General features: G+C 65.6%; 34 protein-coding genes and 1 pseudogene (2 of these 35 cut by a window edge). 6 read left to right on the plus strand and 29 right to left on the minus strand.

Annotation, left to right across the window (positions count from 1 at the left end; all coding sequences use genetic code 11):
* On the minus strand, positions 1-162 hold the 5' end (the start) of the coding sequence (locus ABQY64_RS09605; RefSeq protein ID WP_039521407.1) for a long-chain fatty acid--CoA ligase. 1521 nt of this gene lie to the left of the window's left edge; 162 of the gene's 1683 nt are visible here — the first part of the coding sequence; it begins with the start codon at positions 160-162; its stop codon lies beyond the left edge, outside the window.
* A gap of 97 nt (positions 163-259) precedes the next feature.
* Between ABQY64_RS09605 and ABQY64_RS09610 the strand changes: the two genes are divergently transcribed.
* Positions 260-709, plus strand: a complete 450-nt coding sequence (locus ABQY64_RS09610; protein WP_349780702.1) for a nuclear transport factor 2 family protein — start codon at positions 260-262, stop codon at positions 707-709.
* A gap of 211 nt (positions 710-920) precedes the next feature.
* Here ABQY64_RS09610 and acnA read toward each other — a convergent pair whose 3' ends face one another.
* Entirely contained in the window at positions 921-3689 is a 2769-nt protein-coding gene (acnA, locus tag ABQY64_RS09615; protein WP_039521411.1) for an aconitate hydratase AcnA, read from the minus strand.
* Between the two features lie 151 nt (positions 3690-3840).
* Between acnA and ABQY64_RS09620 the strand changes: the two genes are divergently transcribed.
* From ABQY64_RS09620 to ABQY64_RS09635, 4 genes are all read left to right on the plus strand, one after another.
* Positions 3841-4089, plus strand: coding sequence for an AbrB/MazE/SpoVT family DNA-binding domain-containing protein (locus ABQY64_RS09620; RefSeq protein WP_016903180.1), 249 nt, complete (start codon positions 3841-3843; stop codon positions 4087-4089).
* Complete coding sequence (locus tag ABQY64_RS09625) at positions 4086-4496, plus strand: type II toxin-antitoxin system VapC family toxin (RefSeq protein WP_039515076.1); 411 nt, start codon at positions 4086-4088, stop codon at positions 4494-4496. Before ABQY64_RS09620 ends, ABQY64_RS09625 begins: the two co-directional genes overlap by 4 nt.
* Positions 4497-4544: 48 nt before the next feature.
* Positions 4545-7136 carry a bifunctional aconitate hydratase 2/2-methylisocitrate dehydratase gene (gene acnB / locus ABQY64_RS09630; RefSeq protein WP_024937705.1) on the plus strand — a complete coding sequence of 864 codons (2592 nt, stop codon included), beginning with the start codon at positions 4545-4547 and terminating at the stop codon, positions 7134-7136.
* 196 nt (positions 7137-7332) lie between these two features.
* Positions 7333-8214 (plus strand): alpha/beta fold hydrolase, encoded by an 882-nt coding sequence (locus tag ABQY64_RS09635; RefSeq protein ID WP_349780703.1) that lies wholly within the window; start codon positions 7333-7335, stop codon positions 8212-8214.
* Between the two features lie 902 nt (positions 8215-9116).
* Here the strand turns inward: ABQY64_RS09635 and ABQY64_RS09640 are convergent.
* The 27 genes and pseudogenes from ABQY64_RS09640 to ABQY64_RS09770 all read right to left on the minus strand — a co-directional run bounded on the left by ABQY64_RS09640 (position 9117) and on the right by ABQY64_RS09770 (position 55110).
* Complete coding sequence (locus tag ABQY64_RS09640; RefSeq protein ID WP_349780704.1) at positions 9117-11444, minus strand: EAL domain-containing protein; 2328 nt, start codon at positions 11442-11444, stop codon at positions 9117-9119.
* A 6-nt stretch (positions 11445-11450) separates the two neighbouring features.
* On the minus strand, positions 11451-12527 hold the full coding sequence (locus ABQY64_RS09645) for a chemotaxis response regulator protein-glutamate methylesterase (RefSeq protein ID WP_047128639.1): 1077 nt from the start codon (positions 12525-12527) through the stop codon (positions 11451-11453).
* Complete coding sequence (cheD, locus tag ABQY64_RS09650; RefSeq protein WP_024937701.1) at positions 12524-13120, minus strand: chemoreceptor glutamine deamidase CheD; 597 nt, start codon at positions 13118-13120, stop codon at positions 12524-12526. Before cheD ends, ABQY64_RS09645 begins: the two co-directional genes overlap by 4 nt.
* On the minus strand, positions 13117-13986 hold the full coding sequence (locus ABQY64_RS09655) for a CheR family methyltransferase (protein ID WP_024937700.1): 870 nt from the start codon (positions 13984-13986) through the stop codon (positions 13117-13119). The genes cheD and ABQY64_RS09655 overlap by 4 nt, the downstream gene beginning before the upstream one ends.
* 207 nt (positions 13987-14193) lie before the next feature.
* Positions 14194-16575 carry a methyl-accepting chemotaxis protein gene (locus tag ABQY64_RS09660; protein ID WP_164736937.1) on the minus strand — a complete coding sequence of 794 codons (2382 nt, stop codon included), beginning with the start codon at positions 16573-16575 and terminating at the stop codon, positions 14194-14196.
* Between the two features lie 84 nt (positions 16576-16659).
* Positions 16660-17043: a hypothetical protein gene (locus ABQY64_RS09665; RefSeq protein WP_005993867.1), complete on the minus strand. Its 384-nt coding sequence runs from the start codon at positions 17041-17043 to the stop codon at positions 16660-16662.
* Between the two features lie 171 nt (positions 17044-17214).
* The gene (locus ABQY64_RS09670; RefSeq protein ID WP_016904902.1) at positions 17215-17700 is read right to left on the minus strand and encodes a chemotaxis protein CheW; all 486 of its coding nucleotides are present in this window, start codon (positions 17698-17700) and stop codon (positions 17215-17217) included.
* A gap of 131 nt (positions 17701-17831) precedes the next feature.
* On the minus strand, positions 17832-18617 hold the full coding sequence (locus tag ABQY64_RS09675) for a flagellar brake protein (RefSeq protein ID WP_349780705.1): 786 nt from the start codon (positions 18615-18617) through the stop codon (positions 17832-17834).
* A 1190-nt stretch (positions 18618-19807) separates the two neighbouring features.
* The gene (locus ABQY64_RS09680; protein ID WP_349780708.1) at positions 19808-22480 is read right to left on the minus strand and encodes a Cache 3/Cache 2 fusion domain-containing protein; all 2673 of its coding nucleotides are present in this window, start codon (positions 22478-22480) and stop codon (positions 19808-19810) included.
* 341 nt (positions 22481-22821) lie between these two features.
* On the minus strand, positions 22822-25086 hold the full coding sequence (locus ABQY64_RS09685) for a methyl-accepting chemotaxis protein (protein WP_349780709.1): 2265 nt from the start codon (positions 25084-25086) through the stop codon (positions 22822-22824).
* A gap of 518 nt (positions 25087-25604) precedes the next feature.
* On the minus strand, positions 25605-27863 hold the full coding sequence (locus ABQY64_RS09690; RefSeq protein WP_349780710.1) for a methyl-accepting chemotaxis protein: 2259 nt from the start codon (positions 27861-27863) through the stop codon (positions 25605-25607).
* Positions 27864-28529: 666 nt separating this feature from the next.
* Positions 28530-31004, minus strand: a complete 2475-nt coding sequence (locus ABQY64_RS09695) for a methyl-accepting chemotaxis protein (RefSeq protein ID WP_349780711.1) — start codon at positions 31002-31004, stop codon at positions 28530-28532.
* Positions 31005-31112: 108 nt separating this feature from the next.
* Positions 31113-33362, minus strand: a complete 2250-nt coding sequence (locus ABQY64_RS09700; RefSeq protein WP_349780712.1) for a methyl-accepting chemotaxis protein — start codon at positions 33360-33362, stop codon at positions 31113-31115.
* A 391-nt stretch (positions 33363-33753) separates the two neighbouring features.
* The gene (locus ABQY64_RS09705; protein WP_349780713.1) at positions 33754-36012 is read right to left on the minus strand and encodes a methyl-accepting chemotaxis protein; all 2259 of its coding nucleotides are present in this window, start codon (positions 36010-36012) and stop codon (positions 33754-33756) included.
* Positions 36013-36226: 214 nt separating this feature from the next.
* Positions 36227-38581: a methyl-accepting chemotaxis protein gene (locus tag ABQY64_RS09710; protein WP_349780714.1), complete on the minus strand. Its 2355-nt coding sequence runs from the start codon at positions 38579-38581 to the stop codon at positions 36227-36229.
* Between the two features lie 13 nt (positions 38582-38594).
* Positions 38595-39356 carry a transporter gene (locus tag ABQY64_RS09715; protein WP_167705239.1) on the minus strand — a complete coding sequence of 254 codons (762 nt, stop codon included), beginning with the start codon at positions 39354-39356 and terminating at the stop codon, positions 38595-38597.
* Positions 39357-39620: 264 nt separating this feature from the next.
* The gene (locus ABQY64_RS09720; protein WP_349780715.1) at positions 39621-42413 is read right to left on the minus strand and encodes a methyl-accepting chemotaxis protein; all 2793 of its coding nucleotides are present in this window, start codon (positions 42411-42413) and stop codon (positions 39621-39623) included.
* Positions 42414-42463: 50 nt separating this feature from the next.
* Positions 42464-44641, minus strand: a complete 2178-nt coding sequence (locus ABQY64_RS09725; RefSeq protein ID WP_349780716.1) for a methyl-accepting chemotaxis protein — start codon at positions 44639-44641, stop codon at positions 42464-42466.
* 336 nt (positions 44642-44977) lie between these two features.
* On the minus strand, positions 44978-45511 hold the full coding sequence (locus ABQY64_RS09730) for a hypothetical protein (protein WP_102584576.1): 534 nt from the start codon (positions 45509-45511) through the stop codon (positions 44978-44980).
* 300 nt (positions 45512-45811) lie between these two features.
* Positions 45812-47947, minus strand: a pseudogene (locus ABQY64_RS09735) (methyl-accepting chemotaxis protein); the annotation flags it as partial.
* Between the two features lie 496 nt (positions 47948-48443).
* Positions 48444-50453, minus strand: a complete 2010-nt coding sequence (locus ABQY64_RS09740) for a chemotaxis protein CheA (RefSeq protein ID WP_349780718.1) — start codon at positions 50451-50453, stop codon at positions 48444-48446.
* Between the two features lie 33 nt (positions 50454-50486).
* A complete protein-coding gene (locus tag ABQY64_RS09745) occupies positions 50487-50852 on the minus strand; it encodes a response regulator (protein ID WP_002806565.1) in 366 nt (121 codons plus the stop codon).
* Entirely contained in the window at positions 50849-51157 is a 309-nt protein-coding gene (locus ABQY64_RS09750; RefSeq protein WP_039521431.1) for a lipid asymmetry maintenance protein MlaB, read from the minus strand. Before ABQY64_RS09750 ends, ABQY64_RS09745 begins: the two co-directional genes overlap by 4 nt.
* 103 nt (positions 51158-51260) lie before the next feature.
* The gene (locus ABQY64_RS09755) at positions 51261-52607 is read right to left on the minus strand and encodes a chemotaxis protein CheW (RefSeq protein ID WP_166773559.1); all 1347 of its coding nucleotides are present in this window, start codon (positions 52605-52607) and stop codon (positions 51261-51263) included.
* Positions 52604-53386: a ParA family protein gene (locus tag ABQY64_RS09760; RefSeq protein WP_024937682.1), complete on the minus strand. Its 783-nt coding sequence runs from the start codon at positions 53384-53386 to the stop codon at positions 52604-52606. Before ABQY64_RS09760 ends, ABQY64_RS09755 begins: the two co-directional genes overlap by 4 nt.
* A 1-nt stretch (position 53387) precedes the next feature.
* The gene (motD, locus tag ABQY64_RS09765; RefSeq protein WP_039515497.1) at positions 53388-54362 is read right to left on the minus strand and encodes a flagellar motor protein MotD; all 975 of its coding nucleotides are present in this window, start codon (positions 54360-54362) and stop codon (positions 53388-53390) included.
* 7 nt (positions 54363-54369) lie between these two features.
* Positions 54370-55110, minus strand: a complete 741-nt coding sequence (locus tag ABQY64_RS09770) for a flagellar motor protein (protein WP_026064871.1) — start codon at positions 55108-55110, stop codon at positions 54370-54372.
* Between the two features lie 643 nt (positions 55111-55753).
* Between ABQY64_RS09770 and ABQY64_RS09775 the strand changes: the two genes are divergently transcribed.
* A protein-coding gene (locus ABQY64_RS09775) for a TonB-dependent receptor (RefSeq protein WP_349780727.1) crosses the window boundary here: on the plus strand, positions 55754-57671 show its 5' portion. It continues 1238 nt past the right edge of the window; only the first 1918 of its 3156 coding nucleotides appear in the window; its start codon is at positions 55754-55756; its stop codon lies beyond the right edge, outside the window.

A 57671-nucleotide genomic window follows, 5' to 3' on the forward strand; every position in this document is an offset into this window, starting at 1 on the left:
GCGATAGGTGATGGTCTTGCCGAAGCTGTGATACGCGGGGCGGTCGGCAAACCGCTTGACCGAGGTGGCGAACACCTCGGCCACGGTACGGAACTGCTCCAGATCGATCTCGGCGGCGACGCCGGCCGGATAACTTTGCAACCAAGGACGTGCCTGATTCATCTGCCCCCCTCCAGGGTATTCGGTACGTGACGCGGTGTGTTCCACGGCACTACAACAGCAGTCAGCATACCGTCATGGATGGAAAAGGCGAAGCGTGATGCAGAGCAGCATTCAAGCGCGGTGGCAGGTCGGGTTGGTCGCGGTTTTGGTCGTGGCCCTGAGCGGTTGCACGCGTGCCGCACCGGAGCAACGGTTGCGCGCAACACTGGAAGCGATGCATCAGGCGATCGAGGCGCGCGAGATTGGCGAGGCAATGACGCCGGTGGCCGATGACTTTGTCGGCGAACAAGGGCTGGACGCAGCCGGCCTGCGGCGATTGATGCAACTGCAGATGCTGGGCAACCGCCGCATCGGCGTAACCCTGGGGCCGGTGGATGTGCAACTGCGCGATGACACCGCGCGCGTGCGCTTCACCGCGCTGCTGACCGGTGGCAGCGGACGCTGGCTGCCCGAGCAGGCACAGACCTATCAGGTGACCACCGGCTGGCGCCTGCAGGACGGCAACTGGCAGCTGACTCACGCGCTATGGGAGCCCGCGGGGCGCTGAGCACGGCAACTCCGGTGTGCGCATCGTCAGGCGAGCGCGGCCGGTGTCTGGTGGCAAGGTATCTCCCCCGTTGCGCTGCGTCGCGTGCAGCGTCTTGCTGCCTCCGACGACGGTTCACCTGCCCGGCGTTGGCGAGTTCTGGCCACCCAAAACGACACTCCCGCCAGGCGGCGGGAGTGTCGTCGAGCTGATGGCGCAGCGCGCCTTGCGATCAGGCCGCCTTGCGTGCGGCCAGTTGGCGCAGCACGTACTGCAGCAGGCCGCCGTGCTTGAAGTACTCCACTTCCTTGGGCGTTAGCAGCAGCACCTTGACCTGGAACTGCTTGACGCTGCCGTCGGACTTTCTGGCATCCACGGTGGCACGGCGGCTGGCGCCGTCCTGCAGGCCGGTGATGTCCAGCACTTCCGAACCATCCAGGCCCAGCGTCTGCGCGTTTTCGTTCTCCAGGAACTGCAGCGGCAGCACGCCCATGCCGACCAGGTTGGAGCGGTGGATACGCTCGAAGCTCTCGGCGATCACCGCCTTGACGCCGAGCAGGTTGGTGCCCTTGGCCGCCCAGTCACGCGAGGAGCCGGTGCCGTATTCCTTGCCGGCCAGCACCACCAGCGGCACGCCGTCGGCCTTGTACTTCACTGCCGCATCGTAGATCGCCAGTTTTTCAGGCGCCGCGCCGTCCTTTCCGTAGTACAGCGTGTTGCCGCCTTCTTCGCCACCGAACATCAGGTTCTTGATGCGGATGTTGGCGAAGGTACCGCGCACCATCACATCGTCATTGCCGCGGCGGCTGCCGTAGCTGTTGAAGTCGGCCGGTTGCACGCCGCGTTCCTGCAGGAAGCGGCCCGCCGGCGAATCCTTCTTGATGTTGCCGGCCGGCGAGATGTGGTCGGTGGTGATCGAGTCGCCGAACAGGCCCATGATGCGCGCGCCGTGCACGTCCTCGACGTGGCCGACCTGCATGGTCATGCCGTCGAAGTAGGGCGGGTTCTTGATGTAGGTCGAGGCCGCGTCCCATTCGTACAGCGCACCATCCGGGGAGGCGATGGTGTTCCAGCGGCTGTCGCCCTTGAACACGTCGGCGTAGTTCTGCTTGAACATTTCCGGGCCGACGGTGGCGGCGATGGTGTCGCCGATTTCCTTGTTGCTCGGCCAGATGTCGCGCAGATACACCGGCTGCCCGTCGCTACCGGTGCCCAGCGGATCGGTGGTGAGGTTGATGTCGGTGGTACCGGCGATCGCATACGCCACCACCAGCGGCGGCGAGGCGAGGTAGTTCATCTTCACTTCGGGATGCACGCGGCCTTCGAAGTTGCGGTTGCCCGACAACACCGAAGACACCACCAGGTCGTCCTTGGCGATCGCTGCAGACACATCGTCCGGCAGCGGGCCGGAGTTACCGATGCAGGTGGTGCAGCCGTAGCCGACCACGTAAAAACCGAGCGTTTCCAGATCGGCGAGCACGCCGGCCTTGCTCAGGTAATCGGTGACCACGCGCGAGCCCGGCCCGAGCGAGGTCTTCACCCACGGCTGCGCCTTCAGCCCCTTGGCCGCCGCGTTACGCGCGAGCAGGCCGGCACCCAGCATCACTGCCGGGTTGGAGGTGTTGGTGCACGAGGTGATCGCGGCGATCACCACCGAGCCGTCGCGCAGCTGCCAGCCGGCGCCGCTGTCGGTGGAACTCTCGGCTTGCGCTGCCTTGGCGCCGACCGCAGTGCCGCCGCCGCCTTCGTTCTTCAGGCGGTCTTCCTGCTTGATATCGGTCAGACGCTTGCTGCGCGCATCCACGAACGGCTTGAGGCTCTCGCGGAAGTTGGACTGCATGTCTTCCAGCAGCACGCGGTCCTGCGGGCGCTTGGGGCCGGCCAGCGACGGCTTGACCTCGCCCATGTCCAGCTCCAGCGTGGCGCTGTACTGCGCCGGCGGGGTGTTGGCGTCGTGCCACAGGCCCTGCGCCTTGGCGTAGGCCTCGACCAGCGCGATCTGTTCCTCGCTGCGGCCGGACAGGCGCAGATAGGTCAGCGATTCGTCGTCAACCGGGAAGATGCCGCAGGTGGCGCCGTATTCCGGTGCCATGTTGCCGATGGTGGCGCGATCGGCCAGCGGCAGATGCTGCAGGCCTTCGCCGTAGAACTCCACGAACTTTCCGACCACGCCGGCCTTGCGCAGCATCTGGGTGACGGTGAGCACCAGATCGGTGGCGGTGGCGCCTTCGGGCAGCTTGCCGCTGAGCTTGAAGCCGACCACCTGCGGAATCAGCATGGACGAGGGCTGCCCCAGCATTGCGGCCTCGGCCTCGATCCCGCCCACGCCCCAGCCCAGCACGCCGATACCGTTGATCATGGTGGTATGGCTGTCGGTGCCGAACACGGTGTCCGGGTACGCAATCTGTGTTCCGTCCTTGTCCGCGCTCATCACCACGCGCGCCAGATTCTCCAGGTTCACCTGGTGGACGATGCCGGTGTTGGGCGGCACCACCTTGAAGTTTTCGAACGCCTTCTGGCCCCAGCGCAGGAAGCCGTAGCGTTCCTGGTTACGCTGGAATTCGATCTTGCCGTTGAGGTCGAGCGCATCGGCCGAGCCGAATACGTCCACCTGCACCGAGTGGTCGATAACCAGTTCGGAGGGGATCTGCGGGTTGATTTGGTCGGCGTTGCCGCCGAGCTTGACCACGGCATCGCGCATCGCGGCCAGGTCGACCACGCATGGCACGCCGGTGAAGTCCTGCAGCACCACGCGGGCGGGCATGAAGGCGATTTCGATATCGGGCTCGGCCTTAGGGTCCCACTTTGCGACCGCTTCGATATGGTCTTTGCCGACGGTGACACCGCCGTCTTCGTGCCGGAGCAGGTTCTCCAGCAGGATCTTCATCGAATAGGGCAGGTGGCCGATATCGAAGCGCTCGCCCAGCTTCGGCAGGCTGTAGTACTCGTAGCGCTTGCCGTGGACCTCAAGCGAGGTGCGGGTGGAAAAGGAATCGCTCATGCATCACTCCTATGGCTGCAGGCTGTAGGTCTGTTTGGAACAGTGTGACCAATTCAGTGTGTACGTTCGGTTGCAGGACACGGTATGTGGCCTTGAGTACGACAAGTCAAGTATGTAAAATCGGCGCATACTTTCTGCCGGGGCCACCTCCATGGAAGCCACAGTTGCCGAACGCGGGCAGATCACGCTGCCCAAGGCCGTGCGCGATGCCCTGGGCCTGACCAAGGGCACCACGCTCAAGATCGAGCTCGACGGCGGGCGCATCATCCTGCGCAAGGACGTCAGCGAGGCACTGCGCAAGGTGCGCGGCAAGTTCAAGCTGGTCGACGGGCTGACCAGCACCGACGAGGCGATGCGCGCCATCCGCGGCCGCGCCCCCGGGGATCCGTTCGACCCATGATCGCCCTGGATTCCTCGGTGCTGCTGGACATCCTGGTCGGCGATGCGGTCTACGGCGAGGTGTCGGAGATCTGCATCGGCGATGCGCTGGCGCGCGACGAGGTGGTGGTCTGCGATGCGGTGGTGGCCGAGGTGCTGGCCATGCTCGATACCCAGGTCGACCTGATGGAAACCCTGGCCTCGATCGGGGTGCGTTACGAAGCCACGCAGGAAGCGGCGGCGGTGCGCGCCGGCCATATGAACAAGCGCTTCCGCGCGCGCGGCGGCAAGCGCGAGCGGGTGGTGGCCGATTTCCTGATCGGCGCCCACGCGATGCTCCAGTGCGACGGGTTGATCACCCGCGACGAGGGCTTTTTCCGCGACTACTTCAAGGGTTTGAAGATCGTTGTTCCCAAACCCGCAAGCTGATCCACGTTTCGCGTCTACACATTCACTGTTGTCTTTCGGAGAATCCGCATGTTGGAAGCCTACCGCCACCACGTTGCAGAGCGCGCCGCGCTCGGTATCCCGCCGCTGCCGCTGACCGCGCAGCAGACCGCCGAGGTCATCGAGCTGCTGAAGGCTCCGCCGGCGGGCGAAGAAGAATTCCTGGTCGAGCTGCTCAGCCAGCGCGTGCCGGCCGGCGTCGACGATGCCGCCAAGGTCAAGGCTTCGTACCTGGCTGCGGTGGCCTTCGGCACCGAGAAAACCGCGCTGATCAGCCCGACGCGTGCAACCGAGCTGCTCGGCACCATGCTGGGTGGCTACAACATCCAGCCGCTGATCGACCTGCTCGACAACGCCGAGCTGGGCGCCACCGCCGCCGAAGCGCTCAAGCACACCTTGCTGGTGTTCGACGCCTTCCACGACGTGCAGGAAAAGGCCGAAGCCGGTAATGCGCATGCCAAGGCCGTGCTGCAGAGCTGGGCCGACGCCGAGTGGTTCACCAGCAAGCCGGAAGTGCCGCAGAGCATGACCGTCACCGTGTTCAAGGTGCCGGGCGAGACCAACACCGACGACCTGTCGCCGGCCCCGGATGCCACCACCCGCCCGGACATCCCGCTGCACGCGCTGGCGATGCTGAAGAACAAGCGCGACGGCGCGGCCTTCGAGCCGGAAGAAGACGGCAAGCGCGGCCCGATCCAGGCCATCGCCGATCTCAAGGACAAGGGCCATCTGGTCGCCTACGTGGGCGATGTGGTCGGTACCGGTTCCTCGCGCAAGTCGGCGACCAACTCGGTGCTGTGGTGGACCGGCGAGGACATTCCGTTCATTCCGAACAAGCGCTTCGGCGGCGTGTGCCTGGGCAGCAAGATCGCCCCGATCTTCTACAACACGATGGAAGACGCCGGCGCGTTGCCGATCGAGCTGGACGTGTCGCAGATGGAGCACGGCGATGTGGTCGAGCTGCGTCCGTATGATGGCAAGGCGCTGAAGAACGGGCAGGTGATCGCCGAGTTCGCGATGAAGTCGGACGTGCTGTTCGACGAAGTGCGCGCCGGTGGCCGCATTCCGCTGATCGTTGGCCGCGGCCTGACCGCCAAGGCGCGCGAGTTCCTGGGCCTGCCGGCCTCTGATCTGTTTCGCCTGCCGATGGACCCGCCGGACACCGGCAAGGGCTTCTCGCTGGCGCAGAAGATGGTCGGCCGCGCCTGCGGCTTGCCGGAAGGCCAGGGCATGCGCCCGGGCACCTATTGCGAACCGAAGATGACCTCGGTGGGCTCGCAGGACACCACTGGCCCGATGACCCGCGACGAGTTGAAGGACCTGGCCTGCCTGGGCTTCTCGGCCGACCTGGTGATGCAGTCGTTCTGCCACACCGCCGCTTATCCGAAGCCGGTCGACGTCAAGACCCACCACACCTTGCCGGAGTTCATCTCCACCCGAGGCGGCGTGTCGCTGCGTCCGGGCGATGGCGTGATCCACAGCTGGCTCAATCGCATGCTGCTGCCCGACACCGTCGGTACCGGTGGCGACTCGCACACGCGTTTCCCGATCGGCATTTCGTTCCCGGCCGGCTCCGGCCTGGTGGCCTTCGCGGCCGCCACCGGCGTGATGCCGCTGGACATGCCCGAAAGCGTGCTGGTGCGCTTCAAGGGTGAAATGCAGCCGGGCGTGACCCTGCGTGACCTGGTCAATGCGATCCCGCTGTACGCGATCAAGGACGGTCTGCTGACCGTGGCCAAGCAGGGCAAGAAGAACATCTTCTCCGGCCGCATCCTGGAAATCGAAGGCCTGCCGAACCTGAAGGTGGAACAGGCGTTCGAGCTGTCCGACGCCTCGGCCGAGCGTTCGGCGGCCGGTTGCACCGTGCACCTGGACAAGGCGCCGATCATCGAATACCTGACCAGCAACATCACCCTGCTGCGCTGGATGATTGCCGAAGGCTATGCCGATGCGCGCACGCTGGGCCGCCGCATCAAGAAGATGGAAGAGTGGCTGGCCGATCCGCAGCTGCTGCAGCCCGATGCCGACGCCGAGTACGCCGCCGTCATCGAGATCGACCTGGCCGACATCCACGAGCCGATCGTGGCGTGCCCGAACGATCCGGACGACGTCAAGACGCTGTCCGACGTGGCCGGTGCGGCGATCGACGAGGTGTTCATCGGTTCGTGCATGACCAACATCGGTCACTTCCGTGCCGCTGCCAAGTTGCTGGAAGGCAAGCGCGATATCCCGACCCGTCTGTGGGTTGCGCCGCCGACCAAGATGGACGCCTCCGAGCTGACCAAGGAAGGCCATTACGGCACCTTCGGCGCTGCCGGCGCGCGTATGGAAATGCCGGGCTGCTCGCTGTGCATGGGTAACCAGGCGCAGGCACGCGAGGGCGCCACGGTGTTCTCCACCTCCACGCGTAACTTCCCGAATCGTCTGGGCCGCAACACCAACGTGTACCTGGGTTCGGCGGAACTGGCGGCGATCTGCTCGCGTCTGGGCCGCATCCCGACCAAGGACGAGTACATGGCCGATGTGGGCGTGATCAAGACCAGTGGCGATCAGATCTACCGCTACATGAATTTCGATCAGATCCAGGAATATCAGGACGTGGCCGACACCGTCGCTGCCTGATCCAGCCAGTCGCTCACCTGTTCGAAAACGCCCGGCAACCCCGGGCGTTTTTCGTTATTCGGGCGATGACTTCGTTTTAGCTGCGTAATGCCGGGAGTTAAGGCAATCGCAGTTAACTCGGCTGTCGCGTTGCAACAAAAATCTGAAGTCCGGAGGTCTAGAGTGGCGCCGCTCCCATCGCTCTGATTGATCTCCAATGCCCACTTGCACGATCGCTGGTCAAACGCTGCACTACGCACAATACGGTCAAGGGTTTCCGGTGTTGCTTGGCCACAGTTATCTCTGGGACGCGGCCATGTGGGAGCCGCAGATCCAGTCGCTTTCGCAGCGCTATCGGGTCATCGTTCCTGAGTTGTGGGGGCACGGGCAATCGGCGGCGCTGCCAGCGGGCACGCAGACGGTTGGCGATCTTGCCAGGCAGATGCTGCTGTTGCTGGATGCGCTGGAACTGCCGCAATGCGCGGTGGTCGGCCTGTCGGTCGGTGGTATGTGGGGCGCCGAGCTGGCGTTGCTGGCACCGGAGCGCGTGCGCAGCCTGGTGCTGATGGATACCTTCCTGGGTGCCGAGCCGCAGGCCACGCAAACGCGTTATTTCGCTCTGCTCGATGCGATCGAAGCGGCCGGGCAGGTGACGCCCGCGTTGATCGAGGCGATCGTGCCGATCTTTTTCCGCCCCGGCATCGATCTGAATTCCGCGCTGCCGGCTGCGTTTGCGCAGCGCCTGGCGGCGATGTCGGCCGAGCAGTTGCGAACCTCGATCGTGCCGCTGGGCCGGCTGATCTTCGGGCGCGCGGATCGCCTGGAGGCGATGTCCGCGCTGAATCCGGCCAGTACCTTCCTGCTCGGCGGCGCAGACGATATTCCGCGCCCGCCCGAAGAGCTGTGGCTGATGGCCGAGGTGATCGGTTGCGACTACGAGCTGATCCCCGATGCCGGACATATCGCATCGCTGGAGAATCCGGCCTTCGTCACTGCGCAATTGCTGGGTTGGTTGAAGCGCACCGTGGCATCGGATTCGACGCGGATGGAAAGGCGCGCGCTTGAAGACAACAGTCAGGCACAGGCATCGCTCTCATGATGTGCCGCTGATCTGGCGATCAGAACGACATCGTGCGTTGCTTGCAAGCATGAGCACCGACCATCCCGACGGGTCCTTGCCCGCCCACCGTCGCGGGACCTTACGCGGCATGGATGACGCGTAAGAGCCTACATGGACGTACTTGCGGCGTGTCCTGCGATGGTGGGCGGGCAAGGGCCCTGCATCGAAGCGCCAGATCAGGTGCTTTGTGTTCGCTTCTTCCATGTCGTGCAGCCTGAGCTCAGAACAACCTGTTTTTGAGCTCTGTCTGCCGTTTCAAACCAGCAAAGCCGGTTGGTCGAGGGCGCGACGCCCTCACCACTTCCGGGACACGCCGTGAATCCGTCCGTGGAGGCTCCTTGGCGGCATCCATGCCGCCAAGGGTCCCGGAACCGGCAAGGACATCACGCCTCCTAAGTTGGTCGTGCACTGATGCAACCGCAAAAGCGAGATGACTTGAGCGAGGTCATTAAACGCAATGGCTTTGTCGCCTGCATGGGTGCATGGCTATTTAGCGATAAGGGCAACCCAAGCAACTTGCGGCCCGCCTTCGACGGAAAGCTTTGGAAATCAGACCACGTCGGCCAGATCACACAAGGTCCACGGAACCAGCGCTGCATCTAACCCGCCGGCCGCCGTTCCTGCTGTTGCCATGCACACCGATCCTCTCGACTCGTCCTTGCCCGCCCACCGTCGCGGGACCTTACGCGGCATGGATGCCGCGTAAGAGCCTACAGGGACGTACTTGCGGCGTTTCCTGCGAGGGTGGGCGGGCAAGGGCCCTGCACCGAAGCACCAGATCAGATGATTTGCCGTCTGGCAGGTTGCCTCAACTTGCTGATGCGAGCGTAAAACGCTATGAGAACAGCCTGCCAAACCACGACGTAGTGTCGTGAGCCGCTCTAAGACTGCGCGCCCAACCAGGCTTCCAGTGCCGCCGCCGGCAATGGCCGCGAAAATAGATAGCCCTGCAGCACTTCGCAGCCGAGGTCGGCGAGGAACAGGCGTTGGGCTTCGTTTTCCACGCCTTCGGCAACCACGTGCTTGCGCAGATGCTCGCCGATGCGCAGCACCGAGGTGGTGAGGGCGCGGGCGTCTTCGCTGTGTTCGATGTCGCGCACGAAGCTCATGTCCAGCTTGAGTTCGTCGATCGGCAGGCGATGCAGATGGCTCAGGCTCGAGTAGCCGGTGCCGAAGTCGTCCAGCGACAACGAGATGCCGGCTTCGCGGATGGCGTGCAGGTTTTCCAGGACGCCGGGTTGCCCGGAGAGCATCACGCTCTCGGTCATTTCCAGCGTGAGGTCGGAGGGCTGCGCGCCCATGTCGGCGATCAGGCGCAACAGGTCGCTGAGCATGCGCGGGCTTTCGAAGCTGCTCGCCGACAGGTTCACCGACACGCGCGACACCGGCACGCCACGCTTGCGCCAATCGGCGATCTGCCGGCAGGCGCTGCGCAGCACCCAGTCGTTGAGCTGCGGCATCATGCCTTGTTCTTCGGCCACGGGCAGAAACCGCGCCGGCGAAATGGCGCCCATTTGCGGATGATTCCAGCGCAACAGCGCTTCCACGCCGTACAGCGCGTGCGGTGCAGCGCTGTGCAACTGCGGTTGATAGTGCAGTTGCAGCTGATCGCGGCCGATCGCCTGGCGCAGCTCCGCTTCCAGCGCCACGCGCTCCTGCGCCATGCGGTTCATGTCGGAACTGAAGAAGCGGAACCGTCCGCCACCTTCCTGCTTGGCGCGATTCATGGCCAGATCGGCATGCCGCAGCAGGATGTTGATGTCGCGCCCATCCTCGGGAAACATCGCCACGCCGATGCTGGCTGACGGATGCACGGTCATGTGCCCGACCGGCAGCGGCCTGGCAATGGTGCCCAGCACGCGTTCTGCGGCGGCACTGGCCTGCTCGGCGCTGCATTGCGGCAGCGCGAGTGCAAATTCGTCGCCGGCCAGGCGCGCCAGCATGGCGGTGGCGGTCAGCTGTTCGCCGATGCGCAAAGCGATGTCGCGCAACAACCCGTCGCCGGCGGCATGGCCCTGGCTGTCGTTGATCAACTTGAAGCGGTCGATGTTGATGAACATCAACGTGGCCGGTTCGCCGGCGTATTCGGCCTGCGTCAGTGCTTGCTCGGCGCGTGCGCTGAACATGATGCGGTTGGGCAAGCCGGTCAGCGCATCGTAGAACGCCAGTTGATGCACGCGTTGACGGATCTGTTCGCGTTCCAGCGCCAGCGTGCACAGCTGCTGGCACAGATCGGTAAGGCGCACGTGCCAGGCATCGGCACGCTGCGCCTTGCGGTAGTACAGCGCGAAGGTACCGAGCACGCGTGCGCTGTTGGAGCGGATCGGCGTGCTCCAGCACGCGCGCAAGCCCATCGGCAGCAAGAGTTCGCGGAATTGCGCAAACAGCGGGTCGGTGGCGATGTCTTCCACCATCACCGGCCGGCCGCGCCAGGCGGCCGTGCCGCAGGCGCCTGCACCCGGCGCGATCTTCAAGCCGTTGACCGCATCGGCGTATTCCGGCGGCAGGCTGGGTGCGGCCAGCGAATGCAGGCAGCCCTGATTGTCCGCGCTCATGACCGTGGCCAGCACGTCCGGTGCGATGCGCTCGACCTCGGTGCAGATCAGCGTCATCACCTCGATCAGCGGCCGCTCCTGGACCAGCGCCTCGAGCACGCGGTGCTGCAGCACCTCATGCATCTTGGTGTCGGTGATGTCGGTCAGCACCGCCACGTAATGCGATGGCAGATGCCTGGCATCGTAGATCGGATTGAAGTTGAGCGAGATCCACAGCGGGGTGCCGTCCTTGCGGTACACCAGCAGGTCGGCCTGGGTCTGCTGCAACGCGTCGGCGCGGTCGCGGATGCGCGCCACTTCTTCCTGGCCGCTTTGCGCGCGGGTGAGCACGTCCGACGGACGCTTGCCCACCAGTTCGGCTTCGGTATAGCCGAACATGCGCTGGAAGCCCTCATTTGCGTAGAGCAGGCGCGATTGCAGATCGCAGATCAGGATCGCACTACTGCTGCCGTCCAGCGCTTCGGCCAGCAGGCGTGAGCGCGTGGCGTCGGGATGTTCGTCAGGCCTGGTTATGCCAGCGGTGAGCGGGCCGGGCTTGATCATCCCGGGGGCGGGCGCGTGATCTGCCGGCGCATCCGCCGTCGCCAGCGACGCGGTTCCCGTAATGCCGGGAGCCGCCGCCTGTTCGGTCGGATGCGGGGGACGGGCCATCATGCCGGATCAGCGTGCCTGTGCCGACAGCGCGATCAGGCGCTCGGCAACGCGGTTCAGCGGCACCACTTCCTGCGCGGCACCGAGCTTGTAGGCGGCGCCGGGCATGCCCCACACCACGCTGCTGGCTTCGTCCTGCACCAGCGTGGGCGCGCCGGCCTGCAGCATTTCCAGCAGGCCGCGTGCACCGTCGTCACCCATGCCGGTGAGGATGGCGCCGACCGCATTCGGGCCGGCGTTGGCGGCGACCGAGCGGAACAGCACGTCCACCGCCGGCTTGTGGCGATTGACCGGCGGGCCGTCGTCGATGCGGCAGCGCCAGCGCGCACCGTCGCGGATGATGCGCAAGTGCTGGCCGCCCGGCGGCAGGTAGGCGTGGCCCGGCAGGATCGCCTCGCCATCGCTGGCCTCGCGCACCGACATCGCCGAGTGGCGATTGAGGCGCTCGGCGAAGGCGGTGCTGAAGCTGGCCGGCAGATGCTGGGTCATCACCACCGCCGGGGCATCGGCGGGCATGTGTTCGAGCACCACGCGCAGGGCTTCGGTGCCGCCGGCGGAGGCGCCGATGGCGATTAGGCGGTCGGTGGTGCGGAAGCGCAGCGCGCTGCCGGGTACCGGGGCGGACTGCATGTCCAGGGTGACCTTGGGCGCGCTGGGACGATTGAGCGCGCTGACCCTGGCCTTGGAGGCCATCTTGACCTTGCTGACGATCTCTTCCGCGTAGCCTTCCAGCCCGCGTGCGACGTCGATCTTGGGCTTGGAGACGAAATCCACCGCACCCAGCGACAAGGCCTGCAGGGTGGTGTCGGCGCCGCGCTCGGTCAGCGACGAAATCATCACCACCGGGGTGGGGCGCAGGCGCATCAGGTTTTCCAGAAACACCAGGCCGTCCATACGCGGCATTTCCACATCCAGCGTGATCACGTCCGGATTGAGGCGTTTGATCTTTTCGCGCGCCAGGATCGGGTCGGCGGCCGAGCCGATCACCTCGATGCCGGCATCGCGCGAGAGGATTTCGGTCAGCATCTGGCGTACGACCGCCGAGTCGTCGACGATCAATACACGCACAGGAGTTTCCAGCGTCATTCGAACAACTCCACTCCACCGGTAACCGGTGCTTTGGACAGACGGGCGCGCACGGCCGATTCGGCGGCGGCGACTTCGGCTTCGTGTGCATGCGGCAAACGCTGCACGACCACGCGTCCGGTCGTCGGGAAGAACCACACCTTGCGCGGATGGATGCCGCACAGATCTTCGGCAATGATGGGAATGTGTTCGGCCTGCAGATACTGGCGCACGAACTCGGCGTTGCGGGTGCCGACCGGGTTGCTGGTGAAGCCCTTGAGCACGTTGGCGCCGCCGAAGACCTTGGCTTCGATGCGTTTGCGATGCGCGCCGCGCTTGAGCATGTCGTTGATCAGCAACTCCATCGCATAACTGCCGTAACGCGCGGGTGCGCCATCGCCAACCTGGCCTTCCGGCAACAGGAAGTGATTCATGCCGCCGATCTTCAGGACCGGGTCGCGCAGGCAGGCGGCAACGCACGATCCCAAGGTGGTCGTCAACGCGGTGTCGTCGTCGACCACCAGGTACTGGGTGGGCAGCAGCTTGGCGGTGATGGTCTGGAACCGCGAATCGCGGTAGCGCATGACATCGTCGACCTGCACGGCGGTACTCATGCAGACGCTCCGGCGCGCGGGCTGCGCCGATACAGCGTGCGCCCGCACGGCTGGATCAGATCGGCCGCGTGCAGGTAGTTCTCCGAATGCCCGGTGTAGAGCAGACCGTCGTCGCCCATATGGCTGACCAGCCGCGACAGGATGCCGCGCTGGGTCGGCTTGTCGAAATAGATCATCACGTTGCGGCAGAACAGCGCCGCGTACGGGCCGCCGACATCGTAACGCGGTGCCAGCAGGTTCAGCTGGCGGTATTCGATGAGCTGGCGCAACGCCGGGATGACCCGGCACTTGCCTTCGTTGGGGCCGCTGCCGCGCTGGAAGTACTTGCGCTTGATCGATGCGTCCAGCGAGGCGACGCGGTCGATGGCGTAGACGCCGCGCGAGGCGGTTTCCAGCACCTGGGTGTCGACGTCGGTGGCGACGATGCTGACCGGCGGGGTCAAGGTGCCGAAGGCTTCGCAGGCGGTGATGGCGATGGAGTAGGGCTCCTCGCCGGTCGAGGCCGCGCAGGACCAGATCTTCAATGGTGCCTGCGAGGCGCGCTTTTGCAGTTCTTCGCGCAGCTTGTCGAAGTGGTGCGGCTCGCGGAAGAACGAGGTCAGATTGGTGGTCAGCGCATTGGTGAACGCCTGCCATTCCTCTTCGTCGTTGCCTGCTTCCAGCTGGTCCAGGTAGTCGCGGAAGGAGCGCAGGCCGAGCACGCGAAGACGACGCGACAACCGGCCATACACCATGTCGCGCTTGGCCGGAGCCAGGGCGATGCCGACACGCTGATAGATCAGGTCGCAGACGCGCTTGAAATCGCGGTCGCCAAAATCAAATTCGCGTGTGTCTGAAGCGGAAGTCGAGGTGGTCGTCATATCCATGCGCGTCGTTAGCTATGACTGGATATCGGCCACGTGGTCATGCAACTGAAGCACCAATCACGTATCGCAGACAGTCGGGCCTGCTGACGGTGCCCGGCGCGGCGTGGGCGGTGCGATCGCACCCAGCGGCGGGGCAATGCGCGCTGCCCCGAGGGCAGATACACAAAGCCCCGGCAGTGCCGGGGCTTTGTGGGTGACAGCGGTGGATCAGAACTCTTGCCAGTTACCGTCGGCCAACGCGGCCTGCGGCTTGGCCGGCCGTGACGAGGTGGCCGCTGCGCGCGCCGCCGGCTTGGCTGCGGACTTCACCGCCACCGGGCGCGAGGCGACCGCGCGCACGCGGGCGGCCGGGGAGGCCTGGGAGGCTGGCTCGTCCAGCTTGAACACCGACACCGCTTCGGCCAGGTGGCCGGCCTGCTCTTCCATCGAGCGTGCGGCCGCAGTGGCTTCTTCCACCAGCGCGGCGTTCTGCTGGGTGGTTTCGTCCATCTGGGTGATGGTCTGGTTGACCTGCTCGATGCCGGCCGACTGTTCCTGCGAGGCCGCAGAGATCTCGCCCATGATGTCGGTCACGCGCTGCACGCTGGCCACGATCTCGGCCATGGTCGCACCGGCCTTGCGCACCAGTGCCGAACCCTCGGCCACTTTGTGCACGGAGTCGTCGATCAAGCCCTTGATCTCCTTGGCGGCGCCGGCCGAACGCTGTGCCAGCGTGCGTACTTCCGAGGCGACCACGGCAAAGCCGCGACCCTGTTCGCCGGCACGGGCGGCTTCCACCGCTGCGTTCAAGGCCAGGATGTTGGTCTGGAACGCGATGCCGTCGATCACCGAGATGATGTCGGCAATCTTCTTGGACGAGGCTTCGATGCCCGACATGGTGGTGACCACCTGCGAGACCACGTCGCCGCCCTGCGAGGCCACGCCGGTGGCGCCGATGGCCAACTGGTTGGCCTGACGGGCGCTTTCGGCGTTCTGCCGGACGGTGGAGGTGAGCTCCTCCATCGAGGCAGCGGTTTCTTCCAGGTTGGCGGCCTGCTGCTCGGTACGATGCGACAGGTCGCTGTTGCCGGAGGCAATCTCGCCGGCCGCCGAGTTGATCGCGGTGGACGAGACCTTGATGCGTCCGACGATGTCGGCCAGCTGCTCGGCGGTGGCATTGGCATCGTCACGCATCTGCGCGAACACGCCGCTGAATTCGCCGTGCATGCGCACGGTCAGGTCGCCGCGCGACAGCGCCGACAGCAATGCGGAGATCTGCTCCAGGCTGCCGGCGTTGGCATCCAGCAGGCCGTTGAGCTGCTGGGCCAGCTGCAGGAAGAAGCCCTGCTTGCCGTCGGTTTCCACCCGGCCGCTCATGTCGCCGCTGGCGGCGGCACGCACGATGCGGGCGACTTCCTCTTCAACCTGGACTTCGATGGTGCGGTCGCGCCATTCGCAGACATCGCCGGTGCTTTCGCCCTGCTCGTTCTTGATGACGGTGACGGTCTGCATCATCACAAACTCGCCGTAGCGCTCTTCGAAGCTGGTGATGCCGTCGCGTTCCAGTGCTGCGATGGCCTTGCGCACGGTCGTTTCGGGCAGGCCGAGATAGCTGATGTGCTGGCCGATGATCTTGCCGGCTTCAAAATCGGGCGAGGACAGACGAATGCTGCCTTCGTAATGCGTGACCAGCTTCATGAACGCCTCGTTGGCGTAGATCATGACCCGATCGGCGTTGGTGATGAAGGTGCTGGTGGACGATTTGTCCAGCGCGGTACGGATGCGCAGGTTTTCGTCGGCAATCTTCTGATCGCGTTCGATGCGTTCCTTCAGGTCGCGCTGCATGCGGTGCATGGAGCGCATCAGTTCGCCCACTTCGTCCTGGCCCTGCACATTGATCTGGCCATCCAGCTTGCCGCTGGCGATTTCGGTGGCGGTGGAAACGGCGCCGCGCATGCTCTTGACGATGGAACGTGCGAACAGGAATGCCAGGCCCAGGCCACCGGCGATGCCGATCAACAGCACCATCACGGTCAGCGAGACCGAGGTGGCATGGACTTTTTCGGCCTTGCTCTTGGCAGCCTGCGCCAACTTGTTGTCTTCGACGATCAACGCGGCCAGCGAATCCTTGGCCTTGTTGTGCAGGGTGCGGGTCTCGCCGACAAAGGTGTCGACGGCATCGTCGGGCAGATTGAGCTCGACCATTTCGTCGACGCTGGCGTAGGAGGCCGCTGCCTTCTTCCAGTCCGCCACGAACACGTCGAACAACTTCTTCTGCTGCGGGCTCTCGATCAGGCGGGGGTAGCCCTTGATCGTGGCTTCGATTTCGCCATGGAGCCGCTTGGCGCGGACCTTGGCTTCCTGCTTGACCGAGTCGCTGGCGCGCACCAGATTCTGATAAGACGCATTTCGATATTCGCCGAGCATGCCGCGCAGGTCGCCTGCTTCGCGCACGCTGGACATGGTATTGCCGGCCAGATCGCGGGTGACGTTATTGAGCGACGCCAGGCCGGCATAGGCGATGATGCCCTGCACCAGCATGATCAGCAGCACGATGCCGAACGCCAGCATCAGCTTGGGCATCAATTTCAGATTGTTGATCCATTGCATTGACACGATTCCCCGATAGAAGTCAGTGCGCATAACCGCAAACAGCAGATCGCCACGCGCGAGGGCGTGGCGATCTGTGGGCGATTACTTGATGGTGGCCAGCTTCAGGCTGGCCGGCGAGCTGACTTCGATTTCGGCACGCGAGCTGTCACGCTGGATCTTGCCGAGCACACAGACGTCCTTGCCTTCCAGGCTTTCCGGGGCAAAGCTGAACTTGCCGCGGTTGGCGCCGTCGATGCGGGCCGAGAAGGTGTGACGCGGGAACATGCCGCCCATGTACAGGAAGGTGGGTTCACCTTCCGAGCTCTGGGCGTACTTGGCCTTTTCGACCTTGCCGCACACCATGCCGTCCTTGCCGACGAAACGGGTCGCCATTTCTGGCGGAATCATTTCCTGCGACTGAGCCGACAGCGTGGGAGCAACGATCACGAGAGCAGCGACGGGGAGGAGCGAGAGCAGGAACTTCATTGGGATTCTCCAGAATCAAAAGTCGAACGGTGACCCGTTTGTGTACGCGGGCTTCTATTCAGCTATCGGCTAGCCGCCGTTCAACTTGAATCCGAAAAACGTGATTTCTATCTCACTTCAACTTCGTTGTGCGTCTCGTGTCGGGAAGCTCCCGACACCAGATGGTCTGAATCAGGCCGCTTCTTCGGCCAGTTGCTGCTGACCGAGCTCGGTGCTGTCCAGCAGGGTCTCGATATCCAGCAGGATCAGCATGCGATCGTCCTGGGTGCCGATGCCCGAGATGAAGCGGGTGTCGACCGAGGCGCCGAATTCGGGGGTGGGGCGGATCTGGTCGTCGTTGAGCGGAATCACGTCCGAGACGCTGTCCACAACGATGCCGACCACACGGTCTTCGACGTTGAGCACGATCATCACGGTGAAGGCGTCGTAGCGCGCTTCTTTCAGGCGCAGCTTCAGGCGCAGGTCGATCACCGGCACGATGGTGCCGCGCAGGTTGATCACACCCTTGATGTAGTCCGGTGCGTCGGGCAGGCGGGTGACCGAATCGTAGCCGCGGATTTCCTGCACCTTCAGGATGTCCACGCCGTAGTGTTCTTCGCCCAGGGCGAAGCTGAGGAATTCACCACCGGTGCCGGTGGTCGTGCTTTTGTCGTTCATGGAAACTCCGGGCGTTGCGGCTGAGTGTCGGATTGCAGCTATAGGAAAAGCATGCGGATGAGGATTGCCCTAGCAACATCGGCGCAGCGCAGGGCAACTTTAGCCGCGCGCCGTGGCTGGTGCGGGTGGGTTCAGAACACGCCGCTCTTGCGCGCATTGCGCTGGCGGTCGACCCGGAAGATGTAGCGCTGGATGGTCTCGTCGGCGCCGCGTGGCAGGTCGCTGAACTGCATGCCGACGCGGAAACCTTCGCTGCCGTTGGGCAGGGTTTGCTTGTATTGGCTGCACACCGTTAGCGGCAGGGTGATCGGCGCGGTGTCGGGCAACTGCAGCGTGCAGTTGCGGTAGGTGCGCTGCGGTTCGAGCAGGGGCATGCCATCGATGAGCGAGACCGCCAGGCCACCGCTGCTGATATCGATCACGCGCAGCTGCAGGTTGAGATTGCCGCCCTGTGCTTCATCCTGGCGAATGATGCAGACGGGCGAGTCGGTGATCGGCGTTTCCAGCCGGTACGACTCGCGACGCTGCAGGTGATACATCGCCTCGGGCAGCTCGGCGCGGAAGGCAACGTGGATGTCGCGCTCCAGCCGCTCGGGCGTTTCCAGGCGGAAGCGTATATTGACCCGTTCCAGCTGCGCATAGCACAGCAGGTACTTGGCGTCCTGGATGGCGCGGTTGGAGGCTTCGTTATGGCTGCCGTCCAGAATCACGCAGTCGTCGTCTTCGTCTACCTCGAGCACGGCGGTGGGCACGGCCATGTCGCGCCCGGCCACATGCATGGTCACGATGGCGCGCTGGTCGAGCAACTGGCGCAGCAGGCCACGGATCTGCCGTTTGTTGCGCAGCAGATAGCGCTCGTCACCTTCGGCAAGGTGGTCGGCATCGTGGTCCAGCTCTGAGGTATCGCCTTGGGACATGGGCACAGGCACTGTGGATGCGGGAAGACGCCGGAACGGTTGTCACGGCGTCGACTTGATATCGGCGGCAAAGCGAAATCTTTAAGAGCAGCTGACAAAAACTATTGCATGAAGCCTTGGTTGCTTTGGGTGTTGTGTTTCCAGTGGCTGGATAGTGCACATGGATCAAGTGTAGAGCGCGTGGTCCTGCCGCTTGGCTGCAGGGTCCTTGCCCGCCCACCATCGCATGACACGCCGCAAGTACGTCCGTGTAGGCTCTGGCGCGGCATCCATGCCGCGTAAGGTCCCGCGACGGTGGGCGGGCAAGGACCAGTGGAGATGGTTGGTGTGCACGGTAAGGGCAGTGCTTGATGCGCGTTGTTCGGATTGCACGTTCAACAATCTTCCATCACGAGCCGAACAACAAGCTTTCAAGAAAGCAGCCGACCAACTTCCTGGTGCGGTGTCCTTGCCGGTTGCGGGACCCTTGGCGGCATGGATGCCGCCAAGGAGCCTCCATGGATGGATTCACGGCGTGTCCCGCAAGTGGTGAGGGCACCGCGTACTCGACTCACCGAGCTTTTGATCTGAGCATCTGATCGCGTCTGAACGCGGCAACGATTCCAGGGGTCTCGTTTTTTCAGGCGCTGTGTTTCGATGGGCTTGGATGGTGCGGATACATCAGTCGCAGAGCGGGTGATCTGCGACTTTGCTGCAGGGTCCTTGCCCGCCCACCATCGCAGGACACGCCGCAAGTACGTCCCTGTAGGCTCTTACGCGGCATCCATGCCGCGTAAGGTCCCGCGACGGTGAGCGGGCAAGGACCAGTGGAGATGGTCGGTGTGCACGGTAAGGGCAGTGCTTGATGCGCGTTGTTCGGATCCTCGTGCGTCCGAAGATCTTTCCATCGCATACCGCGCAACAAGCCTTCAAGAAAGCGGCCGACCAACTTCCTGGTGCGGTGTCCTTGCCGGTTGCGGGACCCTTGGCGGCATGGATGCCGCCAAGGAGCCTCCATGGACGGATTCACGGCGTGTCCCGCAAGCGGTGAGGGCACCGCACTCTCGACCCACTGAGCTTTTGATTCAATCAGGATCGCGCCTAAACGACGCGACGCAGTCTTCGCTGACGGATTCACGGCGTTTCCGCGAGCGGCGAGGGCATCGCGCCCTCGATTTACATATTCGATGGGCGCGTCGTCGTCTGTCGCATCAGGTGTAGGCGTGGCGTGCGTTGGCCAGCAAGGTGTTCAGTTGGTCCTGCTGTTCCAGGCGGAACACAGCCACTGCATCCACCAGTTGCGCGGCCTGGTCTTCCATCGCGCGTGCAGCCGCGGTGGCTTCTTCCACCAGGGCGGCGTTCTGCTGGGTGGTTTCGTCCATCTGGGTGACGGTCTGGTTGACCTGGGTGATGCCGGCGGCCTGCTCGCGCGAGGCGCTGGTGATCTCGCTCATGATGTCGGTGACGCGCTGCACCGAGCTGACCACCTGCTGCATGGTGCTGCCGGCTTCGGACGCCAGTGCAGCGCCGTTGCCGATGCGGGTCACCGAGTCCTGGATCAGGTGCTTGATCTCCTTGGCTGCGCCGGCCGAACGCTGTGCGAGCGTACGTACTTCGGAGGCGACCACGGCAAAGCCGCGGCCCTGTTCGCCGGCGCGCGCGGCTTCCACTGCCGCGTTCAAGGCCAGGATATTGGTCTGGAAGGCGATGCCGTCGATGACGCCGATGATCTCGGCGATCTTCTTGGACGAGGTATCGATGTCGGCCATGGTGGTGACCACGCGGCCGACCACATCGCCGCCCTGGGCCGCCACGCCGGCGGCGTCCAGCACCAGCCGATTGGCCTGGTCGGCGTTGTCGGCATTCTGCTTGACGGTGGCGGTGAGCTCCTCCATCGAGGCGGCGGTTTCTTCCAGGGCCGCGGCTTGCTGTTCGGTGCGACGCGACAGGTCGCCATTGCCGGTGGCGATCTCGGTGGCGGCCGAGTTGATCGCCAGCGAGGAGTCCTTGATCCGGCGCACGATGCCGGCCAGCTGGTCGGCAGTGGCATTGGCATCGTCGCGGATGGTGGCGAACACGCCTTGCAGGTCGCCATCCATGCGCGCGGTCAGATCGCCCTGCGACAACGCAGAGAGCAGGGCGGACACGCGCGACAGCCCGTCCGCATTGTTGTCCAGCAGCGCGTTGAGTTGCTGGGCAAGCAGCAGCAGGAAGCCCTGCTTGCCTTCCAGGCCGACGCGCTCGCTCAGGTCGCCGGCAGCGGCGGCCTGCACGATACGTGCGACCTCCTGTTCCACCTGGACTTCCTGGGTGCGGTCGGCCCACTCGACCACAAAGCCCATGCGCTCGCCGGCCGCGCCCAGCACCGGGTTGACCACCAGCCGCATGGTGCGGCCACCGACATGGATCTGCGCGGTGTGGGTGCCGGTGAGCTGGTCGAGCATGCGTGCCTGGTGTTCAGGCTTGCGATGGAACTGGTCGATGCTGGCATCGATCAGCGCATCGGCATCGAAGTTGGGCAGGTCGCGGCGCAGTTCGTCCTGCACGCTCTTGAGCATGCGTTGCAGCGGGCGGTTGACGTAGATGATGCGGCGATCGGCATCGGCGATCATCACGTTGGTGCTGACATCGTCCAGCGCGGTGCGCACGCGCAGCGCTTCGCTGGCGATCAGCTGATCGCGTTGCAGCCGCGCGCGCAGGTCGTCGCGCATGGCGCGTGCATTGAGCAGCAGGCGACCGAGTTCGTCGTGGCGGTCGATCTCGATGGGATTGTCCAGGCGTCCGGCAGCCACATCGCCGAGCACGCGTTCCACCGCCAGCAGCGGGCGGGTGACCATCTTACGCGCGGCGATGAAGACCACTGCGATGCACAGGCCCAGCACCACCAGCGAGAACAGCAGCATGCTGCCCATCAGCTCGTCCAGCGGGCCGTCGATGGCACTGCGCGGCTGGGTGCCGATCACCGCCCACTGCCACGGCGCGTAGCGCTGGGCGGTGACTTCGAAGGCATGGGCGTTGCCCTGGGCATCGCGCAACTGCAGGTTGGCGCTGGGCTGCTTGCCGTCCAGCACCGACTGCAGCAGCGATTGCTGCTCGGCCGGCACCAGCGCCGCCAGCGTGGCCGGTGTGCCCGGCGGTGCGGCGATGACCTGGCCCTGGTGCTCGCCCGGCGCCATGTCGACGATGAGGAAATAACCGTCCTGGCCCAGCTTGGTGGTGCTGACCTGCGCCTTCAGCGCGGCCAGGCCCTGGGTGTAGTTGCGCCCGACGAACAGGGCGCCGATCACCTCGCCGGCGGCATTGCGCAGCGGCTGGTAATGGGTCATGTACTGCTCGCCGAACAGCTGTGCCTGGCCGGTGAAGGCCTTGCCTTGCGACAGCGCGGCGTAGGCCTTGCCCTTGCGGTCGAGCAGGGTGCCGATCACGCGCTCATTCTGCTTGTTGCGCAGCGAGGTGGTGATGCGCACGAAGTCGTCGCCGGTGCGCGCGAAGATGGTGGCGACCCCGCCGGCAGTCAGCGCGAAGCGATCCACCGCGTCGACGTTGAGATTCAATGCCTGCTTGCCGGCCCGCAGCGACGGCGTCTGCTGCTCGCCGATGACGACGGTGCTGGCGGTGTCGAGAGTGCGCTCGCCGCTGGGGAGCATGGTCTCGAACACGCTGCCCAGGCGCTGGGTGCCCTCGGTCAGTGTGACGTCGTACATCGCCACCGACTGCTGCATCAACCGGGTGCTGGAGCGCAGCTCGGCCTTGACCTGGGATTCGATGTCGTCAGCGGACTGGCGGTAGATGGTCAGGGCCAGCAGGCCGAGGGAGAGCGCAATCACCAACGTCAGCAACGCGGACAGCCGGGTGCCCACAGACAGGCGGTTGAAGGAGTGCATGAGGAATCGACCTTGCCCGGGGGAGGGCGTTACGGATGCGTGAAGTCGATAGCGGCCGTTTATGCAATTAATTGATGGTTTGTGTCGAAATCCGCACAATTGTCCAGTTCGCTTGTCCGATTTGGGCGCAGCGGCGATGCGGCGATTGTTAGTTTTTGATGAAGTATGGCGCGTCGCCTGATGTTCGGTCTGACGCCCGCCGGCGGATGTCGACCGATGCCCGGAACAAAAAAAAGGGCCGCTTCCCTCGCTAGGAAGCGACCCTCAAGATTCGTCACCGAATCAAACTACGCTCGAATGGTGTTTCTGGAGATTGCGGGTGTGACGCGTTGCGGTGGGGCTCAGAACTCCTGCCAGTCGCTGGGGCCTGCCGGGGCTGCCGCTGTCGCCGTGCCGGCGGTGCTGCGGCGTGGCGCTGCGTTGCTGCCGGCACGGGCGGCCGGGCGGGCGGCAAAGCGTGCATTGACCGGCGCAGCGACCATCGCCGCGGGCTGACGTGCGGCCGGGCCCTGCTCGACGATCTTGAACACGGCAACCGCCTCGGTGAGCTGCTGGGCCTGTTCTTCCATCGCGCGGGCAGCGGCGGTGGCTTCTTCCACCAGCGCGGCATTCTGCTGGGTGGCTTCGTCCATGTGGGTGACGGTCTGGTTGACCTGTTCGATGCCGGCCGACTGTTCCTGCGAGGCGGCGGAGATCTCGCCCATGATGTTGGTGACACGCTGCACGCTGGCGACGATCTCGGCCATGGTCTTGCCGGCCTGGTCCACCAGCTGCGAACCGTCGGCCACCCGCTGCACGGAGTCGTCGATCAGGCTCTTGATCTCCTTGGCCGCCGCCGACGAACGCTGTGCCAGGGTGCGCACCTCGGAGGCGACCACTGCAAAGCCGCGGCCCTGGTCACCGGCACGCGCCGCTTCCACGGCGGCATTCAGAGCCAGGATGTTGGTCTGGAACGAGATGCCGTCGATGACGCTGATGATGTCGGCAATGCGCTTGGACGAGGCCTCGATGCCGCTCATAGTGTCGACCACCTTGCTGACCACCTCGCCACCCTGCGAGGCCACACTGGCGGCGCCGATGGCGAGTTGGTTGGCCTGGCGTGCGCTTTCGGCATTCTGGCGCACGGTGGAGGTGAGTTCTTCCATCGAGGCAGCGGTTTCCTCGAGGTTGGCGGCCTGCTGCTCGGTGCGCTGCGACAGGTCCTGATTGCCGGCGGCGATCTCGCTGGCGGCAGCATTGATCGAGGTGGCCGAGTGCTGGATGTGCCCGACGATGCCGGACAACTGGGTCGCCGTGGCGTTGGCGTCGTCGCGCATCTGTGCGAACACGCCCTTGAACTCGCCGTCCATGCGCGCAGTCAGGTCGCCCGCCGCAATCGCACGCAGGATGCCCGACAGCGACTGCAGGCTGCCGTCGGCGGTGGCCATCAACTGGTTGAGGCTCTCGACCATGACGCGGAAATCGAACTGGAACTGCGCCGCATCGCCGCGTGCGCCGAAGTCGCCGTCGGCAGCGGACTGGGCCAGTTGCTTGATCTGCTGATTCATCGCCGCCAGGTTGGTTTTCACTTGCGCCATGGTGTCGGTCAGCCTGGCCTTTTCGCCGGGCAACGCGTCCATGTCCTCGCTGAGGTCGCCGATGGCGTAGCGGCCCATGATCTGTGCCAGACGCAGCGTCACCTGGACGTGGCTGTCGACCAGGGCGTTGGTATCGCCGGCCATGCGGCCGTAGTCGCCCGGGAACGCGTCGGCATCCATGCGGAAGCTGATCTGGCCGTTGTCATGGCGCTTGGCCATGTCCAGCTGCGCGGTGATCAGGTTGCGCACCTGCGACTGCATCTTGTCCATTGCCTGCAGCAGACGGCCGGTTTCGTCGCTGGCCTCGCTGTGCACTTGGTTATCGAGCCGGCCGTCGGCGATCGCCTCGGCGGCGCGGGTGGCGCGGTTCAACGGGCCGGTGAGGCTGCGGGTGATCGTCCAGGCCAGCAGGGCGCTCAGCAGCACCACGGCCAGGCCGCCGCCGATCAGCATGGCGCGGCCACGCGCCATCGAGGCATTGGCCTGGTCATAGGCCAGCTGGCTGCTCTTGCGCTGCGCGTCCGAGTAGGTGCGGATCGCATCCTGCCAGCGCTGGGTGGCCGGTGCGGCGCGCTCGAGCAGGATCGGCATGGCCTGGTCGACCTTGCCGGCCGTGCCCAGTTCGCGTACCTGCTGGTTATGCGCCAGCGCCTGCTCGCGGGTCAGATCCAGCGCGTTGCGCAATTGCTGGTCGTGCGCGTCGGCGGGGAACGCGTAGAGCTTCTCGCGCAGCTCCTTGTAACGGATGCGCTGGGCGTCGATCACTTCGCCGAACTGGCGATTCTGTTCGGCAGTGGTCGGCAGCACGATGTTGCGCAGGTTCAACGAGATGGTGGCATTGGCGTCCAGCATGTCGGTGGCGTACTGGATCATCGCCATGTTGCGGTTGACGATGGTATCCAGGCGCTCACGCGCCTGGCTGAGCGTGTACAGGCCGGCGGCCACCAGCGCGCAGGACAGAAGGATCAACACGCCGAAGGCCAGGGAGAGGCGCTTGCCGACGTTGAAGCGGTGCAGAAAGGAATTCATGGAGTGACCTGAGCGAATGTGCCGTTAGGTGGACTGGCATGCGATGCAGTGCTGGAGCAGTGCGTCGCACGTCATGCCTTGTGTGATGCGTCGGTCAGATAACGGCGTTAGAACTGCTGTATTGAGGCAAGCCGGGCTGGCCGGTAAAGCCGGGTCTCAGGCACGTGACTGCCATGTGTACAAGGGGTAGGGAATTGGTGGGGGTGTGTCGGGAATTCCCCTAGAAAACACCCGTTGAACGTGGTTTTGGAGGCAACGCGATAGAGTCCGGCTTGCACGATGTGAAGTGCGATTTCACGCTGGCCGCGGTGCATGCGGGCTTGCGGGCAGCTGTCATGGCGCGCACAACGCACAACGGCACCGCGTGTGCGGTGCCGTTGTGAACTTGCTGCGGATGCGGAGTGCACGGCTGGGTGCTTGAGCGTGGTGCCGAGCGTGTGGATTCCGCGCACCGTGCACGCCGGTTGCAACAACTGGCGTGCACTGCTGTCGATGTGCTGACAGTACTTGCTGGCGGCTTAGAACTCCTGCCAGTCGCCCGCGTCGTTTGCCGTTGCCGACGCAGCAGCGGTGCTGCGGCGCACGGGCGCGGGAGTGCTGGTGCGGGCGATCGGGCGCGGTGTGCTGCGGGCGTTGGCGGGCGCATTGGCAATGGCCGACAACTGGCGCGCCACCGGCGCGTGTTCGGCAACCTTGAACACGGCCACCGCTTCGGTGAGCTGCTGGGCCTGTTCTTCCATCGCCCGTGCGGCGGCGGTGGCTTCTTCCACCAGCGCGGCATTCTGCTGGGTGGTTTCGTCCATCTGGGTCACGGTCTGGTTGACCTGCTCGATGCCGGAGTACTGCTCCTGCGACGCCGAGGAAATCTCGCCCATGATGTTGGTGACGCGCTGCACGCTGGCGACGATTTCGGCCATGGTGGTGCCGGCCTGGTCGACCAGGGTGGCACCCTGGGTGACCTTGTCGACCGAGTCGTCGATCAGGTGCTTGATCTCTTTCGCCGCACCGGCCGAACGCTGCGCCAGGGTGCGTACTTCAGAGGCGACCACCGCAAAGCCGCGCCCCTGTTCGCCGGCACGCGCTGCTTCCACTGCTGCATTCAGGGCCAGGATATTGGTCTGGAACGCGATGCCGTCGATGACGCTGATGATCTCGGCGATCTTCTTCGACGAGCTCTGGATGTCGGACATGGTGGTGACCACCTTGGCCACCACATCGCCGCCTTGCGAGGCCACTGCTGCCGCGCCGATGGCGAGCTGGTTGGCTTGGCTGGCGTGCTCGGCATTCTGCTTGACGGTGGAGGTGAGCTCTTCCATCGAGGCAGCGGTTTCTTCCAGGTTGGCGGCCTGCTGCTCGGTGCGCTGCGACAGATCCTGGTTGCCGGAGGCGATTTCGCCCGAGGCCAGGCCGATCGCGTCGGCAGCGGTCTGGATGCGGCCCACGATGCCAGCCAACTGTTCGGCGGTGGCGTTGGCGTCGTCGCGCATCCGCGCAAACACACCCTGGTACTGGCCACTCATGCGTGCGGTGAGGTCACCGGCGGCGATCGACTGCAGCAGGCCGGACAGCGACTGCAGGTTGCCGTCGGCGGTGGCCATCAGGTTATTGAGGCTTTCCACCATCACGCGGAAATCGTACTGGAAGCGCTCGGCATCGCCGCGGGCGCTGAAGTCGCCGTTGGCGGCGGCCTGTGCCAGCTGCTTGATCTCGGCGTTCATCGTCGACAGGTTCAATTTGACCTGATTCATTGCCGTGGTGATGGCGGCTTTTTCGCCCGGCAGCTGCGGCATGTCTTCGCTCAGGTCACCGATCGCATAGCGCTCCACCAGATGGATGGTCTGCATCTTGACCTTGATGTGCGCGGCGACCAGCTCGTTGGTGTCCTTGGCCATGCGGCCGAAGTCGCCCGGGAAGGCGCCGGCATCCATGCGGAAGCTGATCTGGCCGTCATCGTGGCGCTTGGCCATGTCCAGCTGTGCGGTGATGAGGTTGCGCACCTGGCCCTGCATGCGATCCATGGCCTGCAACAGGCGGCCGGTTTCGTCGTTGGACTGCGTGCGCACGTCGTTGTCGAGATTGCCGTTGGCGATCGCTTCGGCAGCGCGGGTGGCCTGGGTCAACGGGCGCACCAGGCTGCGGGTGATCAGGAAGCCGAGCAGGGTACTGAACAGCACCACCGCCAGGCCGCCGCCGATCAACATCGCGCGGCCGCGGGCCATTTCTGCCGTCGTGGCCACATAGGCTTCCTGGGTGCGCTGACGCTGCAGATCGGAATACTCCGTCAACGCGTCCTGCCAGTTCTGCGTGTTCGGCGCGGCCTTTTCCAGCAGTAGCTTGAGTGCCTCATCAGCCTTGCCGGTCAGGCCCAGCTGCGCGACCGCTTCGTTGGTCTTGCGGGCCTGGTCGCTGGCAAGGTCGATCCGTTCGCGGATCTGGGTGGCCTGGGGCGAGGCAGAAAATTCATACAACTTGCGGTGGGTGTCTTCGTAACGCTTCAGCTGGTCCTTGATGATGGCGTAGAAGCGCAGATTGTCTTCTTGCGAGGTCGGCAAGACGATGTTGCGCAGCTGCACGGCGATGACCGAGGTGGCGTTGGTCATGTCCTGTGCGTACTGCATGATCGTGATGTTGCGGTTGACTACCGTGTCCATGCGTTCGCGGGCCTGCGCCAGTGTGTAGAGGCCGGCGGCGACCAGCGCGCACGACAACAGGATCAGCGTGCCAAAGGCGAAGCTCAGGCGCTTGCCGACGTTGTACCGTTGAAGAAGAGCGATCATTTGGGGGGTCTCGAGGCAGTTGGCAAGGAAGAACAAGACGCGTCGGGGAGGACGCGTGGGCGGTACACAGGTGCAGCGGGGCAGCATCCAACCGATCCATCACCCGGGCCACCGCGTGGTGACCCCAGCAATTGCAAGGCAGGTATGCGTGCGTGGTAGGTAACGGCCGGTGCCTGGACGACTGAACGCATGCCCACCGCTGCGTATGGGTGGCCGTCACTGAAGTGACGCGCATGTGCACAAATGGACCGGAAACGTCGATGGGAGCGCTCTCAACACCGATGCATCCATCGGCGGATTCACATCTGTCTCACCCTTTTGGGCGCGGTGCAACGTTGCCGTTGCGAGATGGCCGGATGGAAATCCCTGGCCGATGCAGTGATGGGGCCGGCTATGCGACGTTGTCGCAGCGGCGTGCGAGAGCAGGGCATTGCCTGCGCCAGACATCAAACGGCTGCCGGGCAGATTGACGTCGGGTCCGCAGCGGACGTAATGCCGCTGCGTTGGTTCCAGTCTGGAGGCAGCGCTTGATTGCGCGGCCCAGGCGGTGTTGCTCGGCCGCGATCGGTCAGCACACCGGCGCCGGCGACCCTGTTGCACGAGGGCCATGTGCGCTGGCCCACATGTGTACGGCCTCGCGCGCATGCAGCTGCGCGCGCAACCGCCTTACGCGGCGCGCACCAGCCTGGCCGGCCTGGCAGCGGCCTGCAGCTGGAACACCGACACCGCATCGCGCAGCTGCTGCGCCTGTGCTTCCATCGAACGTGCGGCGGCGGTGGCTTCTTCCACCAGCGCGGCGTTCTGCTGGGTGGCCTGGTCCATCTGTGCGATGGTCTGGCCGACCTGTTCGATACCCTGCGACTGCTGCTGCGAGGCTTCGCTGATCTCGTGCATGATCTCGGTGACGCTGTGCACCGAATCGACGATGTCCTGCATGGTGCGGCCGGCCTGGCTGACCAGCACATTGCCTTGCTCGACCCGGCTCACCGAATCGTCGATCAGCTGCTTGATCTCCTTGGCCGCGCCGGCCGAGCGCTGCGCCAGGGTACGCACCTCGGAGGCGACCACCGCAAAACCGCGCCCCTGTTCGCCGGCGCGTGCGGCTTCCACCGCCGCATTCAGGGCCAGGATATTGGTCTGGAAGGCGATGCCATCGATGACCGAGATGATGTCGGCGATCTTGCGCGAGGCGGCCTGGATGCCGGCCATGGTGCCGACCACTTCGCCGACTACCGTGCCACCTTGCGAGGCCACCGCGGCGGCGCCGACCACCAGCTGGTTGGCGCGCCGCGCATGCTCGGCGTTGTTGCGCACGGTGGAGGTGAGTTCTTCCATCGAGGAGGCGGTTTCTTCCAGGTTGGCGGCCTGCTGCTCGGTGCGCTGCGACAGGTCCTGGTTGCCGGCGGCAATCTCGCTGGCGGCATCGTTGATGGCGTCGGTGGACTGCTGGATGCGTCCGACGATATCGGCCAGCTGCGCCACGGTGGCATTTGCATCGTCGCGCATCTGCGCGAACACGCCGTGGAAGTCGCCATGCATGCGGGTGGTGAGGTCGCCGGCGGCAATGGCGCGCAGCACGCTGGACAGCGCGCCCAGATTGCCATCGGCAGTGGCCATCAGCTGGTTGAGACTCTCCACCATGGCCAGGAAGTCGTGCTGGAAGCGCTGCGTATCGCCACGCACGCTGAAATCGCCGTTGGCCGCAGCCTGCGCCAGCAACTTGATCTCGCTGTTCATCGCAAACAGGTTGCGCTTGACTGCATCCATGGTGTCGCTGAACACGGCTTTTTCGCCGGGCAGGCGGTCCATGTCCTGGCTCAGGTCGCCGATGGCATAGCGCGACATGATCTGGGCGAGTTTCATCTTCACCGCGATATGCGTGCCGACCAGGGCATTGGTGTCGCGCACCATGGTGGCGTACGCGCCCGGGAAGCTCTCCGCGTCCATGCGATAACTGATCTGGCCGGCGTCGTGACGCTTTGCCATCTCGCTCTGCGCTGCCAGCACCCGCTGCAGCTGCTCCTGCATCCGGCGCATGTTGTCGAGCAGTTGGCCGGTTTCATCGCGGCTCGGCGCGGCGATGTGTTCGCCGAGCTGGCCTTGGGCGATATTGGCCGCCACCGCAGCGGCGCGGCGCACGTTGCGGGTCAGCCGGGACAAGGTGTACCAGCCCAGCGCCGTGATCAGCACCGCCAGCAGCGACAGCCCGGCAATGGCCTGCCACATCGCGTTGCGGGCATCGGCCAGGTGGCGTTCGGACTGGCGCTGCAGGGCCTGCAGCGAGACGCTGCTGAGCGCCTGCATGGCTTGGCCGAGATCGTCGAGCGCAGCGTTCCACTGGGTGTCGGCGTTGGCGTCGCTGCCGTCCAGCGCGGTGCCGAGTGCGGCCAGCGCCGCGATTGCACGCGTGGTTTCGGTCCTGGCGGCATCGGCCAGTGCGGGGTCGGGTTGTTCCAGCAGGCCCATCGCCTTGTCCAGTTCATGCCGGAAGCGCGCATGGCTGCGGGCCAGCTGGCCGAGTTGTTCGCGCAGCATGGCGCGGCTGTCGGCGGCCTGCGACGGGTCGCTGGCCGCATCCAGGCGGGTCAGCGACTCGGTGGCATCGGGGCTGTAGATCAGCGTGGCCACCACCAGGTGGTAGCTCTCGATATACGGGGTGTAGACCAGTTGGCTGTCGTCGCGCAAGGCGTCGAGCGCAGCAAACGCCTGCTCGCTGACTGCGGCGTAGCCGTCTGCAGCGGCACTGGCAACGTGACGCTGCTGCAGGCCAAGCAAGGCCTTCTGGCTGCGTTCGAAGCCCGGCATCGTGGCGGTGGTGGCCAGCAGTTGTTGCAGATCGCGATCGGTGCGCGTGGCCGCGGCGCGGGCGGCGCTGCCGCTGTCGACGTGGGCGGCGTGCAGGTCGGTGATCAGGCCCAGCATCTGTCCGAGCGGCGCGTAGCTGCGCAACTCGTTGCTGCTGATGGCCACACTTTCGTTGAGCTTGCCGCTGTACAGCAGTACCGGAATGACCAGGCCGGCCAGCGCCAGGATGCCGATCATGCCGAGCTTCTTGGCGATCGCCAGATCATCCCAGCGGCTGCTCCAGCGCTGCGGAGGGGGTGGGGCGGTCTGCGGCGACAGCGCGGGCGACGTGGTCATGGAGGGTTCTCATAGGCGTACGCAGCCTATCGGCCGATAACAGTTATGCCTTGAGCCGGTCGGCATCGATGCCGACCGGCTCCATTCAGACTGTTGTGCTCGCTTGGCTCAGAACTCCTGCCAGCTGGCGTCGTTGATCGGCGCGGTGACCACGGGGCGCGGCTTGGACGCGGCGGTGCGTCCGGCCGCGACCACCTTGGCCTTCAGCGCGGGAGTCACCACCGGCCGCGGCGCGGCGGTGCGCACCGGCGCCAGGGCATGGCCGGCATCGGTCTTGAACACCGCCACCGCGTCGGTGAGCTGGGTGGCCTGGTCTTCCAGCGCACGTGCGGCGGCGGTGGCTTCTTCCACCAGTGCGGCGTTCTGCTGGGTGGTCTCGTCCATCTGGGTGACGGTCTGGTTGACCTGCTCGATGCCGGAGGATTGCTCCTGCGAGGCAGCGGAGATCTCGCCCATGATGTCGGTGACCCGCTGCACGCTGGAGACGATCTCGCCCATGGTCTTGCCGGCGCTGTGCACCAGCACCGACCCTTCGGAGACACGCTGCACCGAGTCGTCGATCAGCCCCTTGATCTCCCTGGCGGCCGCGGACGAGCGCTGCGCCAGCGTGCGCACTTCCGAGGCGACCACGGCAAAGCCGCGTCCCTGCTCGCCGGCGCGGGCGGCTTCCACCGCCGCGTTCAAGGCCAGGATGTTGGTCTGGAACGAGATGCCGTCGATGACCGAGATGATGTCGGCGATCTTCTTGGACGAGGCTTCGATGCCGCTCATGGTCTCGACCACCTTGCTGACGATCTCGCCGCCCTGCGAGGCCACGCCCGCCGCGCCGATGGCGAGCTGGTTGGCCTGCCGTGCGCTCTCGGCGTTCTGCTTGACGGTGGAGGTGAGCTCCTCCATCGAGGCGGCGGTTTCTTCCAGGTTGGCGGCCTGCTGCTCGGTGCGCTGCGACAGATCCTGGTTGCCGGCCGCGATCTCGCTGGCAGCGCCCTTGATCGACACCGCCGAGGCCTTGATGCCGCTGACGATCTCGGCCAGCTGCGTGGCGGTGGCATTGGCGTCGTCACGCATCTGCGCGAACACGCCGCGGAAGTCGCCGCTCATGCGTGCGGTGAGGTCGCCGGCGGCGATGGACTGCAGCAGCGTGGAGAGCGACTGCAGGTTGCCGTCGGCGGTGGACATCAGGTTGTTGAGGCTTTCCACCATCAGGCGGAAGTCGTACTGGAAGCGCTCGGCATCGCCGCGGGCACTGAAGTCGCCGTTGGCCGCCGACACGGCCAGGTGCTTGATCTCGGTATTCATCGCACCGAGATTGACCTTGACCTGCGCCATGGTCTCGCTGAGCACGGCCTTTTCGCCGGGCAGTTTTTCCATGTCCTCGGACAGGTCGCCGATCGCGTAGCGGCCCATGATCTGCGCCAGGCGCATCTTCACCGCGATATGCGAGCCCACCAACATGTTGGTGTCGTGCGCCATGCGGCCGTACTCGCCGGGGAAGGCAGCGGCATCGATGCGGAAGCTGATCTGGCCGTCGTCGTGGCGCTTGGCCATGTCGGTCTGCGCGGCAAGCAGGTTGCGCAGCTGCAGCTGCATCTTGCTCATCGCCTTGAGCAGGCGGCCGCTTTCGTCGTTGAATTGGGTGTCGACGTCGTTATCCAGTTTGCCGCCGGCAATCGACTCGGCTGCGCGGGTGGCCCGGCTCAGCGGCTGGGTGAGGCTGCGGGTGATCAGCAGGCCCAGCACGCCGCTCAGCAGCACCACCAGCAGCGAGCCGCCGACCAGCAGCTTGCGCGAGTCGTCCATGGATTGCAGTGCGACCTCAGAGGCCTCACCAGCCAGCCTGTCCTGCAGGGCGATGTTCTCGGCGATCTTGTCCTGCCATTGCTGCATCGCCGGCGCGGCCTGGGTCAGCAGCAAGGGCAGCGCCTCATCGCTGTGGCCGGTCATGACCAGATCCATGACCTTGTCGTTCAGGACCTTGGCGACCGCACGGCGGCGATCGATTTCCGCCCGGATGGCCTTGCCTTCTTCGGAAGGCGGAATTGCATACAGGGTTTCGCGTGCCTTGAGATAATCGGCACGCGCGGTCTTGATGATCTCGATGAATTTGAGATTATCTTCATTGGACGTCGGCAGGACCACGTTGCGGATCTGCATCGCAATGATGTAATTGGCATTCATCATGTCGTGGGAGAGGCGGATCTTCTCCATGTTCTGGTGCACCAGATGGTCCACCAGCGCGCGTGCAGAGGTCAGGCCGCGGTAACCGATAAACGCAATGATGCCGGATAGTACGATCAGGACAGCAAAAGCCGCCGCTAGTCGAGGGCCGACGTTGTAGCGTTGGAGAAGTGCAGTCATGACAGATCCTGGAAGGCTTTATGCGATGGATGGGAGCGACCAGGCAACGCCAACCAGTGTCTGCGTGACATGTCGCTATGCGCAGTAACGGCGCGCAAGCGCAGTGCTGAATACCTCGATATCAAAAAAATATATAACTCGGTCAGGCTTGTGAAAAATATAAGTCGCCAGGGGTGGAGTTAATCGGGTTTTGTGATCGCTACCGGCGGAGATAATGCCGAACTCGACAATGGGCATATTCCTACATAAGTAAAAGGTTATTTTAAAGTTGTTTTATTGCCTATCGGGTTGATATGTCTTTTAAAAAAACGATGCGGCAATAAAAAAGCCGCGCTCCCGGGAGCGCGGCTTGTGTTTCACAGCAGCCAGTGCGCGGCCGCTGCGGCGTTTCCTAGAACTCGGCCCAATCCGACTCGTTGGACGGTGCCAGCGCCACTGCGGCGCGTGCAGCGGGCCTGGCGACCGGCGGCTTGGTCGCCGCTGCGCCGGCGGGGGCAGGCCGCTTGGCAGCGATCTGGCGCACCACCGGCGTGGCACGCGTCACCGCTTCCAGTTCGGCCGACAGGCGGAACAGGGCCACCGCTTCGGTGAGCTGCTGCGCCTGTTCTTCCATCGAACGCGCGGCGGCGGTGGCTTCTTCCACCAGCGCGGCGTTTTGCTGGGTGGCTTCGTCCATGTGGGTGACGGTCTGGTTGACCTGCTCGATGCCGGCCGACTGTTCCTGCGAGGCGGCGGAGATCTCGCTCATGATGTCGGTCACGCGCTGCACCGAGGAGACGATCTCGCTCATGGTGGTGCCGGCCTGGTTCACCAGCGCCGAGCCTTCGGCCACCTTGCTGACCGAGTCGTCGATCAGGCTCTTGATTTCCTTGGCGGCGCCGGCCGAGCGCTGCGCCAGCGTGCGCACTTCCGAGGCGACCACCGCAAAGCCGCGGCCCTGTTCGCCGGCACGTGCCGCTTCCACCGCCGCGTTCAGGGCCAGGATGTTGGTCTGGAACGCGATGCCGTCGATCACCGAGATGATCTCGGCGATCTTCTTGGACGAGGTCTGGATACCGGACATGGTGGTGACCACCTGGCCGACCACGCTGCCGCCGTGCGAGGCCACATCGGCCGCCCCGATCGCCAGCTGGTTGGCCTGGCGTGCGTGTTCGGCATTCTGCTTGACGGTGGAGGTGAGCTCTTCCATCGAGGCTGCGGTTTCTTCCAGGTTGGCGGCCTGCTGTTCGGTGCGCTGCGACAGGTCCTGGTTGCCGGCGGCGATTTCGCCAGCGGCGGTGTTGATGGCCAGGGTGGAGTGCTTGATGCGCCCGACGATGTCGGTCAGGCGCTGGGTGGTGGCATTGGCATCGTCGCGCAGGCGCGCGAACACGCCGTGGAATTCGCCATCCATGCGTGCGGTCAGATCGCCTTCGGCCACGGCGCCGAGTAGCTGCGACAGCTTGCCCAGGTTGCGGTCGCTGACCTCCATCATCGAGTTCAGGTCCGCCACCATCACCGCGAAGTCGTACTTGAAGCGCGCCGCGTCGCCGCGTGCGCTGAAGTCGCCGGCCGCTGCGGCCTGCGCCAGCTGCTTGATCTCGGTGTTGATCGACAACAGGCTGGCCTTGGCCGCATCCATCGCCTCATGCAGGATGGCGCGGCTGGCCGGCAGACGACGTGCGTCCTGGGTCAAATCGCCCTGTGCGTACTGGTTGAGGATGCGCACCGCGTCGGTGATGGCATCCAGATGCTCGAAGATCATCGTGTTGATGCCGCCGGCCAGGGTGCCGTACACGCCGGGGAAATCCTCCGGCATGCGGTGGGTGATGTCTTCGGCCGCATGCAGGTGCGACATGCGCGCGGTCTCGTCGCTGAAGCGGCGCAGCATCTGCGTCATGCTGCCGGTGGCGTCGAGCATCTGGCCGATTTCATCGTTGCTGGTCTTGTTGACCTGCACGCTCAGATCGCCACGCGAGACCGCCTTGATGGCGCCCAGCGCCTTGGACAGCGGATTGGTGATGCTGCGTGCGATCAGCCAGCCAAAGGTCACCGACAGCGCGGCCATCAGCAGCGTGCCGATCAGCAGCACCGCGCTGGTCAGCTTGAACGAGGCGTCGCTGGCCGCGACCATGTCGCTCAGGGCCTTGGATTGCTGTGCATAGAGCTTGTCGACCGAGGCGAACAGTTCCTTGCGGATCTCGCCGGACTGCTTGCGCGAAAATTCCATCGCCGCAGCGCGGTCGGGTTCTGCATAGAGCTTGCGCAGCTGCTGGTTGGCGGCGAAGTAGCGCGTGCTGGCATCGCTCAGCTTCGCGTATTCGGCCTGCAGCGGCGAGCCGGCGCCGATCTTGGCGTCCAGCAGCTTTTGCGTCTCGACGTACTTGGCCTGGATCTCGTCCATGCGCTTGAAGAACATCGCATAGCGTTCCGGATCGTCCAGATTGACGAACTGGCCCACTTCATAGACACGGAATTCGCCGGCAAAGCCACGCAGCTCGGACAGACGGCTCAGCACCGGCACCACGTCCTGGTTGATCAGGGTGGTCTGCCGCTGCATCTGCTGCATGCGCGAAAAACCGAGCCCGCCAAGCAGGGCGGTCAACACGGCACTCAGGCAAAAGGCAAACATCAGTTTGCGGCGGATCGGCCAATCGTTGAACTTGTTCATCAGTAACTCCGGGGCATTGCGCAGGAACGCTCTCCAGCACGCTAGCGGCTGCCCGGCATGATTCTTTATCTTTGAAGGATGAACGGTGCCGTGGCCGGCCCGCGGATGCCGCAATCAGGCCGCCGGCTACGCTGCCGTGGCGGGCAGGGCGGCACGCCGGTAGCGCGGCAGCTACGCGGGTGCTGCCCAGGCTTGGGCCGCGTGCACACGCGGCTCAGAAGTCCTGCCACTGCCCGTCGTTGCTAGTGGCGACCACCGGCGTGATTGCCGGTTTGCGTGCGGCCGCTGCGCCGGGGCTGCGCTTGAGCGCAGCCACTGCCGCTGTGGCCGCCGGCACTGCCGCCATCGGCGCCGGCGCATCGGCAAGGGTGAAGCGCGACACCGCCTGCGCCAGCTGGCCGGCTTGGTCTTCCATGGTGCGCGCGGCGGCGGTGGCTTCTTCCACCAGCGCGGCGTTCTGCTGGGTGGCCTCGTCCATCTGGGTGATGGTGAGGTTGACCTGCTCGATGCCGGCCGACTGCTCCTGCGAGGCTGCCGCGATCTCGCCCATGATGTCGGTGACGCGCTGCACGCTGGCCACGATGTCGGCCATGGTGGTGCCGGCCTGCTGCACCAATACCGAGCCTTCGGCGACCTTGCTCACCGAGTCGTCGATCAGGTGCTTGATCTCCTTGGCCGCGCCGGCCGAGCGTTGCGCCAGCGTGCGCACTTCGCTGGCGACCACCGCAAAGCCGCGGCCCTGTTCGCCGGCACGCGCCGCTTCCACCGCGGCGTTCAAGGCCAGGATATTGGTCTGGAAGGCGATGCCGTCGATGACCGAGATGATCTCGGCGATCTTCTTCGACGAGACCTCGATGCCGGACATGGTGGTGACCACCTTGGCCACCACCGCACCGCCTTGCGAGGCGACGCCGGCCGCACCGATCACCAGTTGGTTGGCCTGGCGCGCGCTTTCGGCATTCTGCTTGACGGTGGAGGTCAGCTCCTCCATCGAGGCGGCGGTTTCTTCCAGGTTGGCGGCCTGCTGCTCGGTGCGTTGCGACAGGTCGCTGTTGCCCGCGGCGATCTCGCTGGAAGCGGTGTGGATGCTGCCGGCGGCCTGCTGGATGCGCCCGATCACCAGCGCGAGCTGCTCGGCAGTGGTGTTGGCATCGTCGCGCATGCGGGCAAACACGCCGTGGAAATCGCCCTGCATGCGCGCGCTCAGGTCGCCATCGGCCAGTGCGCTGAGCAGGCGCGAGACCTCGGCGATGCTGACCGCGTTGGCATCGAGCAGCGCATTGAGCTGCTGCGCCAACTGCAGGAAGAAGCCTTGCTTGCCCGCGCTGTCGATACGCCTGGATAGGTCGCCGGCCGCGGCGCTGCGCACCACATCGGCGACGTCGATTTCCACGCGCGCCTCGGCGGTGCGGTCACGCCATTCGCAGACAAAGCCCAGATGCGCACCGGCCGGGTCGCGGATCGCCGAGACATCCTGGGTGATGCATGCCGCGCGGTACTGCACCTGGCGTTGCGCCGAATCCTGGCGATCCAGTCGTTGATAGATCTCCGCATCCTGCGCATTGCCCACTTCCAGCATGGACACCGATTGGCCGATCAGGTTGCTGGAGCGGTCGAACGCCGGCGCGCAGGCGTGGATGTCGTCGGCATAGGTCTGCAGCAAGGTCCGCAGCGCGGTGTTGGCGTAGATGATGGTCAGGTCCGGGTCGGCGATGTACATGCCGGTGGAGGCGTTGTCGAGCGCGGTGCGGATGCGCAGGTTTTCCGCAGCGATGCTGCGCTCGCGCTCCAGGCGTTCGCGCAGGTCGCGCTGCATGCGCGCCAATGCGGCCATCAGGCTGCGTGCGTGGTGTGCGGCCACCGGAATGGGCTGGTCCAGGCGACCTTCGGCGATGTGCTGCGCAGCGCTCATGGCCAGCTGCGGCTCGCCGCCGAGCAGGCCGAACACCGAGCGCAGGATCCAGCCGGCGGCCAGTGCCAGGCAGACGAAGGCGAGCACCACCGCGCCGCCTTGCTGCCACATCACCCGGTGGCTGTCCTGTTCGGCTTTCAGCCGATTGGCCTTGTTCAAGGCCAGGATGCGCTCGCTGATCGCGCCCATGCGGGTTTCCAGCTGGGCGAACTTGGCGGTGAAGTCGGCGTAGGCCGCGCCGCTGTCGGCCTGCGTTTCGGCCAGGGTCATGACCTGGTCCGCCGCGCCGATATAGGCCTGCACTGCCGGCGCCGCCGCGTCCAGATCGCTGCGCAGTGCCGGGTCCAGCGGCAGTTTGCGGTTGGCCTGCAGCGCCTGACGAAATTCCGTGGCGTGTTCGCCCAGTGCGCTGCGTGCTTCTGCAATCGCAGCGGCGTCCTGGCGCGAGGCAGCCAGCAGGGCGGCAGTGACGTCGCCGCGCAGGGCGTCGTGCATCATGTCGGCCTGCATGTGGTTGCGCAGCGCATCGGAGGAGATGACCTGTGCGGCGATCGCGTCGAGCAGGCCGCGCTGGCCGTTGTAGCCGACGCCGCCCAGCGCGAGCAGCGCCAACGCTGCCACCAGCACCAGGATCCCCAGCATGTGCATGATTTTCATTGTGCGGCCTGTTTCAGAAGCGGAAAGACAGACCCACGCCGAGCGCGTGATCCGGTGAGCGATCGTTGAGGCCGCGGCTGTACACCGCATCCAGTTGCACATCGTTGCTCAGCAGCCAGGCCGAGCCGACATCGAGCAATGCCACGGTGCCGCCGTCCTCGCTGTTGGCGACCTGCGGCAATGCCACTTCCACGAAGGAGCGCACGCGCTCGTTCCAGGCCTTGCCCAGTACCGCGCCGAAGATGCCGGCGGTGTAGCGGTTGCCTTGCCCATCGTCGTCCCACACCACGCCGGGCATCAGCCCGGCCGAGAGGCTGTCGCTGAGCTCCCATTCGGCCACCAGCCGCAACGATGGCCGTGCACCGTGCCCACGCAGGGCGTGGGCGCCGCTGGGCAGGTCCACATGCAGTAGCCAGGCCAGCGAGGCCTTGCCGTCGTCGGACCCGGCAAGATGGTGTTTGACCCCGAGCGACACATCGGACATGCCGCTAACGCTGGTCTCGCCGGGTGCGTCGATGCGCTGCCAGCCATCGGTTTCCAGCCGCAGTTCCCAGCTCTGGCCAAGGCCGTAGCGAAACAGCGTGGGCGTGGAATATCCGTCGACCGAGGCATCGCGCTCCCAGGCGACGCTGGTTTCCACCTGCAGCCGGCGGTCGCCGACGGTGAGGCTGGACTCGACGAAATCAGGGCGGTCGGTGGCGATCGGATCTTCGGCGCGGGCATGGCCGACGACGCAACACAGCACAACACAGCTGGCAACAAGGCATGGCTTCATGGCGACCCCTGGAACGCGCGAATCTCCGGGCGCATGTGCAGGTCTGGCGACCAGGCAGATGCGCTGCTGGACCGGCTGCTGCGCTGGGGCGCAGGCCGCCGATGTCTTCCTCGCTAACGGCAACGGCGGCTGAATCTTTAAGCGTGGCCGATGGCCGGAGCCGGGCAGGGCAGTGGGGTCAGGTGTCAGCTCAGCGATATGACGATGTGGATGTGCTTCATCCCGCGTCGCAGCTGCGCGCGTGCGCAGCTGCAGACGCTGCACTCAGAAATCCTGCCACTGGCTGTCGTTGCCGGCGACACTGCCGGGCGACTTGCGGGTGGGGTGACGCGCCGGTACCGCCGCACGCTTCTTGTCGGTCGGCGCCCGGGTGGATGGCGCAACCGCGCTGACCATGGGTCTGGCGGCAGGCGCAATCGCCGCCGGCCTGCCGGCGTGGCTGAGCTTGAACACCGCCACCGCATCGGTCAGCTGGCCGGCCTGTTCTTCCATCGCGCGTGCAGCGGCAGTGGCTTCTTCCACCAGTGCAGCGTTCTGCTGGGTAGCCTCGTCCATCTGGGTCACGGTCAGGTTGACCTGCTCGATGCCGCTGGACTGCTCCTGCGAGGCGGCGGAGATCTCGCCCATGATGTCAGTGACGCGCTGCACGCTGGCGACGATCTCGGCCATGGTGGTGCCGGCCTGCTGCACCAGCGACGAGCCCTGCGCCACCTTGCTGACCGAATCGTCGATCAGGTGCTTGATCTCCTTGGCCGCGCCGGCCGAGCGCTGCGCCAGTGTGCGCACTTCGCTGGCGACCACCGCAAAGCCGCGGCCCTGTTCGCCGGCACGCGCCGCTTCCACCGCGGCGTTCAAGGCCAGGATATTGGTCTGGAACGCGATGCCGTCGATGACGCTGATGATCTCGGCGATCTTCTTCGACGAGACCTCGATGCCGGACATGGTGGTGACCACCTGCGCCACCACCGCGCCGCCATGCGAGGCGACGTCGGCCGCGCCGATCGCCAGCTGGTTGGCCTGGCGTGCGTGCTCGGCGTTCTGCTTGACGGTGGAGGTGAGCTCCTCCATCGAGGCGGCGGTTTCTTCCAGGTTGGCGGCCTGTTGTTCGGTGCGTTGCGACAGGTCGCTGTTGCCGGCGGCAATCTCGCTGGCGGCCGCGTTGATCTGCGTGGCCGAGGTCTGGATGCCCGAGACGATGCCGGTGAGTTGCGCCACGGTGGCGTTGGCATCGTCGCGCATGCGCGCGAACACGCCCTGGAACTGCCCGTCCATGCGCACGGTGAGGTCACCCTCGGCCAGCGCGCTGAGCAGGCGGGAGATGCGCTCCAGGCCTTGCGAGGTGGTTTCCAGCAAGCCGTTGAGCTGACGGCCGAATTCCAGATAGAAGCCGTGCTTGTCGTCCAGCGCCAGACGCTGGCCAAAGTCGCCCATCAGCGCCGACTGCACCAGCGCGGCGACCTCTGCCTGCGTGCTGACTTCGGCACTGACATTGCGCCACAGCAGCATGCTGCCGCTGCGATGGCCATCGGCGGCGTAGAGCGGGGTCATGGTCAGGTCCAGCGTCACCGGGCCGAAGGTGTAACGCTCCAGCGTGGTGGACTGCAGTTGCTGCAGGCGCTGCAAGCGCGCCTTGCCGTCGGCATCGCTGCCGAACACGTAGTCCAGCGGTTTGCCGACCACCGCGTCGGCGCTGAAGCCCTGCTGGCCCTTGGCATGAAACGCCGCTTCGCCGCATTTGAACGAGGTGTGCAGTGCCTCAGTGATGAACACCGCATTATGCTGCTCGTCGGCCAGTAGCACTTCCATTTCCGAATGTTCCAGCGCGGTGCGGATGCGCAGGTTTTCGTTGGCGATCTGCGCATCGCGTTCGATGCGCTGGCGCAGGTCGGTCTGCATGCGCTGCATGGCGCCCATCAGGCGGCCCACTTCGTCCTGGCGCTGCGCGGCAATCTGGTTGTCCAGCTTGCCGGAGGCAATCGCATCGGCCACCTTGGCAGCGGCATCCAGCGGACCCACCACCTGGCGCCGCAACAGTACGAACAGCGCCAGGCTGAGCACCAGCGCCGAGCCCAGGCCAACCGCCAGAATGGTCCACAACAGCCGATGTGCCTGCTGCATGATCGCCGCATACGGCACCACCACGCCCAGCGCAAAACGCTCCTGCGCCTGGCCGATCTGCAACGGCACATAGGTGCTGACGGTGCCGGCGGCATCCGGCGTGAAATCCAGATAGTCCTTGCCGGCCCTGGTGGCCGCCAGCATCGCGCGATAGTCGGCGCCGTCGGCCGGCTTGCCGATCCGCGCAGCGTCGCGCGAGGCCAGAATCACCCCGGCGGGCGAGATCAGCTCGACGTAGCCGTCGTCCATCGGACGCAAGGCACTCAAGCGCTTCTGCAACGCGGCCAGGGCGAAATCCACCGACACCACGCCCACATACTTGCCCTGATCCATGATGGGCGTGGACAAGGTGGTCATCAGCACCGGCTTGCCGCCGATCTGGTAATCGTAGGGGCCGGCCACGATCTGCCGGCCCAGCTCGCGCGGTTTGAGGTTCCAGTCGCCGTCGCCGGGTTTTTCGTAACCGACCAGGGGTTCGCGGATCAGCGATTGGCCGTTGTAGGCCCAGTAGGTCATGAAACGGCCGGTGTTGTCGTGACCCTCGGCATCGACATAGTCGCCGTCCTTGCCGTCGAAGGCCTGCGGCTCCCACAACGTGCCCATGCCCACCCATTCGGGATGGTTCTGCAACTGGTCGTGCACAATCGCCGACGCCGCCGCGCGGCTCACCCCGCCATGCGCACGCTGCGCGAGCAAGGCGCTGGCGACCGACTGGCCGGTGGTGAACGCTTGTCCCAGCTCGCTGCCGATCTGCTCGGCCTGATAGCGTGCGGCGTTCTGCATCGTGGTCTGTGCCGAGGCGATCAGTGCGCGACTGCTTTGCCAGTAGCTGATCGCCGCGGTCAGGCCGAAGCACAGCAATGCAGCGACGGCTGTGCCGAGCATCAGGCGGTACGCCAGACTGCCGCTGGAGCGGGATTGCGTGGGGGACGAGGGCATGGGCGTGGCTTCGAAGTGAGGGAGGTGGTGCGGGAGCGATCGGGCGGTCGTCAGCTGGCGACGCGCAAGGCCTCCGCGCGCGCGGTACTACGGCTGCTGCCGCGCTGTGCGGGCGAGGCAACGCTCACGCGGAAGCTGGACACCGCCTCATCGAGCTGCTGCGCCTGCTGCTGCATGGCGTTGGCGGCGGCGGTGGCTTCTTCCACCAGCGCGGCGTTCTGCTGGGTGCTCTCGTCCATCTGGGTGACGGTGAGGTTGACCTGCTCGATACCGGCCGATTGTTCCTGCGAGGCGGCGGAGATCTCGCTCATGATGTCGGTCACGCGCTGCACCGAGGACACGATGTCGGCCATGGTCTTGCCGGCCTGATCCACCAGCGCCGAACCCTGCGCCACCTTGCCGACCGAGTCGTCGATCAGGTGCTTGATCTCCTTGGCCGCGCCGGCCGAACGCTGCGCCAGCGTGCGTACTTCGCTGGCGACCACCGCAAAGCCGCGACCCTGTTCGCCGGCACGCGCCGCTTCCACGGCCGCGTTCAAGGCCAGGATGTTGGTCTGGAAGGCGATGCCGTCGATGACCGAGATGATCTCGGCGATCTTCCGGGACGAGGTCTGGATGCCGGACATGGTGTCCACCACCTGGCTGACCACCTGGCCGCCCTGCGAGGCCACCGAGGCGGCGCCGATCGCCAGCTGGTTGGCCTGGCGTGCGTGCTCGGCATTCTGCTTGACGGTGGCGGTGAGCTCCTCCATCGAGGCGGCGGTTTCTTCCAGGTTGGCAGCCTGCTGCTCGGTACGCTGCGACAGGTCGTTGTTGCCGGCGGCGATCTCGCTGGCCGACCCGGTGATGGCACCGGCGGCCTGCTGGATGCGCCCGACGATGCCGGCCAGCTGCGTGGCCGTGGTGTTGGCGTCATCGCGCATGCGTGCGAACACGCCGTGGAACTGACCGTCCATGCGCGCGGTGAGGTCGCCCTCGGCCAGCGCGGCCAGCAGCTCGGACAACTTGCCCAGGTTGCGGTCGCTGACTTCCATCATCGCGTTGAGGTCGTTGATCATGCGCGCCGAGTCGTGCTTGAAGCGCGTGGCATCGCCGCGCTGGCTGAAGTCGCCATTGGCTGCGGCCTGGGCCAGGCGCTTGATCTCGGTGTTAATCGCCAGCAGGCTGGCCTTGGCCGCATCCATCGCTTCGTGCAGCACCGCACGCGTGCCGGGCAGGCGCGCGGCGTCGCGCGACAGGTCGCCTTGCGCGTATTCGTTGAGGATGCCGATCGCATCGATGATGGCGTCCAGGTGTTCGAAGATCATCGTATTGATGCCGCCGGCCAGCTCGCCGTAGACACCGGGGAAATCGGTGGGCATGCGGTGGCCGACGTCTTCGCCGGCGTGCATGTGCACCATCACCTTGGTCTGCGCGGAGAAGCGCTCCAGCGTGTGCACCATGTCGTCGGTGGCCTTGAGCATCTGGCCGATTTCATCGTTGCCGTGCTGTGCAGTGCGCACGCTCAGGTCGCCACGCGCCACGCCCTTGATGGCAGCGAGCGCACGCGACACCGGCTCCAGGATCGAATTGCCGATCAGCCAGCCCACCAGCAGGTTGAGCAGCACCAGCACGCCGCCGGCCAGGGTGACAACGCCGGTGAAGGCCAGCGCCTGCGACTGGGTGTCGTCCAGATACACGCCGGTGCCGATCACCCAGCCCCACGGCTTGTACAGCGCGGCGTACGAGGTCTTCTGCACCGGCTCCTTTTCGCCGGGCTTGGCCCAGGCGTAATCGACGTAGCCGCCGCCGGCCTGCGCCGCAGTGACGAAGGCCGGGAAAATGCGCTTGCCGTCCGGGCTCAGCACATCGTTGAGCGGCTTGCCGTTGAGATCCGGGCGGATGGGGTGCATCAGCATCACCGGCGTCTGGTCGGTGACGTAGATGTAATCCACGCCGCCGCGTGCGCGCATGGTGGACAAGGTATGCAGCGCGGCTTTCTTGGCGCTGTCCACGTCCATCTCGCCCTTCTCGGCGCGCTCGGCGTAGCCGTTGACCACCGCAATCGCCATCTCGATCTGGCTCTTGAGCCCATCGCGGCGCGTATCGGTGAGATCCACGTATTGCATGCGGGCGGCGATCACCGCCAGCGCGATGATGCCCAGCGCCACCAGCGCGGTCTGCGCCAGGAACTTGCGCTTGAGCGGAACGTTGGCCAGCGTGTTTGCAATCGTGGTCTTGAAGGTCATGGCAGGTATCCAGCAAAGGAATGTGACCGGGATAAGTCGAATAGCGACCTGATCCCCAAAATGTTGAGCACTGCGCGACAGCCGGTCCGACGGCGGCTTTTCAGCGGTTTTCGAGGCGGCGGTAGCTGTACGCCGGGCATGTCATCCGATTGCCGGGGCCGTGCGGCGATTGCGCGCACCCGCGCGGGCAGGGCATACGGCACCGGGATCAGCCGGGCAGGGCAGGATGCACGCGAACCTGCGTGGCAGGCCGCGTGGTGTGGCGCAGCGCCGGGCTGGCTAACCGGGAATGCTGCAACGCCGCTGCGGCCACCGGGCTCGCAGTGCGGGCAGTGCTCAGTTGCGTTGCGTGTTGCCCACGCTGGCTACCGACTGCTGCAGGGTCTGCAGTTCGGTCCACAGCAGTTGGCGCGTGTCGCCGGCATGGCCCAGCGACAGGGCCTGCGCAGACTGCAGGTCGCCATCGTGCAGGGCGCGATTGGCCTGCCGATGTTGCGCCAGGTACTGGCCCAACTGCTGCTGCACCAGCGCGAACTGGCGCGCCTGTTCGCCCTGCGGCGCGCTGGCCTGAAAATAGCCCGCATGCCGTGCAATGCGTTGACGCAGGTTGCCCAGGCGCTCGTCATAGGCCTCGATGCGGGCAGGGTCGTGCGCTGCGGCAAGCTGCGCCCGCTGGTCGTCGCGCAACTGCACCAGGTCGATGGCCAGCGACTGCAGCGCGCTCATCGGCACGTTGTCCAGCAGGACCGAGACCGGCGCGGCCGGTGCTGCGAAGGACGGCGGCAACGAGACGCTGGCAACCAGCAGCGCGACGGCGAACACCGAGCCCAGCATGTGGCGGGCAGAGCGTGGTGAGTTGACGGTAGGCATGCGGACTTCCTTGGACGTAGCGCGGGCCAGGCAGCCCTCATTGCTCCTGGTATCGGCCGCCGAAGCTTGTGCTTGATCACCTTTCGACCAACGGCAGCAGTGCCTGGCGATCGCGGGGGTGGTGTGGTCCGTCTGCGAGTCGCTGCCGGATGGCAAAACGCCCCGACAGGATCAGGGCGTTTCGGGTGTCGATGCCGACGTGTCAAGCCGGACAGGGCGTTTGCTTCTCTCCGCGGTAGAAGGTGGTGTGCAGCACCGGACGAGGGGACGGAGGCAGGTTCCTGCGGCTTAAACCACCGTCAGATGCCGCGGGGCGGGTGTGCGGCTTGCCGACGGCAGTGCCGCGTTCGGCTGGATCTTGAAGATCGCTACCGCATCGGAGAGCTGCCCGGCCTGTGCTTCCATTGCGCGGGCGGCGGCGGTGGCTTCTTCCACCAATGCCGCGTTCTGCTGGGTGGCCTGGTCCATCTGCGTCACGGTCAGGTTGACCTGTTCGATGCCGGCCGACTGTTCCTGCGAGGCGGCGGAGATCTCGCTCATGATGTCGGTGACACGCTGCACGCTGGCCACGATCTCGGTCATGGTGGTGCCGGCCTGATTCACCAGCACCGAGCCTTCGGCGACCTTGCCCACCGAGTCGTCGATCAGCTGCTTGATCTCCTTGGCCGCACCGGCCGAGCGCTGCGCCAACGTGCGCACTTCGCTGGCCACAACCGCAAAGCCACGGCCCTGTTCGCCGGCACGCGCTGCCTCCACCGCCGCATTCAAGGCCAGGATATTGGTCTGGAAGGCGATGCCGTCGATGACGCTGATGATGTCGGCGATCTTCCTGGACGACGCCTGGATGTCGGCCATCGTGGCGACGACCTTGCTGACCACCTCGCCACCTTGCGAGGCAACGCCGGCTGCGCCGATCGCCAACTGGTTGGCCTGGCGGGCGCCTTCGGCATTCTGCTTGACGGTGGAAGTCAGCTCCTCCATCGAGGCGGCGGTTTCTTCCAGGTTGGCCGCCTGCTGCTCGGTGCGCTGCGACAGGTCGTTGTTGCCGGCGGCGATGTCGCTGGCGGCCGCATTGATCGAGGTGGTGGCGTGCTGGATGCGCCCGACGATGCCGGACAACTGCTCGGTGGTGGCGTTGGCGTCATCGCGCATCTGCGCGAACACACCGTGGAACTGGCCGTGCATGCGCTCGGTCAGGTCGCCGGCGGCAATCGCCTGCAGCACCTTGGACAGGGCACCCAGGTTGCCATCGGCAGTGGCCATCAGCTGGTTGAGGCTCTCCACCATGGCCAGGAAGTCGTACTGGAAGCGCTGCGTATCGCCACGCACGCTGAAATCGCCGTTGGCTGCGGCCTGGGCCAGCAACTTGATCTCGCTGTTCATCGCAAACAGGTTGCGCTTGACCGCGTCCATGGTGTCGCAGAGCACGGCCTTCTCGCCGGGCAGGCGGTCCATGTCCTGGCTCAGGTCGCCGATGGCATAGCGCGACATGATCTGCGCCAGCTTCATCTTCACTGCGATATGCGAATCGACCAGGGCATTGGTGTCGCGCACCATGCTGCCGTATTCGCCGGGAAACACCGCTTCGTCCATGCGGAAGCTGATCTGCCCGTCGTCGTGGCGGCGCGCCATGTCCTGCTGTGCGGCGGCAACCGCCTTGAGCTGGTCCTGCATGCCACGCATGCTGGTCAACAACTGGCCGGGTTCATCGCCAGGCTGCGGGCCGATCGGGTTGTCCAGCTTGCCGTGCGCGATGGCGTCGGCGACCTGGGTGGCCTGGGTCAACGGACGCACCAGGCTGCTCGAGATCAGCCAGGCCAGTGCGGCGGCCAGGCCGGCCGACAACAGACCGAAGGCGATCAACGCGCGGTTGGCCAGCGCCACGCTGCCGAGGATGGCGGCGGCACCGGCGGCGTTCTGCGCGTTCTGCAGTTCCACCGCGGCGCCAATCGCCTTGGAGCGGCGCTCCAGCAACGGCTGTGCTTCGCCGCGCAACAGCTGCTTGGCGCCATCTAGATCGCCGCTGCGGATCATGCCGAGCAGACGGTTGTTGGTGGCGCGGGCGGCGGTGAGGCTGTCTTCGATGGTCTGGCGTGCACGCATGCCATCGGCGGTGGTCGGCAGGCGTTTCAGCGCAGCCCACAACTCGGCGTAGTGCGCGCGATTGGCCTTGAGCTGTGCGTCGATGGCGGGCTGTTGCTGCGGCGAGGCCAGCATGAAGTCGCGGATGTAACGCTCGCCCAGCATATTGCTCTCGCGCATCTGGTTGAGCAGCTGCGCCTTGCGGTTGTTGATCTCGATGATGATCGAGACCTGGTTCTTGACGGTCTTGAATTCGTACAGCGCCAGGCTGGTCGAACCGGCCAGCAGGACGATCAGCAACGCAAATGCCACCGCCAGGCGTCGCCCGACGTTGAGGGAGTGCAGAAATTTCATGGTGTTCTCGGGAGGGAGGGAGGTGAAGAACTACAGCGGTAGCGTTCGCTAGCCGGCTTTCTTGAGCTTGCCGGCGTCTGCCCGCCCGCTTGCGTTCTTTAGATGTGACGCGCTGCGCAGTGCGCGTGTGGAGAGCGGGGTGAGGAACGAGCTGACCTGAGCTCACGTTGCAGATCGCGGACGGCCAACGCTGAGCACGCCGCGCGCAGGCAGGCGTGCTCACCCACAGGCAGACAGGCAGCAAAAACAGGTCACACAGACGCAGCAACGACAAAGCCCCGGCATCGCTGCCAGGGCTCTGTCGTTGCCGCACAAAGTGGCGGCCTGGGTGCTTCGAGTCCCTCTCCTGCGGGAGAGGGGTAGTGCGAGGGTAACGGCGCAGCTGCGTGTAACTCCGACTGCGCGTGGCTGTGCTCGTACCCTCATCCGCCCCTTCGGGGCACCTTCTCCTGGTGGGAGAAGGGATCACATTGCAGTTCTTGCGTGGCTTGGCGTCTCATGCGGCCTGCGGCACGCGCAGCGAGCGCACCAGTCCACCGATGTCCACGATCAGCGAGACCCGTCCATCGCCCAGGATGGTGGCGCCGGACACGCCCGGGATGCGGCGGTAATTGTTCTCGATGTTCTTGACCACCACCTGTTGCTGGCCGAGCAGTTCGTCCACTTCCAGCGCGATCTTCTGGCCATCGCCTTCGACCACCACCACCAGCGGTTCCTGCGAGGACTGCTGCCCGCCGAAGCCGTAGTAATCGGTGAGCGACAGGATCGGCAGGTACTCGCCGCGGACCCGCAGCACCCGGCCGTCGCCGGCCATCGAGCGGATGTCTTCCGGTGCCGGCTGCAGGGCTTCGAGCACATAGGCCAGCGGCAGGATCAGGGTTTCGCCGGCCACCGACACGGTCATGCCGTCGAGGATGGCCAGGGTCAGCGGCAGACGGATCAGCACGCGGGTACCGCTTCCGGCGTTGCTTTCCAGCTGCACTTCGCCACCCAGGCCCTGGATGTTGCGGCGGACCACGTCCATGCCCACGCCACGGCCGGACAGATCGGTCACTGCATCGGCGGTGGAGAAGCCCGGTGCGAAGATCAGATCCCACACCTGCGCATCGGTCGGGTTGTCCGGCACGGCGATGCCGCGTTCGGCCGCTTTTTCCAGGATCTTGGCGCGATTGAGGCCACGGCCGTCGTCGCTGACTTCGATCACGATATGGCCGCCCTGATGCGAGGCCGCCAGGGTAATCGTGCCGGTCTCGTCCTTGCCGGAGGCGCGGCGCGCATCGGGCATTTCCAGACCGTGGTCGATCGAGTTGCGCACCAGGTGCACCAACGGATCGGCAATCTTTTCGATCAGGCCCTTGTCCAGCTCGGTACCTTCGCCGATGGTGCGCAGGCGCACCTGCTTGCCGAGGCGGCTGGAGAGGTCGCGGACCAGGCGCGGGAAGCGGCGGAACACCGCATCCACCGGCAGCATGCGCACGCCGATGACCGCTTCCTGCAGGTCGCGGGTATTGCGTTCGAGCAGATCCAGGCCGGCGAACAGCTGTTCGGCGTGCGCCGGATCCAGGCCGGTGGAGACCTGCTTGAGCATGGCCTGCGTGATGACCAGCTCGCCAACCAGATTGATCAACGCATCGACTTTGTCGACGCTGACGCGGATCGAGGTTTCCGCTTCGGCCGCGGCGGCCTTGGCGGGCGTGGCGGCAGCAGCGGCGGTAGGTTCGGCAGCGGCGGCGGGTGCCGCAGCGACAGCGACCGGCGCCGCGACAACGGCTTCAACGGCCAGGCTCGGCGGCGGGCCGGGCACCGCCATCGGGCGGATGTCCAGCTCGCAATCGTCCACCACCCAGGCGAAGGTATCTTCGATCTTGCTGCGCGGAATCTTGCCGATCAGGCCCAGATCCCAGGCCAGGTAGGCTTCAAGCGGGTCGATGTTCTCAAAGCCCGGCATGCGCTCCAGGCGCGCAGCAATCTGCAGCGGGCCCAGGTGCTCGAGCTCGCGGATGATGCGCAGCGGGTCGTTGCCGCTCATGAACAGCGACGGCGCCGGGGTGAATCCGATATGCCAGGCTTCGGGTTCTTCTTCCTTCGGCTTGGCGACCGCAGCGGCGGTCGGCGCTTCGCCGGCCAGCACGGCGTTCAAGCGGGTATGCACGGCCTTGACCGCGGCCGGGTCGGCCGGGGTGCCGTGTTCGGCTTCGCGCAGCAGGGCGCGCAGCACGTCGACCGAGCCGAGCATGGCATCGACCGCATTGGGTTCGAGCTGGCGCTTGTTGGAGCGCAGCTCGTCCAGCAGCGTCTCCAGCACGTGGGTCAGGCCGGCGACGGATTCGAAACCGAAGGTGGCCGCGCCGCCCTTGATCGAGTGCGCAGCGCGGAACACCGAGTTGATGATTTCCGGGTCGCGGTTGCCCTCTTCAAGGGACAACAGCCCGGCCTCCATCGCGTCCAGCCCTTCGCGGCTTTCCTCGAAAAAGGTGGCGTGGAAACGTTGCAGGTCCATGCTCATGGGCGTGAGATCCGATGGTGAAGCGAGTAAGGATTAACCCAGAACTTTCTGGACGGTGGCGATCAGCTGTTCCGGATTGAACGGCTTGACCAGCCAGCCGGTGGCACCGGCGGCCTTGCCTTCGGACTTCTTGTCGGCCGCCGACTCGGTGGTGAGCATCAGCATCGGGGTGAACTTGTAGTCCGGCAGCTGGCGCAGCTCGCGGATCAGCGAGATGCCGTCCATGTTGGGCATGTTCACGTCGGTCACCACCGCATTGAAGCGTTGGCCCTTCGCGCGGCCCAGCGCAACGGCGCCGTCCTCGGCTTCTTCGACGGCAAAGCCGGCAGAGGTGAGGGCGAAAGAGACCATCTGGCGCATTGACGCCGAATCGTCCACCACCAAGATACGTGCGCTCATGCGGCGTTCTCCACAGATTTCAGGTTGTCATTGGATGCGGAAAGTCCGAGCGCGTCGGTGACGCCGAGCAGACGGGCCGCATCTCTAAAAGTGTCGTTGCAGCCATCGAATTCGGTATGCAAGCCCGCCTGGCGGCGCGTCTGCACAAAGGCGCAGAGCAACTGCACGCTGGCGGTATGGATGCGCCGGACGTCGCCGGCATTGAGCACCAGGTCGCCGTCCTGGGTCAGGAACGCGGCAAGCTTCTGCTTGAGGTCGGCGCTGGTCTCGATGCCGAGATCCTCACCCAATGTCACTGTGCTCATTGTTGCTCCGAACGGATGGTTCTATGCGTACTAACGGCGGGGGGCGGGAAAGCTTTAACGCTGAATCGTTGCGCGTGCAGGTGCGCGTCAGCTGCGCGCTGGATCAATGCAGCAGATGGCTGGCATCGAGCAGGATCATCGGCTGATGGCCCAGCCGCGCGACGCCGCGGAACAGGTTGTTGGAAATGCGGCACAGGCGGGCGTTGTCCGGCGGCTCGATCTGCTGGTCGGTCAGGCTGGTGACGTCTTCCACCGCCGACACGCGCAGGCCCATGGTCTCGCCGTTTTCTTCCAGCACCACCACGCGCGTCTGCAGATCCATGTTGATCGGCGCCGAGCCCAGATGCATACCCAGATCGATCACCGGCACCACCTGGCCACGCAGGTTCATGATGCCGAGCATCGCGCTGGCAGTGCCGCGCAGTGGCAGCAGCGGTACCGGCAGTACCACTTCCTGCACCTTGAGCAATTCGAGCGCATAGGTCTGCTCGCCGCAGCGCAGGCGCAGCCAGCGCGTACTGCGTTCGCTGGCGCGCCGCTCGGCCTGGATGTGCTCGGCCTGGCCGGGAGCCAGCAGTGCCTGCAGGCCTTGCGGGTAGATCGGCGGCGGCGGCGCGCGGTGCGGTGCCTGCATCGGTGCCGGCGCAGGCCGCGCCGGTGCCGGCGGGGCAGGTGCGGCATCGGCAAAGGCCGGGTCGGCATCCATCTCCGACAGCAGATCGGCCGCCAGCAGGTCCGCGCCGGAGGCCGCCGTGGCGAAGGCCGGGTCGGCGTCCATTTCGGCCATCAGGTCGGCCGTGCTCATGAACGGGCTGGGTGCAGCGGTGGCAAAGGCCGGGTCGGCATCCATTTCGGCGAGGAAGTCGGCGGCGATGTCCGCGGCGCTGGGTGCGGCAACCACCGGCGGCCCAAAGGCCGGGTCGGCATCCATTTCGGCCAGGAAATCGGCAGCAATGTCCGCGGCGCTGGGTGCGGCGACCACCGGCGGCCCGAAGGCCGGGTCGGCATCCATTTCGGCGAGGAAGTCGGCGGCGATGTCCGCGGCGCTGGGTGCGGCAACCACCGGCGGCCCGAAGGCCGGGTCGGCATCCATTTCGGCGAGGAAGTCGGCAGCGATGTCCGCGGCGCTGGGTGCGGCGACCACTGGCGGCCCGAAGGCCGGGTCGGCATCCATTTCGGCGAGGAAATCGGCGGCGATCGCGTCGGCGCTCAGCACCGCGGCAATCGCGTTGGACGTCGCCGCTTCCGACACAGCGGCGGCTTCGGGAGCCGCGGCAGCCTGCACCGGCGGCTCGGCCAGCGCGAGGTCTGTGTCCGCAGGCGCCGGAGTTTCGCTGGCAGCAGGGGCGGCAGTGGCCGCAGCAGCCGGGGCGGGGATCTCGACGCCGGCGTCGTGCAACAGGCCTTCCAGATAATCGTCCAGCTCACCGTTGGCGGTGTGGTTGCTCATGCAGCTTGCTCCATACGCATCGCGTCATCGGCTAGCACCCATTCCAGCGCGCGGCGATAGGCGGACAGGCCGCGGCCCTGGTAGTCGCCGCCGGTAGCGGGGACGGTCAGTGCGGCGGCATTGCAGATTCGGGTATCCACCGGCACCGCGTCTTCCCAGACGACGGCGCCGTAGGTGTCCTGCATCTCCTTGAGTGTCTCGGTGCCGGCGCGGGTGCGACGGTCGAACAGGGTCGGCAGGATCGACACCGGCAGCGCGCGGCGACGCGAGCGCTGCACCATGTCGGCAGTCCGCACCATGCTGGCCAGGCCATGCAGTGCCAGCGGCTCGGCCTGGGTCGGCACCACCACGCGGTCGCAGGCGGCCAGCGCGTTGATCATCAGCAGGCCGAGCGTGGGCGGGCAGTCGAGCAGGATGTAGTCGTGCTGGCCGGCATGCCGGGTCATCGCGTTCTGCAGCGCCAGGCCCAGGCCGGGCTGGTTGGCGCTGCGGCGTTCCAGCGTGGCCAGTGCGGCTTGTGCGCACACATAGGACAGGCCGGGGATGGCGCTTTCATGGGCCAGGCTGGCCAGGTCGCTCGGCGGGGTGCCGAACAGGTCCAGCACACCGCGCGGCGGCGGGTCGATCGCCACACCGAACGCGCGGGTGAGGGAGGAGTGCGGATCGAGGTCGATCAACAATACCCGGTGGCCGAGCGCGGCCAGGCCGCGACCCAATGCCAGCGTCGTGGTGGTCTTGCCGACGCCGCCCTTTTGGTTGGCGATTGCCCAGATACGCATCTCACTGCACTCCTTGAATTACGGCGGGGACGGAACTTGTGCCGCTTTCGGTGGTGACGGCCGTTTGGCCGCCGTCAGACTTGGGAAGCTTGGGCGCCCCGGCGGCGGTCGCATGCATCTGCGATGGCGGATCGGGTGCGAGTGAGCCAGCCGAGTCAGCGAGGATGATCAACACCACACGCCGGTTCGCATTCCGTCCCGCCTCAGTGCTGTTATCGGCACGTGCGCGGAATTCTCCATAGCCCACCATCGCCAATCGTTGCGGGGCGACGCCGTCGTCGGCAAACAGGTGCACCACGCTGGCGGCGCGCGCGGCCGACAGCTCCCAGTTGGAGGGGAACTGTGCGGTGGCGATCGGCTGGTTGTCGGTATACCCCTCCACGCGCACGCCATTGGGCGCATCGCGCAGCACCGCGGCCAGCGCCGACAGGGTGCCGCGGGCGCTGCCGGCCAGCGAGGCCGAGCCGGTGCCAAACAGGATGTCGCTGTTGATCTCCACCTCGATCCACAGGTCGTTGCGGCGGATGGTGATGAGTTTCTGCTCGATCAGCGGCGCCAGCGTCTTGCTCAGCTGCTGGGCCACCGCATCCATCTGCCGCTGCGCGCGCGCCAGCTGCGCCTGGTTGCGCAGCGACACCGGCATGCGCATCTGCGCGGCCATCGACGGCAGCAGGGTGGGGTCGGTCGGCCCGCTGGAGGCGGCCATTGGCGCGCCGGCCTTGATCACCGAGGGGCGGTCGTAATCGGCGCCCAGGGTCTGGGTTTTGCCGATCTGCACCGGGCTGGCGGCAGTGGACGAGCCGCCGAAAGCGGTGGTCAGCGCCTGCGCCATGACCTTGTACTTGCCCTCGTTGAGCGAGGAGATCGCGTACATCACCACGAAGAACGCCAGCAGCAGCGTCATCAGATCGGCATACGGGATCGCCCACGCTTCGTGGTTGCCATGGTCTTCGTGATGTTTGCGACGGCGGGCCATGACGGGACTAATGCAAGTATCCGGCCAATTTCGACTCGATGTTGCGCGGGTTCTCGCCCTGGGCGATCGCGATCAGGCCTTCGATGGCCATTTCGCGCTCGTTGGTGCTGCAGTGGATGACGCTCTTGAGCTTGGCGGCGACCGGCAGGAACAGCAGATTGGCCGAGGCGATGCCGTAGATGGTGGCGGTGAACGCCGCGGCGATGCCATGGCCGAGCATGGCCGGGTCGGCCAGGTTCTTCATCACCGCCATCAGCCCCAGCACCGCGCCGATGATGCCCAGCGTGGGCGCATAGATGCCCATGCCTTCGAACACCTTGGCCGCGGCAAGATCCTGACGCTCCTGGTTATCCATTTCGATCTCGAGCATGTGCCGCATGGATTCGGGCTCCACGCCATCGACCAGCATCTGCAGGCCCTTGCGCAGGAACGCGTCGTCCTGGCGCGGGAGCTGGTCTTCCAGGCCCAGCAGGCCCTGGCGGCGGGCGATGTTGCTCCATTCGACGATGCGCGCCAGCAACTGCGGGCGGTCGCTGGCCGGCGGCTGGATCACCCAGCGCAGGATCTTGAAGGCGCGCCGGAAAACTGCCGGCGAGGTGTGCAGCAGGATCGCCGCCACGGTGCCGACGATCACGATCACGAAGGCAGCCGGCGACCACAGCGACGAAATGCCGGCGCCTTTCAACACGCTGCCGCCCACGATCGCCACGATCGCGAGCACCAGTCCGATGATGCTGAGTCTGTCCATGGAAGCGATATCGGCGCGAGCCCGGCGGACTTGATAGGCGCACTCGGTCGATGCGCCAGAAAGTTGTCGTTTTGCGGCATGGGCCGCTTCCACGCTGGCGTCGATGCAGGGTTGACAGGTCATCGGCGCATGCGCTTCCGACCAAGGCGTGTCATCAATGCCGCAGCAGGCCCCGCCGCCCTTGCGCGTGCACGCAGGCAACAAGCGCGCGCATGTTCGGTGTGGCGATCGCGTTGGCGATGGCCGCCAAGCGGCGTGTGGTGGGCGATGCCCTCACGCCGATCCAGCCTCTTGCTGAGCTCGGTGTCAAATAAGGTGCGTGCTGGCGATTCGGCAAACCGCTTGCGTCCGGTTGCGGGCAAGGGTGTGTTGCTTGCAGCGATCACGCTGCTGCAGCCGGCGACGCGGTAGGCCGTGCCATGCCGCGTGCAAGCGTGGCGGGCCGGCCGGCCATCGTGGATGTCCTGCAACGCCGCTGGTCTGTTGCGCGGCAGAATGCGCTGCCGCATCGGCTGTGCTACTTAGCTTTCCACGGCATTAGAACGATCTAATTGCATCTGCGTGGAAGCGGACGCAAGAGGAGGGGGGGCGCAACGGCGCCGGATATTTCTGCGTCACTTCGCGCGGCGTCTTTGTCCGATTGTTGGATCGACAGGAATCCGCCGAAGCCGATCACTATTGGGAGAGCATGATCGAAATGAACTGCATGCCATTCGCACGCAACCGCAGCACGCTGTCCGCCGGTATCGCCATCGTCTTGTTCGCGAGCGCCGCCTCTACCACCGCTGCCGCCCAGCAGGCCGACGCCACGCCGGCGCCCACCGGCCAGGCCGAGGTGCAGGCCACGGACCTGGATGCGGTGACGGTGACCGGCTACCGCTACGCGATCGAAAAAAGTCTGGAGCAGAAGCGCAACGCCAACGCCGTGGTCGATGTGATCACCGCCGAGGACGTGGGCAAGTTCCCCGACAAGAACGTGGCCGATGCGCTGCAGCGCGTGCCCGGCGTGGTCATCAGCCGCGACGGCGGCGAAGGCAAGAATGTCAGTGTGCGCGGCCTGTCCTCGGAGCTGGTGCTGACCGAATTGAACGGCAACTACATCGCCACCGCTGAATCCAACGGCGACCCCACGCGCTCGTTCAACTACACGCTGCTGCCGTCGAACCTGCTGGGCAGCGCGGAGCTGTACAAGACCCCGGAAGCACGCATCGACGAAGGCGGCATCGGCGGCACGGTGATCCTGCAGACGCGGCGCCCGCTGGAACTAGAGCCACATTCCGGCTTCGTCTCGGCCGAGGGCACCTGGTCGGATACCAGCAAGAAGACCGACGGCCAGTTCTCCGCTTCGTACTCGTGGCACGACAAGGACAACCGCTTCGGTGTCTTCGTGGGCTACACGCAGCAGAAGCGCACCGCTCGCACGCTCAATGCCAGTACCGAGAGCTGGCAGTGGTACGGCCGCGACGAAGTCGGCCCGGCGGTCGATGTGAACGGCAATCCGTCGGACTTCAACGCCAACTGGTGGGGCGGTACCGGTTTCTGGGACCAGAACAGCAATTACTACACCGGTTTCATGATGCCGACGGCGGTCAGTCTGGAGGCCAAACGCGAGGAGCGCGAGCGCAAGGGCGGGCAACTGACCTTGCAGTTCAAGCCGACCGACGACCTGACGCTGACCGCGAACTACTTCCGCTTCGACCTGTCGCAGGACTCGCAGACCAATACCATCAAGATTCCCGAGTGGAACATTGCCCGCTATAACGGCGACGGCAACTGGCGCGGCGGCCGTCTGCTCGACGGGCTGCAGTTCGATCCCAGCGGCACGATTGTCACCGGCGCCGCCTACAGCCTGCGTCCGGGCAAGACCTACTATTGCAGCGAGGCGCAGGCCGCCGCGGCCGGCCTGCCACCGGGCGGCTGGGGCTCGGACGATTGCACCGTGCCGACGCCGCAGATCACCGGCAGCTACAACATCGAGAAATCGCAGTCGCAGACGGTGGACCTGGGCGGCGAATGGCGTGGCGAGCAGGTGGACGTGGCGTTCAAGGTCGGCCGCACCTGGGCCAAGGGCGGGCCGGAGCTGCAGTTCTCCCTGCCGATCAAGCCGCGCCTGCAGAACGCCGACGGCAGCTGGAGCAACGGCAACTTCGCCAGCGCCTGGGACCTGACCGGCACGCCGTCCATGACATTCTCGCCGCAGCTGATGCAGAACCTGCGCGACGGCATCCTGCAGGTCGACCTGGGCTCGACCGGCTCGTCCTGGACCCGTAACACCAATCAGCAGCAGTACGCGCAGATCGATACCACCTGGCATTTCGATGGCGAGGTCGTCGACTCGCTGCAGTTCGGCCTCAAGCGTCGCGACGGCGGCATCCACCGCAGTACCGGCAACAACTACTGGGTGTGCCCGGGCACCGACCCGGGCGACTACGACAACCGCTACTGGAACGGGCGCTGCAATGCCATCGCCACCCAGTTCTCGCCGGGCCTGCTGTTCGCGCAGGACAACCTGGCCGGTGGCGTCAACGCCAGTGCGTTCCCGGCGATCAACTTCCCGGGCT

Source organism: Xanthomonas sp. WHRI 7065, assembly GCF_040203115.2.
Taxonomy (GTDB): domain Bacteria; phylum Pseudomonadota; class Gammaproteobacteria; order Xanthomonadales; family Xanthomonadaceae; genus Xanthomonas; species Xanthomonas arboricola.

Coding starts and splice junctions, on each gene's coding strand:
- ABQY64_RS09610 (WP_349780702.1), top strand. CDS start 260: ATGCAGAGCAGCATTCAAGCGCGGTGGCAGGTCGGGTTGGTCGCGGTT.
- acnA (WP_039521411.1), bottom strand. CDS start 3,689: ATGAGCGATTCCTTTTCCACCCGCACCTCGCTTGAGGTCCACGGCAAG.
- ABQY64_RS09620 (WP_016903180.1), top strand. CDS start 3,841: ATGGAAGCCACAGTTGCCGAACGCGGGCAGATCACGCTGCCCAAGGCC.
- ABQY64_RS09625 (WP_039515076.1), top strand. CDS start 4,086: ATGATCGCCCTGGATTCCTCGGTGCTGCTGGACATCCTGGTCGGCGAT.
- acnB (WP_024937705.1), top strand. CDS start 4,545: ATGTTGGAAGCCTACCGCCACCACGTTGCAGAGCGCGCCGCGCTCGGT.
- ABQY64_RS09635 (WP_349780703.1), top strand. CDS start 7,333: ATGCCCACTTGCACGATCGCTGGTCAAACGCTGCACTACGCACAATAC.
- ABQY64_RS09640 (WP_349780704.1), bottom strand. CDS start 11,444: ATGATGGCCCGTCCCCCGCATCCGACCGAACAGGCGGCGGCTCCCGGC.
- ABQY64_RS09645 (WP_047128639.1), bottom strand. CDS start 12,527: ATGACGCTGGAAACTCCTGTGCGTGTATTGATCGTCGACGACTCGGCG.
- cheD (WP_024937701.1), bottom strand. CDS start 13,120: ATGAGTACCGCCGTGCAGGTCGACGATGTCATGCGCTACCGCGATTCG.
- ABQY64_RS09655 (WP_024937700.1), bottom strand. CDS start 13,986: ATGGATATGACGACCACCTCGACTTCCGCTTCAGACACACGCGAATTT.
- ABQY64_RS09660 (WP_164736937.1), bottom strand. CDS start 16,575: ATGCAATGGATCAACAATCTGAAATTGATGCCCAAGCTGATGCTGGCG.
- ABQY64_RS09665 (WP_005993867.1), bottom strand. CDS start 17,043: ATGAAGTTCCTGCTCTCGCTCCTCCCCGTCGCTGCTCTCGTGATCGTT.
- ABQY64_RS09670 (WP_016904902.1), bottom strand. CDS start 17,700: ATGAACGACAAAAGCACGACCACCGGCACCGGTGGTGAATTCCTCAGC.
- ABQY64_RS09675 (WP_349780705.1), bottom strand. CDS start 18,617: ATGTCCCAAGGCGATACCTCAGAGCTGGACCACGATGCCGACCACCTT.
- ABQY64_RS09680 (WP_349780708.1), bottom strand. CDS start 22,480: ATGCACTCCTTCAACCGCCTGTCTGTGGGCACCCGGCTGTCCGCGTTG.
- ABQY64_RS09685 (WP_349780709.1), bottom strand. CDS start 25,086: ATGAATTCCTTTCTGCACCGCTTCAACGTCGGCAAGCGCCTCTCCCTG.
- ABQY64_RS09690 (WP_349780710.1), bottom strand. CDS start 27,863: ATGATCGCTCTTCTTCAACGGTACAACGTCGGCAAGCGCCTGAGCTTC.
- ABQY64_RS09695 (WP_349780711.1), bottom strand. CDS start 31,004: ATGACCACGTCGCCCGCGCTGTCGCCGCAGACCGCCCCACCCCCTCCG.
- ABQY64_RS09700 (WP_349780712.1), bottom strand. CDS start 33,362: ATGACTGCACTTCTCCAACGCTACAACGTCGGCCCTCGACTAGCGGCG.
- ABQY64_RS09705 (WP_349780713.1), bottom strand. CDS start 36,012: ATGAACAAGTTCAACGATTGGCCGATCCGCCGCAAACTGATGTTTGCC.
- ABQY64_RS09710 (WP_349780714.1), bottom strand. CDS start 38,581: ATGAAAATCATGCACATGCTGGGGATCCTGGTGCTGGTGGCAGCGTTG.
- ABQY64_RS09715 (WP_167705239.1), bottom strand. CDS start 39,356: ATGAAGCCATGCCTTGTTGCCAGCTGTGTTGTGCTGTGTTGCGTCGTC.
- ABQY64_RS09720 (WP_349780715.1), bottom strand. CDS start 42,413: ATGCCCTCGTCCCCCACGCAATCCCGCTCCAGCGGCAGTCTGGCGTAC.
- ABQY64_RS09725 (WP_349780716.1), bottom strand. CDS start 44,641: ATGACCTTCAAGACCACGATTGCAAACACGCTGGCCAACGTTCCGCTC.
- ABQY64_RS09730 (WP_102584576.1), bottom strand. CDS start 45,511: ATGCCTACCGTCAACTCACCACGCTCTGCCCGCCACATGCTGGGCTCG.
- ABQY64_RS09740 (WP_349780718.1), bottom strand. CDS start 50,453: ATGAGCATGGACCTGCAACGTTTCCACGCCACCTTTTTCGAGGAAAGC.
- ABQY64_RS09745 (WP_002806565.1), bottom strand. CDS start 50,852: ATGAGCGCACGTATCTTGGTGGTGGACGATTCGGCGTCAATGCGCCAG.
- ABQY64_RS09750 (WP_039521431.1), bottom strand. CDS start 51,157: ATGAGCACAGTGACATTGGGTGAGGATCTCGGCATCGAGACCAGCGCC.
- ABQY64_RS09755 (WP_166773559.1), bottom strand. CDS start 52,607: ATGAGCAACCACACCGCCAACGGTGAGCTGGACGATTATCTGGAAGGC.
- ABQY64_RS09760 (WP_024937682.1), bottom strand. CDS start 53,386: ATGCGTATCTGGGCAATCGCCAACCAAAAGGGCGGCGTCGGCAAGACC.
- motD (WP_039515497.1), bottom strand. CDS start 54,362: ATGGCCCGCCGTCGCAAACATCACGAAGACCATGGCAACCACGAAGCG.
- ABQY64_RS09770 (WP_026064871.1), bottom strand. CDS start 55,110: ATGGACAGACTCAGCATCATCGGACTGGTGCTCGCGATCGTGGCGATC.